54 protein-coding genes, 2 tRNA genes and 2 pseudogenes (2 of these 58 cut by a window edge) are annotated in these 57,671 nt (G+C 41.6%); 34 read left to right on the top strand and 24 right to left on the bottom strand.

Annotation, left to right across the window (positions count from 1 at the left end):
- On the bottom strand, positions 1 to 1,766 hold the 5' portion of the coding sequence (gene rne, locus C2M25_RS08690) for a ribonuclease E (RefSeq protein WP_442792968.1). Its footprint begins 937 nt before the window's first position; 1,766 of the gene's 2,703 nt are visible here — the first part of the coding sequence; its start codon is at positions 1,764 to 1,766; the stop codon falls past the left edge of the window.
- Between the two features lie 617 nt (positions 1,767 to 2,383).
- Between rne and rluC the strand changes: the two genes are divergently transcribed.
- On the top strand, positions 2,384 to 3,352 hold the full coding sequence (gene rluC / locus C2M25_RS08685; RefSeq protein ID WP_063704905.1) for a 23S rRNA pseudouridine(955/2504/2580) synthase RluC: 969 nt from the start codon (positions 2,384 to 2,386) through the stop codon (positions 3,350 to 3,352).
- Complete coding sequence (locus tag C2M25_RS08680; RefSeq protein WP_105180906.1) at positions 3,339 to 4,031, top strand: HAD family hydrolase; 693 nt, start codon at positions 3,339 to 3,341, stop codon at positions 4,029 to 4,031. The genes rluC and C2M25_RS08680 overlap by 14 nt, the downstream gene beginning before the upstream one ends.
- Here C2M25_RS08680 and C2M25_RS08675 read toward each other — a convergent pair.
- The gene (locus C2M25_RS08675; RefSeq protein WP_105180905.1) at positions 3,979 to 4,575 is read right to left on the bottom strand and encodes a Maf family protein; all 597 of its coding nucleotides are present in this window, start codon (positions 4,573 to 4,575) and stop codon (positions 3,979 to 3,981) included. The genes C2M25_RS08680 and C2M25_RS08675 overlap by 53 nt on opposite strands.
- A gap of 141 nt (positions 4,576 to 4,716) precedes the next feature.
- Here C2M25_RS08675 and yceD point away from each other — a divergent pair, with 141 nt between their 5' ends.
- The 14 genes and pseudogenes from yceD (at position 4,717) to C2M25_RS08605 (ending at position 16,414) form a co-directional block, all read left to right on the top strand.
- Complete coding sequence (gene yceD / locus C2M25_RS08670; protein ID WP_063704913.1) at positions 4,717 to 5,241, top strand: 23S rRNA accumulation protein YceD; 525 nt, start codon at positions 4,717 to 4,719, stop codon at positions 5,239 to 5,241.
- Positions 5,242 to 5,251: 10 nt separating this feature from the next.
- On the top strand, positions 5,252 to 5,422 hold the full coding sequence (gene rpmF, locus C2M25_RS08665; RefSeq protein WP_036967969.1) for a 50S ribosomal protein L32: 171 nt from the start codon (positions 5,252 to 5,254) through the stop codon (positions 5,420 to 5,422).
- Positions 5,423 to 5,433: 11 nt separating this feature from the next.
- Positions 5,434 to 6,462, top strand: a complete 1,029-nt coding sequence (plsX, locus tag C2M25_RS08660) for a phosphate acyltransferase PlsX (RefSeq protein WP_063704915.1) — start codon at positions 5,434 to 5,436, stop codon at positions 6,460 to 6,462.
- A gap of 70 nt (positions 6,463 to 6,532) precedes the next feature.
- Positions 6,533 to 7,459: an ACP S-malonyltransferase gene (gene fabD / locus C2M25_RS08655; protein WP_063704917.1), complete on the top strand. Its 927-nt coding sequence runs from the start codon at positions 6,533 to 6,535 to the stop codon at positions 7,457 to 7,459.
- A gap of 11 nt (positions 7,460 to 7,470) precedes the next feature.
- A complete protein-coding gene (gene fabG / locus C2M25_RS08650) occupies positions 7,471 to 8,217 on the top strand; it encodes a 3-oxoacyl-ACP reductase FabG (RefSeq protein WP_063704919.1) in 747 nt (248 codons plus the stop codon).
- 238 nt (positions 8,218 to 8,455) lie between these two features.
- A complete protein-coding gene (gene acpP, locus C2M25_RS08645) occupies positions 8,456 to 8,692 on the top strand; it encodes an acyl carrier protein (protein ID WP_016707440.1) in 237 nt (78 codons plus the stop codon).
- Between the two features lie 117 nt (positions 8,693 to 8,809).
- Positions 8,810 to 10,047: pseudogene (fabF, locus tag C2M25_RS08640) on the top strand (beta-ketoacyl-ACP synthase II).
- A gap of 57 nt (positions 10,048 to 10,104) precedes the next feature.
- Positions 10,105 to 10,917: an aminodeoxychorismate lyase gene (gene pabC / locus C2M25_RS08635; protein ID WP_105180904.1), complete on the top strand. Its 813-nt coding sequence runs from the start codon at positions 10,105 to 10,107 to the stop codon at positions 10,915 to 10,917.
- On the top strand, positions 10,914 to 11,891 hold the full coding sequence (gene mltG, locus C2M25_RS08630) for an endolytic transglycosylase MltG (RefSeq protein WP_105180903.1): 978 nt from the start codon (positions 10,914 to 10,916) through the stop codon (positions 11,889 to 11,891). The genes pabC and mltG overlap by 4 nt, the downstream gene beginning before the upstream one ends.
- 18 nt (positions 11,892 to 11,909) lie before the next feature.
- Positions 11,910 to 12,536, top strand: a complete 627-nt coding sequence (gene tmk / locus C2M25_RS08625; protein WP_054561369.1) for a dTMP kinase — start codon at positions 11,910 to 11,912, stop codon at positions 12,534 to 12,536.
- 1 nt (position 12,537) lies between these two features.
- Complete coding sequence (locus C2M25_RS08620; protein WP_105180902.1) at positions 12,538 to 13,431, top strand: DNA polymerase III subunit; 894 nt, start codon at positions 12,538 to 12,540, stop codon at positions 13,429 to 13,431.
- Positions 13,432 to 13,439: 8 nt separating this feature from the next.
- The gene (locus C2M25_RS08615; protein ID WP_063704928.1) at positions 13,440 to 13,766 is read left to right on the top strand and encodes a PilZ domain-containing protein; all 327 of its coding nucleotides are present in this window, start codon (positions 13,440 to 13,442) and stop codon (positions 13,764 to 13,766) included.
- A gap of 12 nt (positions 13,767 to 13,778) precedes the next feature.
- The gene (locus C2M25_RS08610) at positions 13,779 to 14,558 is read left to right on the top strand and encodes a TatD family hydrolase (protein WP_063704930.1); all 780 of its coding nucleotides are present in this window, start codon (positions 13,779 to 13,781) and stop codon (positions 14,556 to 14,558) included.
- Positions 14,559 to 14,593: 35 nt separating this feature from the next.
- Positions 14,594 to 16,414 (top strand): alkaline phosphatase D family protein, encoded by a 1,821-nt coding sequence (locus C2M25_RS08605; protein WP_105180969.1) that lies wholly within the window; start codon positions 14,594 to 14,596, stop codon positions 16,412 to 16,414.
- Here C2M25_RS08605 and C2M25_RS08600 read toward each other — a convergent pair.
- Complete coding sequence (locus C2M25_RS08600; RefSeq protein ID WP_063704932.1) at positions 16,411 to 17,226, bottom strand: polysaccharide deacetylase family protein; 816 nt, start codon at positions 17,224 to 17,226, stop codon at positions 16,411 to 16,413. The genes C2M25_RS08605 and C2M25_RS08600 overlap by 4 nt on opposite strands.
- A gap of 311 nt (positions 17,227 to 17,537) precedes the next feature.
- Positions 17,538 to 18,977: a 16S rRNA (cytosine(1407)-C(5))-methyltransferase RsmF gene (gene rsmF / locus C2M25_RS08595; RefSeq protein WP_105180901.1), complete on the bottom strand. Its 1,440-nt coding sequence runs from the start codon at positions 18,975 to 18,977 to the stop codon at positions 17,538 to 17,540.
- Positions 18,978 to 19,258: 281 nt separating this feature from the next.
- On the opposite strand from rsmF, the gene C2M25_RS08590 reads away from it, so the two are divergent.
- From C2M25_RS08590 to prpF, 5 genes are all read left to right on the top strand, one after another.
- Positions 19,259 to 19,963: a GntR family transcriptional regulator gene (locus C2M25_RS08590; protein WP_054554723.1), complete on the top strand. Its 705-nt coding sequence runs from the start codon at positions 19,259 to 19,261 to the stop codon at positions 19,961 to 19,963.
- An 84-nt stretch (positions 19,964 to 20,047) separates the two neighbouring features.
- On the top strand, positions 20,048 to 20,923 hold the full coding sequence (prpB, locus tag C2M25_RS08585) for a methylisocitrate lyase (protein ID WP_054554724.1): 876 nt from the start codon (positions 20,048 to 20,050) through the stop codon (positions 20,921 to 20,923).
- Positions 20,924 to 20,947: 24 nt separating this feature from the next.
- A complete protein-coding gene (gene prpC, locus C2M25_RS08580) occupies positions 20,948 to 22,072 on the top strand; it encodes a bifunctional 2-methylcitrate synthase/citrate synthase (RefSeq protein ID WP_063704938.1) in 1,125 nt (374 codons plus the stop codon).
- Between the two features lie 117 nt (positions 22,073 to 22,189).
- Positions 22,190 to 24,781, top strand: a complete 2,592-nt coding sequence (acnD, locus tag C2M25_RS08575; protein ID WP_105180900.1) for a Fe/S-dependent 2-methylisocitrate dehydratase AcnD — start codon at positions 22,190 to 22,192, stop codon at positions 24,779 to 24,781.
- 3 nt (positions 24,782 to 24,784) lie between these two features.
- Complete coding sequence (gene prpF / locus C2M25_RS08570) at positions 24,785 to 25,954, top strand: 2-methylaconitate cis-trans isomerase PrpF (protein WP_105180899.1); 1,170 nt, start codon at positions 24,785 to 24,787, stop codon at positions 25,952 to 25,954.
- Positions 25,955 to 25,994: 40 nt separating this feature from the next.
- Here the strand turns inward: prpF and C2M25_RS08565 are convergent, their stop codons facing one another.
- The gene (locus tag C2M25_RS08565; protein WP_105180898.1) at positions 25,995 to 26,903 is read right to left on the bottom strand and encodes a substrate-binding periplasmic protein; all 909 of its coding nucleotides are present in this window, start codon (positions 26,901 to 26,903) and stop codon (positions 25,995 to 25,997) included.
- A gap of 194 nt (positions 26,904 to 27,097) precedes the next feature.
- Between C2M25_RS08565 and C2M25_RS08560 the strand changes: the two genes are divergently transcribed.
- Complete coding sequence (locus tag C2M25_RS08560) at positions 27,098 to 29,044, top strand: glycoside hydrolase family 97 protein (RefSeq protein ID WP_105180897.1); 1,947 nt, start codon at positions 27,098 to 27,100, stop codon at positions 29,042 to 29,044.
- Between the two features lie 194 nt (positions 29,045 to 29,238).
- Positions 29,239 to 29,553 carry a DMT family transporter gene (locus C2M25_RS08555; protein ID WP_062565271.1) on the top strand — a complete coding sequence of 105 codons (315 nt, stop codon included), beginning with the start codon at positions 29,239 to 29,241 and terminating at the stop codon, positions 29,551 to 29,553.
- Between the two features lie 77 nt (positions 29,554 to 29,630).
- On the opposite strand, the gene C2M25_RS08550 is transcribed toward C2M25_RS08555, so the two are convergent.
- From C2M25_RS08550 to C2M25_RS08520, 7 genes are read right to left on the bottom strand one after another with little or no spacing between them, the layout of a single operon-like run.
- The gene (locus tag C2M25_RS08550; protein WP_063704947.1) at positions 29,631 to 30,485 is read right to left on the bottom strand and encodes a fumarylacetoacetate hydrolase family protein; all 855 of its coding nucleotides are present in this window, start codon (positions 30,483 to 30,485) and stop codon (positions 29,631 to 29,633) included.
- Positions 30,486 to 30,505: 20 nt separating this feature from the next.
- The gene (locus tag C2M25_RS08545) at positions 30,506 to 31,282 is read right to left on the bottom strand and encodes an SDR family NAD(P)-dependent oxidoreductase (RefSeq protein WP_105180896.1); all 777 of its coding nucleotides are present in this window, start codon (positions 31,280 to 31,282) and stop codon (positions 30,506 to 30,508) included.
- A gap of 22 nt (positions 31,283 to 31,304) precedes the next feature.
- Positions 31,305 to 32,165 (bottom strand): amidohydrolase family protein, encoded by an 861-nt coding sequence (locus C2M25_RS08540; RefSeq protein WP_105180895.1) that lies wholly within the window; start codon positions 32,163 to 32,165, stop codon positions 31,305 to 31,307.
- On the bottom strand, positions 32,162 to 33,208 hold the full coding sequence (locus C2M25_RS08535; protein ID WP_105180894.1) for an aldo/keto reductase: 1,047 nt from the start codon (positions 33,206 to 33,208) through the stop codon (positions 32,162 to 32,164). The genes C2M25_RS08540 and C2M25_RS08535 overlap by 4 nt, the downstream gene beginning before the upstream one ends.
- Positions 33,209 to 33,232: 24 nt before the next feature.
- Positions 33,233 to 34,381, bottom strand: coding sequence for an alpha-hydroxy acid oxidase (locus C2M25_RS08530; protein WP_105180893.1), 1,149 nt, complete (start codon positions 34,379 to 34,381; stop codon positions 33,233 to 33,235).
- Between the two features lie 16 nt (positions 34,382 to 34,397).
- A complete protein-coding gene (locus tag C2M25_RS08525; RefSeq protein ID WP_105180892.1) occupies positions 34,398 to 35,582 on the bottom strand; it encodes a UxaA family hydrolase in 1,185 nt (394 codons plus the stop codon).
- A gap of 1 nt (position 35,583) precedes the next feature.
- Entirely contained in the window at positions 35,584 to 35,883 is a 300-nt protein-coding gene (locus C2M25_RS08520) for a UxaA family hydrolase (RefSeq protein ID WP_082874096.1), read from the bottom strand.
- 297 nt (positions 35,884 to 36,180) lie between these two features.
- Here C2M25_RS08520 and fucP point away from each other — a divergent pair, with 297 nt between their 5' ends.
- Together fucP and C2M25_RS08510 are read left to right on the top strand one after the other, a co-directional pair.
- The gene (gene fucP / locus C2M25_RS08515; protein ID WP_105180891.1) at positions 36,181 to 37,578 is read left to right on the top strand and encodes an L-fucose:H+ symporter permease; all 1,398 of its coding nucleotides are present in this window, start codon (positions 36,181 to 36,183) and stop codon (positions 37,576 to 37,578) included.
- A gap of 12 nt (positions 37,579 to 37,590) precedes the next feature.
- Entirely contained in the window at positions 37,591 to 37,935 is a 345-nt protein-coding gene (locus tag C2M25_RS08510) for an L-rhamnose mutarotase (protein ID WP_105180890.1), read from the top strand.
- Between the two features lie 429 nt (positions 37,936 to 38,364).
- Here the strand turns inward: C2M25_RS08510 and C2M25_RS08505 are convergent.
- The 4 genes from C2M25_RS08505 to C2M25_RS08490 all read right to left on the bottom strand — a co-directional run bounded on the left by C2M25_RS08505 (position 38,365) and on the right by C2M25_RS08490 (position 41,183).
- A tRNA-Val gene (locus tag C2M25_RS08505) sits at positions 38,365 to 38,441 on the bottom strand.
- A 198-nt stretch (positions 38,442 to 38,639) separates the two neighbouring features.
- A tRNA-Val gene (locus C2M25_RS08500) sits at positions 38,640 to 38,716 on the bottom strand.
- Positions 38,717 to 38,830: 114 nt separating this feature from the next.
- Complete coding sequence (locus tag C2M25_RS08495) at positions 38,831 to 39,850, bottom strand: DUF3080 family protein (RefSeq protein WP_105180889.1); 1,020 nt, start codon at positions 39,848 to 39,850, stop codon at positions 38,831 to 38,833.
- Complete coding sequence (locus C2M25_RS08490; RefSeq protein ID WP_105180888.1) at positions 39,825 to 41,183, bottom strand: MATE family efflux transporter; 1,359 nt, start codon at positions 41,181 to 41,183, stop codon at positions 39,825 to 39,827. Before C2M25_RS08490 ends, C2M25_RS08495 begins: the two co-directional genes overlap by 26 nt.
- A 94-nt stretch (positions 41,184 to 41,277) precedes the next feature.
- Here C2M25_RS08490 and C2M25_RS08485 point away from each other — a divergent pair, with 94 nt between their 5' ends.
- Positions 41,278 to 41,904, top strand: coding sequence for a riboflavin synthase subunit alpha (locus C2M25_RS08485; protein ID WP_105180887.1), 627 nt, complete (start codon positions 41,278 to 41,280; stop codon positions 41,902 to 41,904).
- 18 nt (positions 41,905 to 41,922) lie between these two features.
- On the opposite strand, the pseudogene C2M25_RS08480 reads toward C2M25_RS08485, so the two are convergent.
- Together C2M25_RS08480 and C2M25_RS08475 are read right to left on the bottom strand one after the other, a co-directional pair.
- Positions 41,923 to 42,125: pseudogene (locus C2M25_RS08480) on the bottom strand (CPXCG motif-containing cysteine-rich protein).
- A gap of 228 nt (positions 42,126 to 42,353) precedes the next feature.
- Positions 42,354 to 43,214 (bottom strand): fructosamine kinase family protein, encoded by an 861-nt coding sequence (locus tag C2M25_RS08475; RefSeq protein ID WP_105180886.1) that lies wholly within the window; start codon positions 43,212 to 43,214, stop codon positions 42,354 to 42,356.
- A 112-nt stretch (positions 43,215 to 43,326) separates the two neighbouring features.
- On the opposite strand from C2M25_RS08475, the gene C2M25_RS08470 reads away from it, so the two are divergent.
- Positions 43,327 to 44,022, top strand: coding sequence for a hypothetical protein (locus C2M25_RS08470; protein WP_063704977.1), 696 nt, complete (start codon positions 43,327 to 43,329; stop codon positions 44,020 to 44,022).
- A 46-nt stretch (positions 44,023 to 44,068) separates the two neighbouring features.
- Here C2M25_RS08470 and C2M25_RS08465 read toward each other — a convergent pair whose 3' ends face one another.
- Positions 44,069 to 44,431 (bottom strand): DUF3718 domain-containing protein, encoded by a 363-nt coding sequence (locus C2M25_RS08465; protein ID WP_105180885.1) that lies wholly within the window; start codon positions 44,429 to 44,431, stop codon positions 44,069 to 44,071.
- Between the two features lie 357 nt (positions 44,432 to 44,788).
- Here C2M25_RS08465 and C2M25_RS08460 point away from each other — a divergent pair, with 357 nt between their 5' ends.
- The 3 genes from C2M25_RS08460 (at position 44,789) to C2M25_RS08450 (ending at position 48,306) form a co-directional block, all read left to right on the top strand.
- Positions 44,789 to 45,574, top strand: a complete 786-nt coding sequence (locus tag C2M25_RS08460; RefSeq protein ID WP_105180884.1) for a hypothetical protein — start codon at positions 44,789 to 44,791, stop codon at positions 45,572 to 45,574.
- Positions 45,575 to 45,685: 111 nt separating this feature from the next.
- Entirely contained in the window at positions 45,686 to 47,068 is a 1,383-nt protein-coding gene (locus tag C2M25_RS08455; RefSeq protein WP_063704983.1) for an amidohydrolase, read from the top strand.
- Positions 47,069 to 47,079: 11 nt separating this feature from the next.
- A complete protein-coding gene (locus C2M25_RS08450; protein WP_105180883.1) occupies positions 47,080 to 48,306 on the top strand; it encodes an amidohydrolase family protein in 1,227 nt (408 codons plus the stop codon).
- A gap of 67 nt (positions 48,307 to 48,373) precedes the next feature.
- Here the strand turns inward: C2M25_RS08450 and C2M25_RS08445 are convergent, their stop codons facing one another.
- A complete protein-coding gene (locus C2M25_RS08445; protein WP_063704987.1) occupies positions 48,374 to 49,573 on the bottom strand; it encodes an Nramp family divalent metal transporter in 1,200 nt (399 codons plus the stop codon).
- Positions 49,574 to 49,886: 313 nt separating this feature from the next.
- Here C2M25_RS08445 and C2M25_RS08440 point away from each other — a divergent pair, with 313 nt between their 5' ends.
- Complete coding sequence (locus C2M25_RS08440; protein ID WP_063704989.1) at positions 49,887 to 50,303, top strand: MAPEG family protein; 417 nt, start codon at positions 49,887 to 49,889, stop codon at positions 50,301 to 50,303.
- Between the two features lie 73 nt (positions 50,304 to 50,376).
- Here the strand turns inward: C2M25_RS08440 and C2M25_RS08435 are convergent, their stop codons facing one another.
- A complete protein-coding gene (locus tag C2M25_RS08435; RefSeq protein ID WP_063704992.1) occupies positions 50,377 to 52,224 on the bottom strand; it encodes an ABC transporter ATP-binding protein in 1,848 nt (615 codons plus the stop codon).
- A gap of 159 nt (positions 52,225 to 52,383) precedes the next feature.
- Between C2M25_RS08435 and C2M25_RS08430 the strand changes: the two genes are divergently transcribed.
- The 3 genes from C2M25_RS08430 (at position 52,384) to C2M25_RS08420 (ending at position 54,583) form a co-directional block, all read left to right on the top strand.
- On the top strand, positions 52,384 to 53,214 hold the full coding sequence (locus tag C2M25_RS08430) for an alpha/beta hydrolase (protein WP_105180882.1): 831 nt from the start codon (positions 52,384 to 52,386) through the stop codon (positions 53,212 to 53,214).
- A gap of 3 nt (positions 53,215 to 53,217) precedes the next feature.
- Positions 53,218 to 53,613, top strand: a complete 396-nt coding sequence (locus C2M25_RS08425) for a VanZ family protein (protein WP_063704997.1) — start codon at positions 53,218 to 53,220, stop codon at positions 53,611 to 53,613.
- Positions 53,614 to 53,674: 61 nt separating this feature from the next.
- Positions 53,675 to 54,583: a sensor domain-containing diguanylate cyclase gene (locus C2M25_RS08420; RefSeq protein ID WP_105180881.1), complete on the top strand. Its 909-nt coding sequence runs from the start codon at positions 53,675 to 53,677 to the stop codon at positions 54,581 to 54,583.
- Positions 54,584 to 54,606: 23 nt separating this feature from the next.
- Here C2M25_RS08420 and C2M25_RS08415 read toward each other — a convergent pair whose 3' ends face one another.
- From C2M25_RS08415 to C2M25_RS08405, 3 genes are all read right to left on the bottom strand, one after another.
- Positions 54,607 to 55,707, bottom strand: a complete 1,101-nt coding sequence (locus C2M25_RS08415) for a tyrosine-protein phosphatase (protein ID WP_105180880.1) — start codon at positions 55,705 to 55,707, stop codon at positions 54,607 to 54,609.
- Between the two features lie 65 nt (positions 55,708 to 55,772).
- Entirely contained in the window at positions 55,773 to 56,714 is a 942-nt protein-coding gene (locus C2M25_RS08410) for a TonB-dependent receptor domain-containing protein (RefSeq protein WP_105180879.1), read from the bottom strand.
- Positions 56,708 to 57,671 carry the 3' portion of a TonB-dependent receptor plug domain-containing protein gene (locus C2M25_RS08405; protein ID WP_105180878.1) on the bottom strand. Its footprint extends 590 nt past the window's final position, so the window shows 964 of its 1,554 coding nt (coding positions 591-1,554); its start codon lies beyond the right edge, outside the window — the gene reads right to left on this strand; it ends in the stop codon at positions 56,708 to 56,710. The genes C2M25_RS08410 and C2M25_RS08405 overlap by 7 nt, the downstream gene beginning before the upstream one ends.

Genomic DNA, 57,671 nt, shown 5'->3' with positions numbered 1-57,671 from the left:
CTACGTTTTTGCGCTGCTTTTTTCTCTTCTTGTTCTTTCTCTGACTCGTCTTCAGCACCGCCGAATAACGATTTAAAGAACTTACCAATTGCAGCGAATAAACCACCTTCTGATTTCTTAGCAGCAGGAGCCGCTTGCTCAGCTTTTGGTGCAGCTTGAGGGGCTGGTGTGGTCGGCATTACGACACCCTTAAGAACCGGCTCTTCGCGAACTGGTGCAGAAGGTGCTTTAGCCATTTCAAATGCTTCTGGTTCAGGCGCAATAACTTGCTCGTAGCTTACTGTTTCGATTGTTTCGTCTTTACGCAAGCGCAGAACTTCGTAATGCGGAGTTTCCATATGCTGATTAGGAATGATTACTACATCAACATTATGGCGTTTTTCGATACGTTGAACGCTACGACGCTTTTCGTTTAATAGGTAAGCTGCAACAGCAACAGGTACTTGTGCATTAACTTGTGACGTATTGTCTTTAATTGCTTCTTCTTCGATTAAACGAAGGATAGACAGTGCAATTGATTCGTTAGAACGAATTGTACCTTGACCATTACAACGAGGGCATGGGCCTTGGCTTGCTTCACCTAATGATGGGCGTAAGCGTTGGCGTGACATCTCAAGTAGACCAAAGCGCGAAATCTTACCGATTTGAACACGTGCACGGTCTGGGCGCGCAGCGTCTTTTAAACGGTTCTCGACTTCACGTTGATGACGTGGTGGTGTCATATCGATGAAATCGATAACAATAAGACCACCTAAGTCACGTAAACGTAATTGACGGGCAATTTCGTCTGCTGCTTCTAAATTCGTATTAAGTGCTGTTTCTTCGATATCACCGCCTTTAGTGGCTTTAGATGAGTTGATATCGATAGACGTTAACGCTTCAGTTGGGTCAATAACAATTGAACCACCCGATGGCAAGCGAACTTCACGTTGGAAAGCAGACTCAATTTGGCTTTCAATTTGGTAGTGGGTGAATAGTGGTACATCGCCCTGATACAGCTTAACGCGGTTCATGAAGTCTGGACGGAAACGCTCAATGTGTGCTTTCGCTTCTTCAAATACACGTGCTTTATCAATTAAAATTTCACCAATATCGCGACGTAAATAGTCACGAATAGCACGGAAAATAACGTTACTTTCTTGGTGAATTAAGAACGGAGCAGGGCCGCTGTCAGCTGCTTGCTGAATAGCTTGCCAATGCACTAATAGTGCTTTTAAGTCGTACTCTAGCTCTTCAAATGATTTACCAACACCCGCTGTACGAACAATTAAGCCCATGCCTTTAGGTAGTTCTAAACGGCTTAGTGCTTCTTTAAGTTCAGTACGCTCATCACCTTCGATACGGCGAGAAATACCACCGGCACGAGGATTGTTAGGCATAAGTACTAAATAGCTACCTGCAACGCTGATAAAAGTCGTTAACGCAGCGCCTTTTTGGCCACGCTCTTCTTTATCAACTTGCACGATGACTTCTTGGCCTTCTTTGATCACGTCACGAATATTTGGACGACCTTGGAATGTATAGCCTTGTGGGAAGTAGGTGCGAGCTATTTCTTTAAGAGGAAGGAAACCGTGTCTTTCAGCGCCGTAATCAACAAAGGCTGCTTCTAATGACGGTTCGATACGGGTAATTTTACCCTTGTAAATATTTGCTTTTTTTTGTTCGTGACCTGGGCTCTCTATGTCTAAATCATACAGGCGCTGGCCATCAACCAGTGCAACGCGCATTTCTTCTTGCTGCGTCGCATTGATTAGCATACGTTTCATATTGTTACTCTACTAATTCTGTCGCTGACATGACGATATAAACTCGTCTGTTCAGTGGTTTCTGACGGTTATTTTTGTGCAGTCTCACGACTGGTTAAAGTCAAAACCTGAAGTTGTTTCTTACATTGAGCATCACTAAGTGTGGCTGACAATAACATGTTGTCACGTTATTAAATTCATTTGGTGTCAAAACTGCCGCGATGTCTGCGGTTTTAATTTACGAGTTCTGTCCCGAAGTCGACCATGTTCAAATTTTTATTCAATGTCTTGCTACAACAGCTGCTTCTGAATGACGTTGCTACGTCGTCACTATCAGTCAATTTATCTTGTTCAATTGCTTTTTATGTTCATTAATCAACATTCGTGCTCAAATTATTCAGGCAATATATTACGCGCATCGCCGATAATTGAACGCTCGTGTTGGCTGGGTAGTTATAAAAGCTTTGGAAAACTTAGCGCGGATCTGTATGATCGGCAACCCAGAATATGCTTCACGAATGTATTAATGTGATAAAAGCACCGTTGTTACTTGCAAACTTTATGTTCGCGATGGTGATTATCCCACTATTACAACCGCGTTAGCAACTAAATTATTTACTTAAATCAGTGATTAGGCAATGTCAGAAAAAACCGGCTTACAAGTTTCATTTGTTACCATTGGTGAAGACCATCTAGGTCAACGTATTGATAACTTTCTTATTACTCACCTAAAAGGTGTGCCTAAAAGTGCAGTTTATAAAATCCTTCGTAAAGGCGAAGTGCGAGTAAATAAAAAACGCATAAAACCTGTATACAAACTACAACTAAACGATGTGATTCGTATTCCACCAATTAAAGTGGCAGAAAAAGAAGAGTTTGTTCCTAAGCAATTAGATAAAGTGAAACAACTTGAAGAGGCCATTTTATTCGAAGATAAGTATTTGATGGTGATAAATAAGCCCTCAGGTATGGCTGTTCATGGTGGCAGTGGTTTAAGTTATGGCTTAATTGAGGCGCTTCGCGTTCTTCGTCCTGAAGAGCGTAGCTTAGAGCTTGTGCACCGTTTAGACCGCGATACATCGGGTTGTCTGCTCATTTCTAAACGTCGTTCAGTGCTGACTGATTTACATAAGCAGTTACGTGAAAAAACCATGGAGAAAAACTATTGGGCATTAGTCGATGGCCAATGGGATGCTAAAACGAAAAATGTCACCGAAGGACTTCGTAAAAACACCTTAAAATCAGGTGAGCGTGTTGTGAGGGTTGATAACACCGAAGGTAAACCTTCGCACACACGTTTTCGGGTGCTTGAGCGATATGCAGAATGTTCATTAGTGCAAGCATCTCCGGTAACAGGGCGTACACACCAAATTCGCGTACATACACAATGTAAAGGCCATCCAATTGCGTGTGATGATAAATACGGTGTTGCGGAGTTTGATCAATACGTAAACAAGCTGACAGGTTTAAATCGTTTGTTTTTACATGCTCACGATCTACGTTTTATGCACCCTAAAAACGAAACGACTATGCATGTTGAAGCGCCATTAGATAATGCACTTCAAAACTGTATCAAAAAGCTACGTGCTGATAATGAACAAGTTTAAGCTAGTTATTTTTGATTGGGATGGCACAGTGATGGACTCTGTGCCAAAAATTGTTACCTGCCTGCGAAATACTGCGCGAGACATAGGTATTCCTGTTCCAACAGAGCAACAAGCGAAAGATGTGATAGGTTTGTCGTTAGCAAAAGCGACTGAAGTACTTTTTCCGGCGCATTTACATTTAAATGATGAACTCGTTGCAGGTTACAAAGCACAGTACCGTGAGTTAGATGTTACACCTACACCTTTATTTAAAGATGTAGAATCCGTTTTAAAGAAGTTAAGTGATGCAGGCATGCAATTGGCAGTGGCTACCGGTAAAGGGCGTGAAGGTATCGATAGACTTCTTAATGAGTCAGGCCTTGGGAAGTACTTTTTGAATGTAAAATGTTCAGATGATGCTGAGTCGAAGCCATCTCCAGATATGCTCGAGCAAATTTTACGTGAGCAGGGCATCGCTCAATGCGATGCTGTGATGATTGGTGACAGCCAACTCGATATGGCTATGGCTAATGCTGCAGGAATTGCCTGTATTGGTGTGAGTTTTGGAGCCCATAGTACGGCGCAGCTGCAACAGCATACGCCGTTATGTGTTGTTGATTCGTACCAACATCTATTACAAGTTTTAACTACGCCCCTTGCAGCGTCAACACATCAACACCAAACTCAGCCAGTACTTTAGTTAATGTGATCAGTGGCAGGCCAATCAATGTATTTGGGTCATCGCCACTGAGCTTTTCGAATAAACATATCCCGAGTCCTTCACTTTTAAAGCTGCCTGCACAATTGTAGGGCTGCTCAGCATCGCAATAAGCATTGATCTGCTCAAGGGTAAGTGTTTTAAATGTCACATCAAATGGCACCAAGGTGGTAATCGCTTTATCGCTTTGAATATCAAAGACGCTTAAACCCGTTAAAAAGGTGACCGTGTGGCCACTAAACGAAGATAACTGAGCCACGGCGTTCTCTTTAGTGTGTGGTTTTCCTAATATTGTGTTGTTGAAAACCGCAACCTGATCTGAACCTATTACTAAACCTTCATGAAAGTGCTTAGTAGCTACACGCGCTTTTTGTTCGCTTAATCGCGTTACTAATTGCTCAGGTGTTTCATCAACAAGGGGAGATTCATCAATATCTGGAGAGAAACTTTGAAACGGTAGGTTGAACTTAGTTAATAATTGCTGTCTAAATGGCGAGCTTGACGCTAATATAAGTGTTGGTTTCATAAAAAATTCTGGATGAAAATTGTATTTTGCCAAGGATAAGCCACAATGAATCCGAAAACAAAGCAGAAGATCGTTAAAAACCTACTAAAAATGGTTTTTTACTTTGACTAACTTACTAACTATCTATATGATGCAGCCCCTATGCAAAAGGTGAAAATTCCCATCACTCTTCATCCCAGCAAAGCAGCACAACATCGTTTATCTTATGACGGTATTGTTCCGCTTGAAAAACTTTCTCGTTTAGAGCAAGTTGTGCAGGAGGAAGTAGGTGAAATAGCGGTAAAGATTCATTGCAAAATTGATGAGCAAGGTTTGGTAGTGATAAGTGGTAACTTATCAACACATGTAACTGTTACTTGTCAACGCTGTAATGGTGATTTAGGGTTGGATTTGGATCAAGACTTTGTGTATTCGCCAGTCGGTTTGGATGCAGAGTCAGATCATCTTCCTGCAGGTTACGATGAAGTAGAACTGGACGAAAACGGTGAAATCAACGTATTTGAGTTAATCGAAGACGAATTGATTTTAGCTATTCCAATAGTGCCTACACACAACGAAGCCTCGTGCAGTTATTCATCAGAGCCTAGCAGCTTTGGTAAATTAGCAGCAAAAGATGACAAACCAAATCCATTTGATATTTTGAAACAACTTAAGAAAGATTCTTAGGAGAAGACTAATGGCTGTACAAAAAAGCAAAAAGTCTCGTGCAAGACGCGGCATGCGCCGTTCACACGATGCGATCAGTGGTCCAACTTTAACTGTAGATCAAGTTTCTGGTGAGACTCACCGTCGTCACCACGTAACTGCTGACGGTTACTACAAAGGCGTTAAAGTAATTTCTAACTAAGAGATTGCTATATGCTGACCAATCTAACCATAGCGTTAGATATGATGGGGGGCGATTACGGCCCCCGTTCATCTATCCCCGCTGCCGTGAAAGCGGTCAATGCTAATACCAACTTAAGACTCATCTTATGTGGTAATCAGCAAGTTATCCTGAAAGAACTCGAAGCACTCGATTCTGTTTCTCATCCCCGTTTAATAATTCGCCATTGTAGCGAAGTTGTCACTAACGCGTGTGAGCCTGCTTCTGCTGTTCGTTCTAAAAAAGATTCATCAATGCGAGTTGCCCTCGATTTAGTTAAATCGGGTGAAGCGCAAGCGTGTGTAAGCTCAGGTAATACCGGCGCGTTATTTTTTATGGCGCATTATGTATTAAAGATGCTTCCAGGCGTAAAACGTCCTGCACTTATTTCTGCTGTTCCAACCGAACGTAAAAACCCTGTCTATTTATTAGATTTAGGCGCCAATGTGCACTGTGATGCACAAACTCTTTATCAATTTGGCATTATGGGGTCTGTGGTAGCAGGGCAGGCACTTGGGTGCGATAACCCAAAAGTAAGTTTATTAAATATTGGCTCTGAAGACATCAAAGGGCATGAAGGAATCAAACAAGCTGCACAGTTAATGCAGCAGTGTAAATATCTCAACTACACAGGTTATAGTGAAGGTAGTGATATTTTCAGTGGTAAAGCCGATGTTATAGTGTGCGAAGGATTTGTAGGTAATGTGGCATTGAAAACCTGTGAAGGTATTGCCAAACTCATCATGCATAAACTCACCAAAGCCTTACACAAACATTTCTTATACAAAAGTTTAGCGTTTTTATTACGCCCAGTGATAAAAAAACTCTACAAGCGGGTGAACCCCGACCAGTATAACGGCGCAAGTCTGGTAGGATTGCGCGGTATTGTTGTTAAAAGCCATGGTAATGCCTCTGCGAAGGCGTTTCATGCTGCTATTGATGAAGCCGCGCGGGAAGTCGAACGCCAACTCCCTGAAAAAATCGCTGCGATTTTTGAGCAAACACATCCAACAACAAAGTAGTGCAGCATATCTAAAACTTGTTATGCTGCCTGCTACAGAAAATTTTTTTGTTTAATTATAAGAGCAAAGTATGGCACATAAAATTGCACTCGTATTTCCAGGTCAAGGCTCACAAGCTGTGGGCATGTTATCTGAACTATTAGCTGATTCACAGATTGCTAAAGCAACATTCGCTGAAGCATCTGAAGCTCTTGGCTATGATCTCGCTGCGCTTGTACTAAATGGTCCAGAAGAAGAATTAAATCAAACCCATCGTACACAACCAGCACTTCTTACTGCTAGTGTTGCTATTTACCGTCAATGGTTAGACGCAAACCCTGATGCCGATGTTGTTATGGCTGGTCACAGTTTAGGCGAGTATTCAGCATTAGTTTGTGCTGGCGTTGTAAGCTTAAGCGAAGCAGTTAAACTTGTTGAAAATCGTGGTTTATATATGCAAGAAGCAGTACCTGCGGGTGTTGGTTCTATGGCCGCAATCATCGGCTTAGGTGACGACGAAATTAAAGCAGCCTGTGACGCATCAGCAAATGGTGAAGTTGTTTCACCAGTAAACTACAACTCACCAGGCCAAGTTGTTATTGCTGGCCACAAAGCGGCAGTTGAGCGTGCATCAGAAGCATGTAAAGAAGCTGGTGCTAAACGTGCATTACCACTTGCGGTTAGCGTTCCTTCTCACTGTGAACTAATGAAACCAGCTGCTGAAAAATTAGCTGCTGATTTAGCAACTTTAACATTTAATACACCTAAGTGTGATGTAATCAACAACGTTGATGTAAAAGCTGAGCAATCAAGCGAAGCAATTAAAGATGCATTAGTACGCCAACTTTACAGCCCAGTACGCTGGACTGAAACAGTACAAGCATTGGTTGCACAAGGTATTACACAAAGCTACGAGTTTGGCCCAGGTAAAGTTTTAACGGGTCTTGCTAAACGAATTGATAAAGCAATGGTATGCGCTGCGGTTAGTACGCAAGCTACGATTGATGAAGCGAAATAAGTAGGAATAGAATGACAAATTTATTTTCTCTTGAGGGCAAGGTTGTCCTAATCACTGGTGCAAGCCGTGGTATTGGTAAAGCGATTGCAAACACGCTAGTTGCACAAGGTGCAAAAGTAGCGGGTACTGCAACAAGTGAATCTGGTGCTGCTAAAATCAGTGAATATTTAGGTGATAACGGTAAAGGTTATGCTCTTAACGTAACCGATCCTGAGTCGATTGAGGCGACACTTGCTGCGATCAAGGCTGATTTAGGCGATATCGACGTATTAGTTAACAATGCGGGTATCACTCGCGATAACCTATTAATGCGTATGAAAGACGGTGAGTGGGATGACATCATCGACACTAACTTAAGTTCAATTTTCCGTTTATCTAAGGCTGTATTACGCCCTATGATGAAAAAGAAAAATGGCCGTATCATTAATATTGGTTCTGTAGTGGGCACTATGGGTAATGCGGGTCAAGCTAACTATGCTGCTGCGAAAGCGGGTGTAATTGGTTTTACTAAGTCATTAGCTCGCGAAGTTGCTTCACGTGGCATCACAGTGAACGTTGTTGCACCGGGTTTTATTCAAACCGATATGACCGATGAGCTGACTGATGAGCAAAAAGCGGCTACGCTTGCAAATGTACCAGCAGGACGTTTAGGTCAACCTGAAGAAATCGCTGCTGCAGTATGTTATTTAGCATCTGACGCTGCTGCGTATGTATCAGGTGAAACATTGCACGTAAATGGCGCGATGTACATGGTTTAATGAAAGTTGGCAAAAATTTGCTAACGAAAGATTATCGAAAATTGTTGAAATTTTTGTGATCTTGCTTTAAACATACTTGAATTCGCTATGAAAATAAGCGATAAATGAACAAATACTATTCGAGAGGTTTGACCAGATAAGTAATTATCAGCAAATCCTTGAATCACAGAATTATGCGGCGTAAACTACGCCGCAATCTGAAAATAACGCATTGGCGTTTTTAATAAAGGAAAGAAGAATGAGCGACATCCAAGAACGCGTAAAGAAAATTATCATTGAGCAACTAGGTGTTAAAGAAGAAGAAGTAAAACATGAAGCTTCTTTCGTTGACGACTTAGGTGCTGATTCACTTGACACTGTAGAACTAGTAATGGCTCTTGAAGAAGAGTTCGACACTGAGATCCCAGACGAAGAAGCTGAAAAGATCACTACAGTTCAAGCTGCAATCGATTACGTTACAGCTCACGCTGAGTAATTTTACGCATTTTGATTTTAAGGGCAGCATCAAGCTGCCCTTAGTCTATCTATAGAATGATACTAATAAATTTGGTATACACCCCACCTAAAATAATTTCCTTATTGGAGGCAACCCGTGGCTAAACGTCGAGTCGTCGTAACTGGCTTAGGAATGTTGACACCGCTAGGTAATGATGTTGAATCTACTTGGCAAGGTTTGTTAAACGGTAAAAGTGGTATTCAAACTATCACGCATTTCGATACCTCAAGTTTCGGCACCAAATTCGCAGGTTTGCTGAATGACTTTGATGCATCAGCTTACATGTCACCGAAAGATGCAAAGAAAATGGATTTGTTTATCCAATATGGCATTGCAGCGGGTGTACAAGCACTACAAGATTCTGGTCTAGAGATCACTGAAGAAAACGCCACTCGTGTTGGTGTAGCAGTGGGGTCTGGTATTGGTGGTTTAACGTTAATCGAAGAAAACCACATTAAACTATTAAATAGCGGCCCGCGTAAGCTTTCTCCGTTCTACGTGCCTTCACCATTATCAATATGATATCTGGTCATTTATCGATTATGCACGGTTTACGTGGTCCAAATATTTCAATCGTTACAGCCTGTACGACAGGTCTGCATAACATTGGTCATGCTGCGCGTATGATTGCATACGGCGATGCAGATGCAATGGTAGCTGGTGGCGCTGAAAAAGCATCGACACCAATTGGTATGGGTGGCTTTAATGCGGCACGTGCATTATCAACTCGTAACGACGATCCACAAGCAGCATCACGCCCTTGGGATAAAGACCGTGACGGTTTTGTTCTTGCTGATGGTGCAGGTGTTATCGTACTTGAAGAGTATGAGCATGCTAAAGCACGTGGTGCGAAAATCTACGCTGAACTTGTTGGTTTTGGTATGAGTGGTGATGCATATCACATGACGTCTCCACCTGAAGACGGTGCTGGCGCAGCACTGGCGATGGAAAATGCCTTAAACGATGCACAAGTTAATGCAGACCAAGTTGGCTACATTAATGCTCACGGTACATCGACTAATGCAGGCGATAAAGCCGAAACATCCGCTGTTAAAACTATTTTTGGTGATGCAGCGAAAGATGTGATGGTAAGTTCATCTAAATCAATGATGGGTCACTTGTTAGGTGCAGCAGGCTCGGTAGAGTCGATTATTACTATCTTGTCACTTGTTGACCAGAAAGTAAGCCCTACAATCAACCTTGATAACCCAGATGAAGGCTGTGATTTAGACTATGTACCGCACACTGCACGTGACGCTAAATTGGATTACGCACTATGTAATTCATTTGGTTTTGGTGGTACTAATGGCTCGTTGCTATTTAAAAAGGTATAATTCTTTTTAACAACGGACTAAAAAGAAGAGCCCAGTTGTTTAACTGGGCTTTTTTGTATGAGTAAATTAAAACAAACAATAACAATAACCACACCAGACACCACAATAAGCACGCAAGATCGTGGCTTAAATTATGGTGACGGCTTTTTTACTACTGCCTCTGTGGTGAATTCTGTCGTTGAGCACTGGGATTTACACAAAGCGCGTTTAGAAGAATGCGCGCAAAGACTCTATTTCCCTGAATTAGATTTAACCGCAATTGAGCGTGAAGTTAACCACGCAATCAGTGATACACAAACCGGTATTTTAAAAATACTTATCACCCGTGGTGCAGGTGGGCGTGGTTATGGCTTACCAGATACACCAAGTATCCAAGTGCTGATCAGTCTAATGCCTGCAGTTTCACACTATAAAAGTTGGCAGCAGCAGGGTGTAAACCTTGCAATCAGCGACGTGAAACTTGCACATCAACCTTTACTCGCTGGCTTAAAAACCTTGAACCGGTTAGAGCAAGTACTTATTAAAAAGCAAATGAATAGCCTTGAATGTGATGACGTTGTTGTACTTGATTATGATAACAATGTGATCGAGTGCTCTGCTGCAAATTTATTTGCCATTCAAAACGGTAATATTGTTTCTCCCAAGTTAGACCGCTGCGGTATCACTGGGGTTTATCTCAGCGCTTTATGTGATAAGTTAGCCATTGAATTTAAAGCAATCCAATTAGATGAGCTTTTAGCTATGGATGCCGTATTTATGTGTAACAGTTTAATGGGCGTGGTTCCCGTTGCACGAATTGCTGATACACATTTTGATATTGAATGCAGTAAAGCGCTATTAACGGCGCAGTTTGCCAAGGAGAGTGTGTGATAAAAGTCATTGTTAGCGTGCTGTTATTAGCATTGCTATGTTGTGGAATTGGCTATCAACAACTTCAAGCAGCATTAAAAATGCCATTAAAAGTTGAAAACAGTACTTTATTCAAAGTAGAACGTGGCACCGGCTTTAATCAGCTTTGTCAAGCATGGCAAGCAAAGCAGTGGCTCGATAGCTGCTTTAAATTTCAGATACTCGCTAAATTAGACCCTACGCTTACCGATTTAAAAGCGGGTCTTTATGAACTTGATACGAGCGCTGTGATTGATAATATTCGCCGTATCAATCAAGGTGCACAAGTAAGCTTTAGCTTTACAATTATTGAAGGTCAGCCACTGCGTGACGTTGTTGCTAATATCCAAAAACAAGCACATTTAACACAAGACTTACAGACAGAAAATTTAGCGACGCAGATAAGTAGCACACAAGAAAATTTAGAAGGCTGGTTGTTCCCTGACACCTATCACTACCATAGTGAAGATACAGCCAGCGGCGTATTAAAACGCGCATACAACAAAATGCAGCAGGAATTAGACGCTGCATGGCAAACTAGAGCACCCGATTTAGTATTAAGTTCACCGTATGAAGCGTTAATATTGGCATCAATTATTGAAAAAGAAACGGGCCTTGCTTCTGAGCGACCATTAATTTCTGCAGTATTTACCAATCGTTTAAAAACCAATATGCGATTACAAACCGATCCAACGGTTATTTATGGCATTGGTGCTGATTTTGATGGTGATATAAAACGAAAAGATTTAACAACCTATACACCGTATAACACGTATAAGATAAAAGGCTTGCCGCCAACACCCATTGCCATGCCTTCTAAAGCAGCGATTTTGGCCGCGGTTAATCCACCTGAATCTGAGTATGTGTATTTTGTTGCGAAAGGGGATGGCAGCCATCAATTTTCGAAAACATTACAAGAACATAATCGTGCGGTAAAGCAGTACCAATTAAACTAACAACCAGAATTGAGTCATATGACAGCGAAATTTATAGTGATTGAAGGCCTAGAAGGGGCCGGAAAATCAACGGCCATTGCCGTATGCCAAGCTTATTTAGAAAATAAACAAGTCGATTTTATTAATGTACGTGAGCCAGGTGGCACAGCCATGGCTGAAGAGCTGCGTAATATCGTTAAACAGGCTCACCAAGAAACAGTGACGGGTGAAACTGAGCTATTAATTATGTATGCAGCACGCTCACAATTGGTTGCTAATGTTATTAATCCCGCACTTGAAAAGGGTACCTGGGTTTTAGGTGATCGTCATGATCTTTCATCTCAAGCATATCAAGGTGGTGGTCGTGGTATTGAACAGACTAAACTCTCTTTTTTAGCTGATATGGTGCTAAATGGTTTAAAACCTGATTTAACCATTTATTTAGACATTGACCCAGCTGTGGGCCTTGCCCGTGCAAAAGGACGTGGTGAACTTGATCGTATCGAACAAGAAGCATTAGGCTTTTTTGAGCGCACTCGCGCACGTTACCTCGAGATAGCTAAAACTGATAGCAGTATCAAAACAGTGGATGCAAACCAAACTATGCCTGAAGTACATGCGGCAATAACAACTGTGCTTGATAACTTTTTTGCAGGTTTAAATTAATATGCCTTTGCCGTGGCTTGAAGGGCTTTATCAGCAACTTGCGCAAAGTTTTGCACAGCAACGCTTTCATCATGCACAGCTATTTAATGGTGACAAAGGTGTTGGCAAGCAACGTTTAGTCGATTCGCTCGCTGATGGGCTACTTTGTGCGTCACCTGTAAACTTAAAAGCCTGTGGCAATTGTAAAAGCTGCCAACTAAATCAAGCGGCTACTCACCCAGATAAACGCGTTGTAAAGGTAGAAGGCCAAACAATAGGCGTGGATGAAATTCGTGAGATCAGTGATTTTATAAATCATTCAGCGGCGCAAAACGGTAACAAAGTGGTGGTACTTGAACAGTGTCATAAAATGACCACAGCGGCAGCAAATGCATTATTAAAAACACTCGAAGAACCAAGTTTACGCCGTTATCTATTGTTAACGTGTGAGCAAACCGCACTATTACCAGCAACAATATTAAGTCGCTGCGCCGTACACGAAATAAAAGTTAACCCAGAATATACAACACAATGGTTAGCATCATTAAACATTGCTAATTATTCATGGTTGGATTTATTTGCTAGACAGCCACTGCTAGTTGAGCAGTGGCAAAATGACAATCAACTTGAAGCTGTCGATTCCCTTTATAAATTTGCAACTGAGATAAAAGACAGCCATAATTTCAGTGCGTTAGTCGACATATTAAATAAAGATCACAGCTTGGTTAATGTATTTGCTTTGTTTTTAACGGAGCATCTTAAGGCGCAATTGGTTTTAGGAATGGACTTTTTCAATTATCAGAAAGCACAATCTGCAATTTCAGAGTTTCTTTATAACAGTTCACATGTGCTTGGTTTAAATTTGGAACTTGCCATTTCACAATTAGCGTTTACTTTACGTGAAAGCCAAAATTAGGATAAATCGTGCAAGAATTATTAGTAGATATTGAAGACTTAGAAGAATTATATCGCTGTTATATGCCTTATTTAAAAAATGGTGGGTTATTTGTTCGCACTAATATGCGCTTTGAGATGGGGCATTCATTGGCTCTAAAAGTTACCTTACCCGATGCGTTAGAAGATGATGTAGTAACAGGTAAAGTTGCTTGGATCACACCACAAGGTGCACAAAGCTCAAATCCACCAGGAGTGGGTGTTAATTTTATCGATGATAAAACCAATTTAAATGTGAAAATCGAAAAACTACTCGGTACTATGTTAAACTCAGGCAATCCGACCTATACCATGTAAAAAAGTAGTACCATGATTGTAGATTCTCATTGTCATTTAGACAGGCTTGATTTCGATAAACTCGACCTTAATTTAGACCAAGTACTTGAAAACGCTCGCGCTAAGAAAGTTGAACACTTTTTATGTGTGAGTGTAACCTTAGATCAATTCCCATCTATGCTGGATAAAATTAAACACTATCCAGATGTTTCTGCATCATGCGGTGTGCACCCACTTGATCAAAAAGACGCACTCGATAAGCAAAAGCTTATTTCACTTGCAAGCCACGACAAAGTGGTTGCGATTGGTGAAACAGGTCTCGATTACTATTACTCAAAAGACACCCATATTGTTCAGCAAGAAAGTTTCGTGGGTCATATCGAGGTTGCAAATGAGCTTAAAAAACCGCTAATTATTCATACTCGAGACGCTAGAGAAGACACCATCAACTTAATGCGTGCTCACAATGCTGAAAATTGTGGTGGTGTATTGCATTGCTTTACAGAAAACTGGGATATGGCCAAAAAAGCCATTGATATGGGCTTTTATATTTCGATTTCGGGCATTGTTACGTTTAAAAATGCCGTAGAGTTAAAAGACGTTGTTAAGCAAATTCCGCTAGATCGCTTATTGATCGAAACAGATTCACCGTATTTAGCACCTGTGCCATATCGTGGTAAAACAAATCAACCAGCCTATGTTGAAGATGTCGCTTACTACATCGCTGAGTTAAAAGGGCTTACTTTTAACGAGTTAGCTGAAGCAACAACTAACAACTTTTATTCGTTGTTCAATCAAGCTAAAAGGGCGTAATAGTGCACGGCGTATCGAATTTACCTCAGTTAATAATGGGGCCAATGGTACGCCGAGCAGATGCAGGGCGAGTGTGCTTTCAATTTGTCACAACTGTGCCTTGCCACTACCGAATTGAGTTTAGCGGTGTTGAGACTTTCTCTAACTTAGAGTCAATCCAATTAGGGCAACAGCTTTACTTAAATTTCATCAATGTCATGCCTGTCAGTGGCCAGTTTGCAGTTGACTCACTGATCTATTATTCGTTACATGATGAAGATAAAAGCCTTGATTTGTCGTCTTTTTGCTATGAACGTGCAGAATCTCCAGCATTTGTGATCCCAAATCGACTCGATAGAATTCTGCATGGCTCGTGTCGTAACCCTCATCACCCCGCAAAAGACAGCCTTGTTGCTGCAGACAATTGGCAAAATGATCAGCGCCAATCTCTTAATGCAGGCGCTGACTTATTATTGTTGTCTGGCGATCAAATATATGCGGATGATGTCGCAGGACCTATGTTGCTCGCGATTGAAAAAGTGATTAGTCTATTTGGTGTGTTTCAAGAGCCAGCGCTTGATTTAGATTTACCAGAAGAGTTTGAGCAGCAACTTTATCAGCGCCATTTACACTTACCCAAAGTGCCTTGGCAGAAACGAAGCAAATTTGGTGTTGGTTATTGGCTTAAAAAAGATGAGCCGCACTTCTCAAGCTTAAAAGCTGAAAACCATTTAATTCATTTTCAAGAATTTATAGCGCTTTATTTATTAAACTTCAGCGCGGTTACTTGGCAGCTAATTGATTTTGAATTAATTGAATGCCCAGCATTAGCCCCTAAATACGCTAACCTATTTAAACTTGAAAAAGATGCACTGCTTGGTTTTGCAAAGGGTCTTCAAAGCGTTGAAAGGTTATTCGCCAATGTGTCGACATTAATGATGTTCGACGATCATGATGTCACCGATGACTGGAACTTAACCGCAGGCTGGGAGCAAGCTATTTATCAGCACCCAGCTAGCCGTCGTATTGTAAATAATGGTTTAATTAGTTATTGGTTAATGCAGGGGATTGGTAATGATGCAGGTGATAACTCGCTGTCTTTATTAGCCAGTTTTAAACAAAGCCTGCAACAACAGAACTGGCATTTTAAAGACTTTGATAAACTAATACTCAATTTTAACCATTGGCATTACGAGCTTAATACCATTCCCAAAGTTGTGGTACTTGATACCCGAACCCATCGCTGGCGGAATGAACAAAACTTCAATGAACCATCAGGCTTACTTGATTGGGAAAGGCTCACTGAATTAGAAGAAAGCTTATTGTCTCACGATAAAGTGATTATCGTATCTCCAGCACCGGTGTTTGGTGTTAAATCAATTGAAGCTATCCAAGCAATTTTTAACTTGTGTGGGCAACCCTTGTTGGTTGATGTGGAAAACTGGATGGCACATGAAGGTTCTGCTAAAAAACTGCTAGATACTTTTCGCCGTGAAGATACGCCAAAAGAAACCTTGATCCTCTCTGGTGATGTTCATTATTCATTTTGTTTTTCAGTGCAAAAGCGCTTTGGTAAACATAAAAACCGAATTTGGCAGTTGACTGCCAGTGGTATTAAAAATGAGTTCCCACGCAAACTTATTAATGTACTCGATAAGCTCGACTCAATTTTATATGCCCCGAAAAGCCCACTTAACTTTTTCACTAAGCGTTGGCAAATGGAAGTTGATAAACACCAAACCATAGGCGAAGGACAAAAGTATTTAGTCAGTAATGCGGCTATCAGCTTAATTGAGCTCAATGACGGTTTACTCGCTAAATATGAACTTATTCACGCTGATAACCAAATAACTGAATTCGATTTAAACGATAATTAATCGAATGCTTTACGATTCGCCTCAACGTAGTCAGCAACATTACTTACCGTATCTAACCAAAAGCCATTTTTAGGATCTTGTAGATAAACAACGAGCTGTTCGAGTACATCGCTGCCGGTGGTGTACTGATCTCGCTTACCAATATCGTGGCCAGCTAGAATGATCCAACTATTGTTGGTTCGGTGTTGCTCTATGGTTTTTTTAATCTCTTCGAAAGTCAGCCCATCAATAGGTAAACTGGTTAACTGCGAAAAATCTGTAAAATTAGGATTATTCGCCGTTTCGTCTAGCCAAGTTCGACCGGTTTTAAAGTGTTTAGCTATTAACGGCACATAACTTTTTGTATTAGCACCACGTCCAACAAAGGTGTTACCGCAAGGGTAGGCAAAAGCGGTTGGTGTCACATTGAGTGTGGCTTTTATATAGTCTTGCCCCTTTAGGATATCTTGCTCCATTTCTTTTAGAGTAAATTGTTCAAGCGAAACCCCAAGTTCACGTAGCCATTCAAAGTTGCCTGTACATAAATGGCTTGCTGTATGATTAGCAATTTCGTGACCTGTTTTTACTGCCATTTGCCACTTTTCAACACGTTCTTTTACATTAAAAGGGGATACATAAAATGTCGCTTTTACTTGGTACTTGTTTAAAAGCGCTAAACCGGTATCAACTTGGCTATGTCTTGCGTCATCAAAGCTGATGCTTACGGCATTTTTAGCCTTATTAGGGTAGTCAAAACCTAGGTAATCACTGCTTTTTGCCAGAGTTTGGCTACTAAGTAAAAGTGGTAGTACGACGCACATGGGTTTAAGCATAATCAATCCTTTATCATTGTTTTTACAATGAAATCAAAAAGGCTGATGCTTTGCTATGCGACTTTTGAATAAAAAACGCCCAGAACGAATCCGCATTGTTCTGGGCTTAGGGGGTTGGCTCGTGTGAGCCTGCGCTAACTATAAAAAAACACCTTCTAAATTCAGTAGGGAGAAGTAGAAAGTACTTTTAAGTGTAGTTAATCAGCAGGAAATTGCACGGTAAATGTACAAATTTTATACTAGTTTAAAATCAGTCTGTTACAGCTTTTTACCTAAAGTCGTTGTTTTTTTATACAGCTCTTATGCGCAACTTATACCCAAGTTATCAACTGGGCATTTTGGACTAAATCACGTGGTAATGAGTTCTTAATTTTATTCTTTTGCCACTTACCAAGTCCTACCGGACAGCCACATAACATTAACACTACTTCACCATTATCTTGTGTTGGTTTTTCGAGTCGAATATCTTTACCGTTAAAGTAATCGTTTGCTTGGCAAGCCGACATCTCAAAGGTATTTTTATCACAATCTTGGCCAAAGACAGTGGCAAACTCGTGAGTTAAGCGAACACCGCCTTTGTGGATCACACCAAGTTGAATACCTAAACGTGAGTATTTAATTTTATCTTGCAGTTCATCAAAGCCATCAGGAAACAACCAAAGCTCTTTATCACGTTGCATTAAGGTGCCTTGAAGTGATTTTAGACCGAACTGTTTTTTAATTGTTTGCATAAACGCTTGGCTTTGCTTTTTATCAAATTCAGCAAACGGAAATGCGCCTTTTTTAACTTTTTGATTTGGGTTATCGCTTGATGTTACTTTCTTAAATTTAGCGATGAAGAAACCTTCACTGTCGTAAGTTTGCGGCCAAACATGCAAATAACCTTCGCTGGTTGTCGCTTTGTCTGCGCCATCAAACAGGCTGTCGAGCGATTGTACCTCGATGCAATCAGGAAACTCTGCTAATAGATACTCACACACTTGTTGGTTCTCAAGCGGTGTTAAAGTACAGGTCGAATAAACTAATGTGCCTCCGGGTTTTAGGGCATAAAAGGCACTTTTGATGAGTGCTTTTTGCACAGCAGCAATATCAATATTAGATTCGATTGACCAATTCTTTAGGGCGTCTGCATCTTTACGAACCGTGCCTTCACCTGAACACGGGGCATCTAGCAAAATACTGTCGAAGCACTCATACATGTAATCCCCAAAGATCACTCCGTCAAAATGTGATAATGCACAATTACCTACGCCCATACGTTTAAGGGTTGCTGCTAATACTTTTAGGCGTGACGATGACAACTCATTGGCCACTAACACGCCACTATTATCCATCATGGCGGCGATTTGTGATGTTTTTGAACCTGGTGCCGATGCCATATCAAGTACCGCATCGCTTTGCTGAACTTCGGCTCTCAGTGCTACCGGCGGTAACATTGAGCTGGCTTCTTGCACATACATAGCACCACTTAAGTGTAAATCTGTATTTCCGATGGCAAGGGCCGCTTCTTCGTCGCTAGGACGTGTTAGCCAGAATCCTTCTTCACACCATGGAATTGCTGTTAATTCCCATCCTTTTTTGGCGCATTGACGCTCAAATTCAGCGACTGACATTTTTAAAGTATTTACGCGAACAGATCGTCTCAATGGGCGACGACAGGCTGCAATAAAGTCGTCTAATGATAAATGTTCAGGAAGGTAGCTTTTTACATCATCAATAAATGAGTCAGGAATATATGTATTAGCGTCCACTAAATGGCTCTCACATCACGTAATAATAGCTGGATCATACCATTTATAGCGCTATCGGGGGATATTTTTAGCTTTTTAAGAGCGAGATTGAAGTGTCGACATATTACCAATATAAATGTTCTTTATAGCCATTATTTTTGATAAATATCATTTTATGTCGACATTTTACTGGTTTTTTAGTCTATTTTTCCTATCTCAAGGTTGACACATGCAATGATAGGGCGCATAGTGAACTCACAAATTGTCGACAATCTTAATTTAGTACTTTGATAGACCTATTTATGACAGAGCAAAAAGCCAACGATAACTACAACGATATCACGATAACAACTGCATCAGACCAAGTGTTTGTCGACATGCGTCGTGAAATTGTACAAGGCACCATTGAGCAGGGCAGCAAAATTTCTGAGCCAGAACTTGCTAAACGCTATGGTGTAAGCCGTGCCACCTTGCGTGAGGCGCTAAATCGTTTAGAGAGCTGTTATTTGGTCGAGCGTAAAGCGAATGTCGGTTGTCGTGTTGTTGCGCTAACCGCCGAGCGTTTAATCGAAGTCTATCAGGTTCGTAGTGCCCTAGAAGGGCTGGCTTGTCGGTTAGCTGCCGACAACATGGAACCTGAAGAAGTGCAGGGTTTAAAGCAGTTATTGAACCAGCACTTACAAACACAGCGTGTAAAAGAAGGTGAATCATACTACCAAGAAGCGGGCGACCTTGATTTTCATTATCGCATTATTAAAGGGTCGAAAAACGCACACTTAATTCATCTTTTATGTAATGAGTTGTACCAGTTAATTCGTATGTACCGTGTACAAATGGGCATGGTTGGCCCGCGTGTATCAAAAGCGTTTGATGAACACTTGGCTATTATTAATGCCATTGAAAACCATGACGGTGAATTAGCCGAAATGCTTATGAAGCGCCATATTAGTGCGTCTCAGGCAAATATTCAGACGAAGTTTGACTTACTCGCAGCAAAAAATCAGTAGCGCCGTAGTTAAACAGTCACAATTTAGATTTAAAAAATAGAGTCAGCCAAAGAGCTGAAACCGTTCAAAGATAGGAGTTATCCAATGTCAGCAGGATTAAAGTTCAAACAGGCAATCGCCAACAACAAGCCATTACAAGTGGTTGGCACCGTCAACGCGTACTGCGCAATGATGGCAGAGAAAACCGGTCACCAAGCACTTTACCTCTCAGGTGCGGGTGTTGCTAACGCATCATACGGCATGCCAGATTTAGGTATGACTAGTCTAGATAACGTACTTGAAGATATTCGTCGAATCACCAGCGCTACCGACTTACCGCTTCTTGTTGATGCTGACACAGGGTGGGGCGGTGCATTTAATATTGCTCGTACGGTTAAAGAAATGACCAAAGCAGGTGCTGCGGGTTTCCATATTGAAGACCAAGTAGCACAAAAACGTTGTGGTCACCGTCCGAATAAAGAAATCGTGTCTAAAGATGAAATGGTTGACCGTATTAAAGCAGCGGTTGATGCTAAAACAGACAGTGATTTTTACATTATGGCGCGTACTGATGCATTCCAAAAAGAAGGCTTAAATGCAGCTATTGACCGCGCAGCAGCGTGTGTTGAAGCTGGCGCAGACGCTATCTTTGCAGAAGCGGTACATGATTTAGCAGATTACCAAGCGTTTGCTAAAGCGTTAAATGTGCCGATTCTTGCGAACATCACCGAATTTGGCCAAACACCGCTTTATACAACTGAGCAATTAAGCGAAGTAGGTGTTGAAATTGTACTTTATCCACTTAGTGCATTTAGAGCGATGAACAAAGCAGCACTTAATGTGTATTCGTCTATTCTTAGCGAAGGCTCGCAGCAAAGCCAAGTAGACAATATGCAAACCCGTGCGGAATTATATGAGTTTTTAGATTATCACTCATATGAAAACACACTCGATAACCTTTTCTCAGCTAAAAAATCATAACGACAACATATAAGGAGAACACTCATGGTAGATAAAGCATTAGGCGGCGCAGGTTTACGTGGTCAAGTAGCAGGTGAAACAGCACTGTGTACAGTAGGTAAATCAGGTTCAGGTTTAACTTATTGTGGTTATGATATTAGTGAATTAGCAGATAAAGCACAGTTTGAAGAAGTGTCTTTTTTACTGTCGCGCGGTGAATTACCAACAGAGTCTGAGCTGACTGAATATAAAGCAAAGCTAAAATCACTACGTGGTTTACCAGATGCACTTAAAACAGTGCTTGAGAACATTCCTAAAGACGCGCATCCAATGGATGTAATGCGTACGGGTTGTTCTATGCTAGGTAACCTAGAAATGGAGCAAGACTTCTCAGAAGCGAATGATGCGATTGACCGCATGGTTGCTGTATTCCCAAGTATTATTTGTTACTGGTATCGCTTTAGCCATGACGGCGTTCGCATCGACACTGAAACAGATGATGATTCGGTTGGTGCACACTTCTTACGTTTATTACATGACGAAGCACCATCAGCACTGTTTGAGCAAGTAATGAACGTGTCTTTAATTCTTTATGCTGAGCATGAGTTTAATGCATCAACATTCACTGCGCGTGTGTGTGCATCAACATTGTCTGATATTCACTCTTGTGTAACGGGTGCGATTGGTAGTTTACGTGGTCCATTACATGGTGGTGCGAACGAAGCGGCTATGGATATGATTGAAGGCTTCACAAGTGCAGACCAAGCTGAAGATGCGCTGATGGGCATGCTTGAACGTAAAGACAAGATCATGGGCTTTGGTCATGCCATTTACCGTGAATCAGATCCACGTAACGTGATCATCAAAAAGTGGTCAGAAAAACTGGCAGCAGAAGTGGGTGATGATGTGCTTTATCCAGTGTCTGTTCGCTGTGAAGAAGTTATGTGGCGTGAAAAGAAATTATTCTGTAATGCTGATTTCTTCCATGCATCTGCGTATCACTTCATGGGGATTCCAACTAAGTTATTCACGCCAATTTTCGTGATGAGCCGTGTAACAGGTTGGACAGCACACGTGAAAGAGCAACGTGCTAATAACCGTATTATTCGCCCAAGTGCAGATTATACGGGTCCAGAAGCGCGTAGCTATACGCCAATTTCTGAGCGTTAATCGTTAATTAAATCAGTGATAGGGGTAGCTTAGCTGCCCCTTTATGAAGGGGCGAAATAAATACAAAAACAATCAGCCCACCTTTGTTCACCGTCACCAAGTACAAGTAGAATCATCATGAAAACAAATTTTAGAAAACCATTAGCAAGCACCGGCGTCGATTACTTTGATACGCGCGCTGCTGTTGATGCAATTAAACCGGGCAGCTATGCCACACTTCCTTACACATCGCGAGTACTTGCCGAAAACTTAGTTCGTCGCTGTGAACCTGAAATGCTAAATGATGCACTGTCGCAATTGATTGACCGTAAGCGTGATTTAGATTTTCCATGGTTTCCTGCTCGTGTTGTGTGTCACGACATCTTAGGTCAAACAGCGCTAGTTGATTTAGCAGGCCTGCGTGATGCTATTGCTGCAAAAGGCGGCGATCCTGCAAAAGTGAACCCTGTGGTACCAACACAGTTAATTGTTGACCATTCATTAGCGGTTGAACACGCAGGTTTTGAACCTGACGCATTTGAAAAAAACCGTGCTATTGAAGACCGTCGTAACGATGACCGATTCCACTTTATTAATTGGACGAAAACAGCATTTAAAAATATTGATGTGATCCCGCCGGGTAACGGCATTATGCATCAGATTAATTTAGAGAAAATGTCACCTGTGATCCAAAAACGTGATGGCGTGGCATTCCCAGATACATTAGTTGGTACAGATAGCCACACACCTATGGTCGATGCGCTAGGTGTTATTGCAGTCGGTGTAGGTGGTCTTGAAGCTGAAAGTGTGATGCTTGGCCGTGCATCTTACATGCGTTTACCAGATATTGTGGGTGTCGAGCTCAAAGGCAAGCCACAACCGGGTATTACTGCAACCGATATCGTACTAGCGATCACCGAATTTTTACGTAATGAAAGAGTTGTGTCGACCTACCTTGAATTTTATGGTGAAGGTGCCGATGCACTTACCTTAGGCGATAGAGCAACTATCTCTAATATGACGCCAGAGTTTGGCGCAACAGCTGCGATGTTCTACATCGATGACAATACACTTGATTACCTACGTTTAACTGGCCGTGAAGAAGAGCAAGTTCAACTCGTCGAAACTTACGCAAAAGAGACTGGGCTTTGGAGTGACAGTCTTAAAACGGCTGAGTATGAGCGTGTGTTAACCTTTGATCTATCGTCAGTAGGTCGCAATATTGCGGGCCCTTCAAATCCACATCGGCGTGTTGCAACAAGCGAACTTGATAAAGCAGGTATCACTGGCGTCGTTGAGAATGAAGAAGGCTTAATGCCAGATGGTGCCTGTATCATTGCTGCAATCACAAGTTGTACGAATACTAGTAATCCACGCAATGTTATTGCCGCAGGTTTACTTGCGCGTAATGCTAACGCTAAAGGGTTAACTCGTAAGCCATGGGTTAAAACATCACTGGCACCGGGTTCTAAAGCGGTTAAGTCTTACTTAGAAGAAGCCAATTTATTACCTGAACTTGAACAACTTGGCTTTGGTATCGTTGCCTTTGCGTGTACAACTTGTAACGGCATGAGTGGTGCGCTTGATCCTAAAATTCAGCAAGAAGTGATTGACCGCGACCTATACGCAACCGCTGTACTTTCGGGTAACCGTAACTTCGATGGTCGTATTCATCCTTATGCAAAACAAGCATTCTTAGCTTCACCGCCACTGGTTGTTGCTTATGCTATCGCTGGTACTATTCGTTTTGATATCGAAAAAGATGTATTAGGGCATGATCAACAAGGCAACGAAATTCGCCTTATGGATTTATGGCCAACAGATGAAGAAATTGATGCAGTGATCAAACAAAGTGTTAAACCTGAACAATTTAAAAAGGTTTACGAGCCAATGTTTGATTTAAGTGTAGATTACGGTGAAGACAACGACCCGCTTTACCAATGGCGTCCACAAAGTACTTATATTCGTCGTCCTCCTTATTGGGAAGGCGCATTAGCAGGTGAGCGTACATTAAGCGGAATGCGAGCACTAGCCGTATTGGGTGACAACATCACTACTGACCACTTATCACCTTCGAATGCGATTTTAGCGTCAAGTGCTGCTGGTGAGTACCTCGCTAAAATGGGTCTACCGGAAGAAGATTTTAACTCGTATGCTACTCACCGAGGCGACCATTTAACAGCACAGCGTGCAACATTTGCTAATCCTAAGTTACTGAATGAAATGGTTAAAGAAAATGGTGAAGTGAAGCAAGGTTCATATGCTCGCATTGAACCAGAAGGCAAAGTGACGCGTATGTGGGAAGCTATCGAAACCTACATGGAGCGCAAACAACCGCTTATCATTGTGGCAGGTGCAGATTATGGCCAAGGCTCATCACGTGACTGGGCTGCTAAGGGGGTACGCCTTGCTGGTGTTGAAGTGATTGCAGCTGAAGGTTTTGAGCGTATTCACCGCACTAACCTAATTGGTATGGGCGTATTACCGCTTGAATTTAAAGCGGGCACCACGCGAACTACATTAGGTATTGATGGCAGTGAGACCTTTAGTGTCAAAGGTGAGCCAACACCAGGCGCGACACTGACATTAGTTATTACCCGTGCCAATGGTGAAACTGTTGAAGTACCAATGACGTGTCGTTTAGATACCGCTGAAGAAGTGTCAATTTATTCAGCGGGTGGTGTGCTGCAACGTTTCGCGCAAGATTTCTTAGAATCTGAGGAGCACTAAGCAATGGCATTTAAACCACAAATTAAGGTGCCAGCGACCTATATGCGTGGCGGCACCAGTAAAGGAGTGTTCTTTAACTTAACTGATTTACCTGAGCCTGCCCAAGTGGCAGGTGAGGCGCGCGATAACCTGTTATTACGTGTGATTGGCAGTCCCGATCCTTACCAAAAACAAACTGATGGTATGGGCGGTGCAACCTCGAGCACCAGTAAAACGGTGATTTTATCGAAAAGTACTAAAGCTGATCACGATGTTGATTATTTGTTTGGTCAAGTGGCTATCGATAAGGCGTTTGTTGATTGGAGTGGTAACTGCGGTAATTTAACTTCAGCAGTCGGGGCCTTTGCTGTGTCGAATGGTCTTGTTGATGCCAGCAAAATTCCAGAGAACGGCGTTGTTGAAGTTAAAGTATGGCAAGTCAATATTAGTAAAACCATCATAGTGCACGTGCCAATTACTAACGGTGAAGTGCAAGAAACTGGTGATTTTGAGCTTGATGGCGTGACCTTCCCAGCCGCTGAAGTGAAACTTGAATTTATGGACCCTGCAGATGGCGAAGGGGCCTTATTTCCAACAGGTAACTTAGTCGATGAGCTAGAAGTGCCGGGTATTGGTATGTTGTCTGCAACGATGATCAATGCGGGTATTCCTACAGTTTTCATTAACGCCAGTGAAGTTGGCTACGATGGCACAGAGCTACAAGAAGCCATTAACGGTGATGCATCTGCACTTGAAAAATTAGAAACGATTCGTGCCTACGGGGCGTTGAAAATGGGGCTAATTTCTCATATTGATGAAGCAAAAGCACGTCAACATACGCCAAAAGTAGCTTGGGTAGCACCAGCTAAGACGTATCATGCATCAAGCGGTAAAGTTGTCAGTGATACAGATATTGATTTAGTGGTACGTGCTATGTCGATGGGTAAATTGCACCATGCCATGATGGGCACCGCTGCGGTTGCAATAGGTACTGCAGCTGCTATTCCTGGTACCTTGGTAAACCTTGCTGCAGGTGGTGGTGAGCGTCAGGAAGTAAACTTTGGTCATCCTTCTGGCACTTTAAAAGTGGGCGCTGCTGCAACACTTGTTGATGGTAATTGGCAAGTCACCAAAGCGAGTATGAGCCGAAGTGCGCGTGTGTTGATGGAAGGCTGGGTTAGAGTGCCCGAGTAGTACTCAATAGCGTACTGATTTAATCAAAATAAAGCGGCGGTTACGCCGCTTTTTCTAATCCGTAGCACTGTTTCTTCATTCCTTCGATGAACTCGTCAAACTTGCCGCTTTGTTGCATGAGTTCTATTTCATCATTTAAATCTTGTAAAACTTTTTGCCAGTGCGGCGTTGATTTACTGACAGAAAAATAAAGCGGTTTGTACTCAAGTTTAGGCTCCAGCGCGACCAGTGATTCTAAAATTTGTCGTTTGCCGCTAATTGATAATTCAGATTTATAAACACTGGCTTTTAAGACCTCAAGATCTGCCACAATCAGGCTTACTCGGTTACTAAGTAAGAGATGAATTAGTTGGTATTCATTATTAGCGACGATTGTATCGATTTCTTTATTATCAATCATGGCATCGAGCTCTTTGGTGTTTTTATACGAACGTACTACACCAATTGGTAAATCTTTAACTGATTTTAAATCCCCATTGAATGGAATTTGAGTTCCTTTTAACGCCACGAATGATAAATCCCCACCCGGAATAGCATGACTCAAAGTGAGTAAATCGTTGCGAGTTTTATCGAGGAAATTATCTGAGATAACATCATCTTCAATAAAGTACTCAGGAAAGAGAATATCAGCGCGACCTAATTCAGCTTCTCTTACGGCGCGTGCCCACGGATAAAAGCTAATTTGCACGCCATAGCCTTTTTCAAGTAAGGAGCTTACAGCAAATTGGTAAAGCCAGCCTTTGTTGCATAAGTTTTCGTCTATGTAAGGAGGCCAATCTAAGGTGACGAGCTTTAAAACATGGTTGGCATCTAAGTTATAACCATATCCGCCGTTGAAACGCACCGCTTCTTCAGTGATGATTTCGCCATTTTTTTCAAAGCTAACAGGCGTAAGACCCGCAAGAGCTTGATATGAGACGAATAAAAAAAGCACGGTCAGTAGTTTCATAAATTTTCTAAGTTTTTGTTATTTATCTAAAGCTTAGCCTTTTGTCGTAAATATACAACCTAGGAACTGTAACAATATCTAACGGGCCTGATACGTTTTTCGATCACTTTTAACTCGATAGGAGTTGGGTGACAAAAATACTTTAATTGTATTATGATATCACTTAATGCTTTTACAGCTTAAGGATAACAACAATGATAAAACCAAGTATCTATATATCACTTCTAACAAGCTCTATGCTTGCTCACGCACAATTACCGCTTAGCGTTACAAGCCCAGATGGACAAATAACTGTAAAACTCGAAAAACAACAAAATCAGCTTGTTTATAGCGTAAATTATGGCAACCAAGAGTTTTTGCAGCAATCACAGCTTGGTTTAAATACCAACCTGGGTGATTTTTCACAAAGCCTAAAATATAAAAGCCATACAACTGCTTCAGTCAATGAAAGCTATAAGCTGCATAATGCGAAGGTGAGTGAAGTAAACTACACGGCAAATTCACTCAAAGCGCAATTTGAAAACCAAGACGGCAGAATGCTTGGCGTCGAGTTTAATGTGTCTGATAGCGATGTTGCATTTCGCTATCAAATCTCAGGGACTGAAACAGATACCCGTATCAAGGTGTTAGCTGAATACAGTGCTTTTAATTTACCAGATTCTGCAACCACATTTATAAGCCCACAAGCCTTACCTGAAACGGGCTGGATGCAAACAAAACCAAGTTACGAAGAGCCTTACACCTTTAACGAAGCCCTTGGTACACCGTCAGCGAACGGCGTGGGTTATACCTTTCCTGCATTATTTAAAAATAGCGATAAAGGCTGGTTATTAATTTCTGAAACCGGGGTTGATAGCCATTATGTTGGCTCAAAATTAAGTGAAGGCACAAAAGACGGTATTTATCGTATTTCATTTCCTCAGGCTGGCGAAAACAATGGCATAGGTGCGACTTATGCCGCTATGGCGATGCCAGCAACCACACCTTGGCGTACTATTTCGTTGGGAACGAGTTTAAAGCCAATTGTTGAATCAACCGTGGCCTTTGATTTGGTTAAACCGCTTTATCAAGCAAGCCAAGATTATAAAATGGGTCGTTCAACATGGAGCTGGATTGTTTGGCAAGACCCAAGTATCAACTACGATGATCAAATCAAATTTATCGATTTAGCTGCGTCATTAAACTTTGAATATGTATTAATCGACAATTGGTGGGATAAAAACATTGGCCGCGAGAGAATGACTGAATTGGTTAAGTACGCTAATGGTAAGGGCGTTGATGTTATTTTGTGGTACAACTCAAATGGCTGGTGGAATGACGCACCTCAAACCCCACAAAATAGAATGAACAGTGCACCTGCACGTCGAAATGAAATGGCGTGGTTGCAAAGCATTGGTGTTAAAGGGCTTAAAGTAGATTTTTTTGGTGGTGACAAACAAGAGACCATTAAACTCTACGAAGATATTCTCACTGATGCAAATCAGTATGGTTTAGTGATCACCTTTCATGGCAGCACTATCCCGCGTGGCTGGGAAAGAATGTATCCTAACTTCGTCACATCTGAAGCGGTTCTAGCATCGGAGAACCTTGTTTTTCATCAAAATTCGTTAGATTTACATGCCTATAACGCGACTATTTTACCGTTCACTCGTAATGCTATTGGCGCTATGGATTTTGCCCCAGTGTTTTTAAACAAACGCTTATCTCAAGATCAAACCGTCGGCACTATTCGTAAAACCACAGATGCATTTGAACTGGCAACAGGTGTGCTTTATCAATCACCAGTACAACATTTTGGCCTGACGCCAAATAACCTTGTAGAGCAACCTCAATTTGTTATTGATACTTTAAAGATGATGCCAACGGTATGGGATGAAACACGTTATATTGCAGGTCAGCCGGGTCAAGATGTAACGATCGCAAGGCGTCATCAGCAAACATGGTGGGTAGCAGCCGTGAATGGTGAAAATAAAGCCAAAACATTCGATATCGATTTACCTATGTTAGCGGGCAAAAAAGTCACCCTGTTGTTTGACAAAAAAGATGGCAGTGCTGGTACTAAGCAAGTCACAGTAAGTAACAGTGGCAAGTTAACCTTAAACTTATTAGCTCAAGGTGGCGCACTGATTATTGGTCGCTAACTGTGAGTTAATAGGCGATAAACAAAACCAAGTAGAGAAAAGCGAGCAGGTTGCTCGCTTTTTTTTTGACTATAGTTGCCTTACTAATTTGGGCGTGCTAGATTTCGTTGGGTGTGGTGATGTACTACACCGCTTTGAGGACGACCTTAAAGTTGTTATTTAAATTCGGGGACGACCCCATAAAGAGGTCGACCATGAATTGGATCCTACTTATTGCTGCTGGCTTACTTGAAGTCGCTTGGGCTTATGGCCTAAAACAATCAAACGGTTTTACTAAACCACTCATTTCATTCTTTACAATTTTAACCATGGCTGCGAGCTTCTATTGCTTAAGCGTGGCGCTTAAATCATTACCACTCAGTTTGGCTTATGCAGTTTGGGTAGGTATCGGCGTAATTGGCTCTGCAATTATTGGCATGACGCTATTATCAGAAGGCGTAAGCCTATTAAAAATTGCCAGCTTACTGCTGATTGCCCTTGGAATTATTGGTTTGAAACTCGCCAATTAGTGTTTGAATAAAAATCCGATAGGCTGTTGCTCTATCGGATTTTGGGTCTAGATCAAATGCAATTTGGGATTTATTAATTAGTGTAATTTTTTATAATCAACGACGACTTGCTGTTGTACGCCAAGGCCTTCAATGCCAAGGGTAACTGTGTCGCCGTCTTTTAAGTAAACCGGTGGAGTTTGCCCTAAACCCACACCTGGTGGCGTGCCGGTAGAGATAACATCACCCGGTTGTAAACTCATAAATTGGCTGAGATAACTAACTATAAACGCTGGATCAAACACCATGGTTTTTGTGTTGCCGTTTTGGTATTGGGTATCGTTCACCTTTAACCACATATCTAAATTAAGTGGATCCGGAATTTCATCTTTGGTGACTAACCATGGGCCAAGTGGGCCAAATGTGTCACAGCCTTTCCCTTTATCCCACTGTGAACCGCGTTCTAGCTGGAAGTTTCGTTCAGACACATCGTTACACACACAATAACCAGCAATGTAATCATAAGCGTTTTCTACATCGACATACGAGGCGTGTTTACCAATTACAATGGCAAGTTCAACTTCCCAGTCTAGCTTTTTGCTATTTTTAGGCTTGATTATATTGTCGTTAGGGCCGCTAATCGCGCTGGTGGCTTTGCTAAATACTTCAGGCTCATTGGGAATAGCCATGCCAGATTCTGCAGCGTGATCAGCATAGTTTAAGCCAATACAAATAAACTTACCTACATCAGCAATACATGAACCGATACGCACCGGCTCTTCAATAAGCGGCAAGGTGTTTAAGTCGATTTGACTAATAAAATTGAGTGTTACTGGTGATAAAGCTTGGCCATTGATGTCTTTGAGCACGTTACTTAAACAACGTAGCTTACCATCGCTATCAATGATGCCGGGTTTCTCTTGGCCAAAAGGGCCGTATCTTAGTAGTTTCATGATGATTCTCTTTACTTCTATTAGTTATTCAAGGTGACGAAACCGCCATCAATGGGAAAATTACTGCCGGTAATAAAGGCTGCATCATCGGAGCAGAGGTAATCGACCAGTCCGGCAATTTCTTCTGGTTTGCCCATACGACCTATAGGTTGACTTTTGGAGAGCTTTTCAAACATTTCAGCTTGATTATCTGGGTAACTTTGGGCTAAAAAATTATCAACAAATGGGGTGTGCACTCGACCAGGCGCAATGCAGTTACAGCGGATGCCATCATTTATATAGTCTTTTGCAACGGAATAGGTCATGGTCAATACCGCGCCTTTCGTCATTGAATATGCAAACCTGTGAGCAATACCGACTGATGATGCAACCGAAGCAAGGTTAATAATGACGCCGCTTTTTCGAGATTTCATGCTCTCGATAGCTGCATGAATACAGTTATAAACGCCTTTAACATTAATGTTATACAGTCTGTCCAAATCAGCTTCTGTGGTGTTTTCGATATTGCCGATATGGGCAATACCGGCGTTGTTAACCAAAATATCAATGGGGTAGTGCTTGGTAATCGTATTAAATAACTCGTGAACTTGTTGATGGTTTGCAACATCGACGGCGTACGCATCGGCACTGCCATTGTCACGAAGAATTTCATCTTTCACTAAGTTTGCAGCGTCAAGGTTTAAATCAACCACCATGATATGAATGTCACGTTTTGCCAAGCGTAAACAGATACTTCGCCCGATGCCGCTTCCACCACCGGTTACTAGGGCAATTTTTTTTGTGTTTTGCTGGGTCATAAAAAATCCTTAACTGGGGGAATTAAAATAATCGGTAAAGTCTTTTGGCATTATCGGACCAAATCTTTCGCTGCTCAGAGACTGGTAGAACACTTATCAGCACATCGCTGATGTAATGCCAGTCGGTATAACAGCCATTCATGTTAACCACTGGCCAGTCGCTGCCCCATAAAATTCGGTTGGCACCAAATAACTGATAAATGAGTTCAAAGTAGGGGCGATATGTATCGATATCGACACAATCAGCCTGTGCTTGTGACATAAGCCCGGAAAACTTAATCGAGACATTTTTTAAGCATGCAAGTTGATAGAGCATGTCTTCCCAATGTTCAGATTTTGGCTTTGTTAAATCTGGTTTAGCCAGATGATTAATAACGATGTTTAGATGAGGATGCTGCTTAGCAATAGTGAGTACGTGCGGTAAGTGACACTCATGCACTAGGGCATCAAAACAGAGCTTATGCGCCGCTAAAAATTGGAAAATTGGTGTAAATTTAGGGTTTAAGATCCAATCAATTTGCTCAATGTCTTGCAGCATCGGCCGTACACCTTTGAAGTAAGGATCTGCTGCAAATAAGTTTAACTGTCTTAGAGCGTTTGTATCGGTAAAGTCGACCCAACCAACAACACCTGCAATAAAACTGTAGGACTTAGCAAGTTTCAGTAAAAAACGCGTTTCATCATGTGAGTCGGCCGCTTGCACCACAATAGTATTAGCAATGTCATTAATAGCAAGGGTCGTAGTGAGCCTTTCTGGTAAATAATCTTGATAAAGCACAGTTAAATCTTCACTTAACCAGCGATAGTCGCCACGGCTCAATTGCCAAAAATGTTGATGGCTATCTATTTTCTTAATCGGGTTGAGTGTGCTGATTGTGTTCATGATGCGTCTCCGCTTTCTGGCGTCGGTGCATGCTGTGCAATGAGACCCGCTGTTTTTAAATCTTGCCAAAACTGGTTCGGGATAACCTGATTAAATAATTCGACGGTTTTGTGCACCCGATTTTCGTTACCAAGCCCAGGTATAACCGAGGCAACGGCGGGATGCGCGAGTGGAAACTGTAAAGCTGCAGCTGCTAATGTGACATTATGATCAACACAAACAGCTTCAATTTTGGCGACTTTGTCGATGATTTCTTGTGACGCTGGTTGATAGTTGTAGTAAGGGTTTTGAAAATGACGAACGCCCGTAGCTAATATTCCCGAGTTATAGGGGCCACCTAAGATAATAGACGCACCATGCTCTATACATGCAGGTAAAAAATCATCGAGAGGTTGTTGTTCTAATAGCGAATAACGACCAGCTAATAAAAAGCAATCGAACTGACCAATTGCCATTGCACGTTGACATATTTCAACTTCGTTAACCCCTAAACCGACAGCCTTAATTTGCCCACTTGTTTTGAGCTCTTCTAACGCTCGGTAGCCGCCTTGCTCAAATTGCATAAAATAAAAGGCATCTCGCTCGGCGTGTGTATCAACGCCTAAATCATGTACGAGTAAAATATCAATTTCAGCTAAACCTAAACGTTGTTGGCTATCTTCAAAAGAGCGCATAATGCCATCGTAGCTGTAGTCATATTGGGCATCAAAAGGCATTGGCGTAGCAAAGCCATGACGCAGCTGCGTTACATCAGCATGGGGATCAGGTTTGATCAATCTGCCAACCTTGGTTGATAGAATATACTCTTTTTTACCAAGACCCCGCAGGGCATCACCAACACGACGTTCACTTAAACCTGCACCATAGCGAGGGGCGGTATCGAATAATGAAATGCCCACATCAATTGCTGCAGTTAAGGTGTTTTTAGCTTCTTCATCGCTCACTGCTTGATATAGGTTACCCATAGAGGCCGCGCCAAAACCGAGGGTTGAAACCTCAATGCCGGTTTGTCCAAGCGGACGCGTTTTAAATGTGTTTTTCATAACCTACCTCTTAAGCAGTTTGTGTTACTTCACCAAAAAATCGGGTAGTTCAGATACAGTGGCGCAACCTAATTGGTTCATGATCTGGGTGATTTGCATCATCAAGGCATTGATGGTGTGAATGCCGCCTTTATCGCCAAGGGCACCCACGCCATATACAAAGGGTCTGCCTAAGAATGTAAAGTCAGCACCGCTTGCAAGTGCACTCACAATGTTTGTTCCACTACGAAGCCCGCTATCCATAAAAATTTTGATGTCTTTTGAATACTTGGCAGCGACTGTTTGCAGTGGTTTGACGGGAGATTCACCGGCATCTAGCTGACGCGCGCCATGGTTTGACATAACAACCCCATCTGCGCCGAGCGCAATGGCCGCTTGTACATCAGACTCATTAATCAACCCTTTAATGATCAAAGGCCCTTGCCATAAATCGCGAATCGGTTTTAAACCTTCCAGATCAACGCGGCCCATGACAGTTTTATTCATAAAAGCTGCCAGCTCATCGGTAGGCATATTTTTTGGCATATACGGCTTGAGCGTTTCCATTTCTGGCTTGCCAGCAAGGGCGGTTTCATAAAGCCAGCGGGGTCTTGCTAGCATCTGCAGAATATTAGACAACGTCATCTTAGGTGGCATGGCTAGACCATTTCGAATATCACGTGGTCTGTAGCCAAAGGTAGGCACATCAACTGTGACCACTAGCACAGGGTAATGAGCTGCTTTGATGCGACTGAGTAAATCGAGCCTAATCTTTTCATCGGTTGGGTTATAAAGCTGAAACCACGCATGGCCTTGTGATACTTCTGCGATTCGTTCAAGGCTAGATGACGAAACCGTGCTTAACACATAAGGAATGTTTTTTTCAGCGGCGGCTTTAGCAAGAATCTCAGGGGCTTTTGGCCACATTAATCCTTGTAAACCAACAGGCGCAATACCAAATGGGGCCGCGTAAGTATGACCAAATAACTCGACAGTTTGGCTGCTACCTGTAAATGGCTTGAATAGCTCACTGCGTAATTGCACACTATTGATGTCATCTCTATTTCGTTTTACACCATGCTCTTGCATACAACCGCCTTCAAGGTAATCGAAGGCAAAGCGAGGAATTCGTTGCTTGGCTTTTTTCTTAAGGTCGGCAACGTCTGGGTAAAGGTGGTTAAAGTAATTGCTCATGATGAATTCCTCAGCTTTATTTCAAGCACGCAGGCCCAATGCTATCGAAGGTTTTATACGTTAATAAAAACTCTTGATGTCCCATTTGCTCTGATTTGGTTTGTTCACCATTGCCAACTCGAACAATCAACTCAAAAATCTCATCACCCACTTGTTTAACAGTTTTACTGCCTTCAATAACAGCGCCGGCATTTATATCCATATCATCACTGAGATTTGCATAGGTTTCTGGGTTGGCGCAGATTTTAATAACCGGTGAAATGGCAGAACCAACAACAGAGCCGCGGCCTGTGGTAAATAAGGTGATATGAGCTCCTGAGGCTATCATTTCGACAATTTCTTGGTTGTCTGAAATATTCGGAAAACCAAACATAGGTTCGCCATCGGGAACCACATCCATTAAGAACAAGCCTTTTTTATTTGGCTTTTCTCCTGGTTTGATAATGCCGTTTATTTGCGATGCGCCAGACTTGGCATAGGCGCCCATTGATTTTTCTTCTTGAGTTGTTAAACCGCCTTCCGCATTGCCTGGGGCAAAACTGCCATAGCCCATTTTGGTGTAGTAATTTTCTGCTTTGACAACACAATTAATAAGTTGCTTGGCTAATTCAGGACTTTCGGCTCGATGAGCCATGATTTGCTCACAACCGACAAGTTCACCGGTTTCTTCAAAAATGCAGGTTGCATCCGCGCTAATTAATCGGTCAAAACATTTACCAACTGCCGGGTTTGCGCTTATGCCACTGGTACCATCAGAGCCACCGCAAATAGTACCAATGACAAGCTCATCGAGATGCATGTACTCAATTGGGCATTGAGCAAGTTGCTCAAGCATGATTTGGCTTTGGGTAATGCCTTTGGCAATGGTGTTTTTGGTGCCGCCATTTTGTTGGATCACTAGGGTATTGACTGGGCGACCAGACTCAGCAATCGCATCGCTCAAGTACTCACGATTAAAACCTTCACAGCCTAGTGATACTAATAAAACACCGCCCACATTAGGGTGGGTGCAAATGTTTTTCATCATCGCCAGGGCATAGTTATTTGGGTAGCAGCCCGGAAAACCGATTAGTTGCACATCTGGATGATCCATCTTATTGACGATAGAGCGTGCCACATGGTGTGCGCACTCAACCAAATAAACCACAACTAGGCTATTTCGAATGCCTTTTGAACCATCGTTTCTTAAATAGCCGCGCATATTATTCTCCCGTTACAGAATGGCGAGTGTGACTGGCAATGTAGTCACTTTTCATATTGTGAAGATGAACATGTTGGCCCGTTTTTATTGCTTCAGTCGCAGAGCCAATTGAAGCCCCATACTTTAAAATCTGCTCACCAGCAGCAATATCTTGGCAGGCAATTTTGTGTCCGATGGTGACACTTGAATCGAGTGTTATTACCTGATTTGCAATGTTAATTTGTTCGCCTTTTTGCGCCGATTGGCAGCAAACAATGACATTATCGTGTGGGTGTAACTGTACAAATTTATTCTCAGCCATAGCCATCTCACGTTGTTAATCTGCAACGATTTGAAAAATGAATTTCTTTGTAAAATATGTTTGGGTATGAAGTGAGTCAACGCGTTTAGCGCGTATTTTAAACAGGTTTTTGTATATGAAATTTTGGCTGTAGCGATGTTTTATGTTTAATCATTTGTACAAAAATCACTCTGGCTGATGGTGATTTTCTACATGAAATATGTGTGTCTATATAAACTGGTTTGACATTGTTTGAATCGATTTTACATGGCATAGCGAGTAATCAGTGAGCCTTGTATTAAAACAACAGGCTTGTTTATGAACACACACAAAAGAACACACACGAAACGTAACAAGGACCGCGTCGTATCAAATGACATGCTGATCCCTTTTATTTTGGTTGCGGCACTATTTCCGCTTTGGGGTTTTGCAAACGATATAACCAACCCTTTAGTTAAAGCATTTAAAGATATTTTCTTGATCTCAAACACACAAAGCAGCTTGGTGCAATTTGCGTTTTATTTAGGCTATGGAGTGATGGCAATTCCTGCTGCGTTGTTTATTCGACGCTTTAGTTATAAATACGGCATCGTTTTAGGGCTTGGTCTTTATTCTGTTGGGGCTTTATTGTTTATTCCAGCAAGTATGTATGGCGAGTTTAACTATTTTCTTGCGGCATTATGTATCTTGACCTGTGGTTTAGCGCTGTTAGAGACAACGGCAAACCCGTATATTTTATCAATGGGTAGCCCACAAACTGCAACCAAACGACTTAATTTAGCGCAAGCATTTAACCCATTAGGCTCTTTACTTGGCATGTTTGTGGCCTCAAACCTGATTTTAAATAATCTTCATGTTGCAAAGTTTCGCGCAGAAGAAAAAGCAGCACATCCCGAGTATGCGCAAATGCTACCTTCGGTTGTCGATGGTAAATTAACCGATGCACTACAGCAGTTTGCTGTAACCAATCCTGTACAACACCAACTCATGCAAAGCGCTGATTTAGTGACTATTCGCACTCCGTATGTGGCAATTGCATTGGTTGTGATCTGTTTATTGTTTGTTTATTTGTTTTATCGGTTGCCGAATACACAGCTCATGGCATCAGATAAACGCGATCAAGCATTAAAGCCTTTATTTATAAAGCTCATAAACAACAAACCCTATCGTGAAGGGGTAGTAGCACAGGTGTTTTATGTGGGTGCTCAAATTATGTGTTGGACCTTCATTATTCACTACGGCATGGCTGAAGTAGGGCTAAGTGCAGCCGAGGCGCAGCATTTTAATATTATTGCTATGCGCTTTTTTCTTGCGAGCCGATTTTTATGCACCTACCTACTTAATTGGTTTAAAGCGGGGTTGTTATTAATGTGGTTTGCAATAGCCGGTGCGAGCTTGATGTGTTTGGTGGTTTTTATCGGCGGTGAAGTAGGGCTCTACTCTTTGGTCGCCACCTCTGCCTGTATGTCTTTAATGTTTCCAACTATTTATGGCATTGCGCTAAATGGCTTAAAAGCAGATGCCAGTATTGCCTCTGCGGGGCTGGTAATGGCAATGGCTGGCGGGGCATTAATGCCACCATTACAAGGGATGATTATTGATGCGAACCCCATTGCCTTTTTAAGTGCTGAACAAGCGTCATTTTTATTACCTATGCTGTGTTTTGTTGCAATTACGATTTTTGCGTATCGTGTTGTATTTATTCATAAACAATAAAAGGAGAGTCGGATGCAGTACTGCCTTACATTAGAGCTAAAAAACGACCCAGAGCTTATAGCTACCTACGAGCAATACCATAGCCCTAAGCAAGTTTGGCCTGAAGTCATAAGTGCTATTCGCGATTCAGGAATTACAGACATGGCGATTCATCGTGTTGGCACAACCCTTATCATGATACTGCAAACCGATGATTCATTTAGCTTTACAGAAAAAGCAAAACAAGATGCAATGAACCCAAAGGTGCAACAATGGGAGCGCCTAATGGAGCAGTTTCAGAACGTGGGAAGCAATAATCAACAAAGTAAGTGGCAGTTAGTAGAGAGGATATTTTCGCTAGGGGAACAGGTGGGTTAGTTTCCGAATATAAGTTTCGAGGGGCTAGTTTCAAGTTACAAGTTTCAAGGGGTTAGGTGCTAGGTGTTAGGTACTAGGTACTAGGTGCTAGGTGTTAGGAGCTAGGGTAGACCGAGTGGGTTCGAACCACTGATTTTGGCGTGGGTCATAGAGAGCGGTAGTGATCTAACCAACTGAGCTACAGATATTTTAAATTTGGAACATTAATAATTGGTACGACCGAGTGGATTCGAACCACCGATTTCGGCGTGGGTCATAGAGAGCGGTAGTGCTCTAACCAACTGAGCTACAGATATTTTAAATTTGGAATATTAAGAAATTGGTACGACCGAGTGGATTCGAACCACAGACCTTTGTACCGGGCCATTAAGAATGGTAGTGCTCTAAAAAACTGAGATATAGAATAATTAAAACTAAGAAAATTAGAATTGGTACGACCGAGTGGATTCGAACCACCGACCCCTACCATGTCAAGGTAGTGCTCTAACCAACTGAGCTACGGTCGTACTGAGATGTTAAAATCAAGAGTGGTACAACCGAGTGGATTCGAACCACCGACCTTTGGACCGGGCCGTTAAGAGTGGTAGTGCTCTTTCCTTTGGTTATACCTAAATCATGGTACAACCGAGTGGATTCGAACCACCGACCTTTGGACCGGGCCATTAAGAGTGGTAGTGCTCTTTCCTTTGGTTATACCTAAATCATGGTACAACCGAGTGGATTCGAACCACCGACCCCTACCATGTCAAGGTAGTGCTCTAACCAACTGAGCTACGGTTGTATTTTGATTTAAAACTGTTGTTAGCGTGGCTAAACAACGGAGGCTAATATATAGCGACTGGTTGTGTGAATCAAGCAGCTTTAGCTATTTTTGTGCTAAGTGCTGGTTTTTTATTCATAACGGACTAATTTCGCACGTTCTGTAAAAACCTTGCCACCAAGCAACATGGCTTTTCGCAGAGTGCTTAAGACTTTGTAAAATTGCGTCATTACTGTCGCTATCTACAAACTGGGCCATTTCGGTGTCATGCCATATTTGCTGGTAAAGAGGTTGTAGGGTTTCTAATCTACCCACTAAGAATGATTGATAAGGCTGTAGTTGCTCTAAATAAAACTTTTTAAACACATTGCTAAGCGTTTGCGCTTTTTGTTTATTCTTGTTGGCAGGGCAGAGATCATCTTTTGAATACTGCATGAGCAGCGCTGTTAATTGTTGATTGTAATGTGTTTGCACACGAGCCGCAGAAATAAGTAGCTTGTTGTATTTAAAACGATTTAATACTTCGAGTTGGCTGATGATTTGCTCAGGCTCTATAGCGTTTATTTTGCCGGTATTAATTTGATTGTTTAACTTAGCAATTTGCTCCATCGCACTCACGGTTTCGCTAAAACCTGCGGTGTTTTCATCAATGTGTGTCGAGCTTAGCTGCCAGCTTTGCTTAAACTCGGTTTCGTTGAGCAGCATAGCTTTAAAGTAGTTAGCAAGGTTTGCTTGCTTTTGTCCTGCGGTGAGTTTTATTTTTTCAAATAGATCATCTTGTTCTTCAAAGCTTTCTAAGCACTCATTTGCACTTTGAATAAACTTAATTTGATAACTAAGAACATTAGCAGGCGTTGCTGTTTTGCCAAGTTGGTTATTGTGCTCAGCAATAAGGGTTGCAAGTTTACATTGACGTAATTGGGCAAGCTCGATCATGCCAATGGTTGCTTTATCTTCAGTATTTTCAGTGAAGTGGTTAACAGCTAGTGTACTGGGTTTAGATAGTTTAAAACTTTCAGTTTTAAGCACGTTTTCTAATCGTTGCGCGTAGGTGTGATTTACATCACCCGAAGAGGGCGTGCAGGCAATAAGTGCCACGCACGCTGTTGCGATGATAGAGTTTAAAAGGCTATTGGTTTTGCAAAAAAGGTGCATGTTTAAATCGCCTATGAACCGTGAACATCAACATAATTGCTGCGGCACTTAACCCCACAATAATGCCTATCCAAAAGCCATGAGGGCCCATTGCTGGAACAATTAAATCTGTACGAGCAAGTACGAAGCCAAGCGCAAAGCCGATCAACCAATACGATACAAAGGTGATATAACCAATCGGTGCCGTGTATTTTAATCCCCGTAAAATACCATTGGCTGAAACTTGCAGGGCATCTGGTAACTGGTAGATACAAGCCAGTACCATGATTGAAGAAGCTAGCGCCAATACTTCAGGGTTGTCAGAATACAATTGGCTTATTATATCTCGAGCAAAAAAGGTCACACTTGCCAGCAGAAAAGCAATAATTGCCGCGAGAATATAACTCGTTTTAACGGCATTTTTTAACTGCAGATAATGTTGTTGGCCAAATAAGTTGCCTATTCGAATGCTAATGGCAATTGAGAGGCTCAACGGCATCATAAACAATAGTGTCGTTACACTGGCCGCAATTTGGTGACCCGCAACGGCAACTGCACCTAAGTGCGCTATAAACAAAGGAATACAAGCAAATAGCGTGACTTCAAAAAAGGTAGCTAATGAAATTGGAATACCCACTTTGGTGATAGTCCATAAAGTAGCGGGCTTTGGCGCTTCGAAATTTGCTAATAATGCTTTGGCATCAATCTTTTTATTAAAGTGGCAATAAATAACCTGAGTTAACGCCATTGCAGTAAATACAAGTGCGGTGGCAATACCACAGCCCGCGCCACCGTAGGCTTGAAAACCTAATTTACCATGTATAAATACGTAGTTGGCTGGAATATTGACCGCTAAGCCAATTAAGCTAATGTAAAAAGCAGGTTTGGTCATTCCCATACCTTCAGTGATATTGCGATACACACTGAAAAGTAAAAAACCAAAAATACCCCATTTAACAAAATGAATGTATTGCTCAGCTAAGTGGGTAATAGACTGTGAGGTGTCTAATTGACTAAGCACAGTATCAGCAAGGCTTGCCAGCCCTAAACCGATTATGGCAAGTACTAACGCCAGATACAGACCTTGTTGAAAGTAGTGGCTAATACCTTGTTTATCGTTTGAACCAGCAAACTGCGCTATGATACCCGTCAACGCCAATAATATGCCTTGCAATGCAAGCATTAACGGATTCCAAATACCCGTTGCAATAGAAAGTGCTGCCAAGTCTGTTGCACTTACTTGGCCTGCCATCACGGTATCTACAACCGTCATTAAAATAAGGGTTACCTGTGCCAAATAAACAGGAATGGCTAACGAAATTAACCTTTTGGCTTCCCAACTACAAAAAGACATAAATTACACGACTAAATAAACAGACAGCCATTGTAATCTATTCATAGATCAATAAAAATCGCAGTTATCTATTTAATAAAGAAAAGAGAAAGCGATGTTCACTGGAATTGTGCAAACGCAAGCCGTTGTCGTTGATGCGACAAACCAAGGCGGTGTACTAAGGCTAGCTTTAAAAGTAGAGCAGCAATATGCTGAAAACTTGAATATCGGCGCGAGCATAGCCATTAATGGTTGTTGTTTAACGGTGGTGAAGTTTGCATCTACCACTGAAGGTGACTGTGTTATAAATTTTGATGTGATAGATGAAACATTAAAGTTAACCAACTTAGGTATGCTTGTTGTCAATGACACGGTGAATTTTGAACGTTCAGTGACTTTTGGTACTGAACTAGGTGGGCATATCGTATCGGGCCACATTCATTGTATGGCCGAAATACTTTCAATTAACCACCATCAAGACAACTGTAAAATGCAATTAGCATTAGCAAAAGAGTGGCAAAAATACGTTTTGTATAAGGGATTTGTGAGCGTTAACGGGGCAAGCCTCACTGTAGGTGAAGTTGATGAGCAGGGCTTTTGGCTACACCTGATCCCAGAAACACTCTCTATTACCAATCTAAATAACTACCGCGAAGGCGATAAGTTAAATATCGAAGTTGATCAGCAAACTTATACCATTATCAACACGGTCGAAAATTATCTTTCGCAACAAGCAAAATAAATACATCAAACGAGCAAATTAAAAAATTTGCTCGTCGTCACTATCGACATGTAATTCGAGTTTGTTGTGTGCGTATCGATATGCATATTCAAATGGATAGGGTTACAGCATGCTGCGCAATCTTCATAGTAATCTTGGTCACCGTCACTTGCATCAAGTGCTACATGAATGTGGTGGCCACAGTGAGGGCATGAAATCCGTTGTGTGTATTGGTCTTTCATCAGCTTTTACCTTAATCAGGCATGCCTGAGTTCGTTAAATTGCAATCTTCATTAAACCCTAACTCATCAAAAATGAATCTAGATTTAATTAGATTGATATAACTCACTAACCGAATAGATGTAAGCGTAGTGCTACCAATTCGGTTAGCATCTTTATTAATACGCTTTATAAGCTAAATATAGCTGTGTTTAGCGGTTTGTGACATTCCTTTTACAATGATTTCGTGCTTATTTCAGTAGCTGATCAATTTGTTGTTTTGCTTCAGTAAGATAGTGCCCAGCAAATATGTTGGCATTATTGAGCATAGGATATAGTTGATAGATAGCTCTACGTTGCTCATAACCTACCTGCAATGGGTAGATATCGTTATAGGCATCATAAAAGCTATCGGGGAGTGGTGCATAAAGCTCACTCATTGCTATATCGCATTCCCGATCACCATAATAACAAGCAGGGTCAAACACACTGGGCACATTATTATAAAAGCCCATATTTCGGCGCCAAAAATCTCCGTGTAATAACGAAGGCTCTACAACATGGCTATGTAGTGCGTCTTTTACAAAAGTGATGAAGGTGTCTTGATTGACAAGCTCAATGCCTTTTTCTTGTAATAACTGCAATTGCCAACCAATGCGTTCTTCAGCAAAAAAGACATCCCATTTTTTGTGCCAGCGATTTGGTTGTAGAGTAGGGCCAAGAAAATTATCGTTATCTAAGCCGAACATGGCTTGGGTATGCTTTTGGTGTAAATGGGCAAGGTGTTCCCCCATTTCATGCCAATTAGTATGGGGCTGTTTATCAAGTTCTAACCATTCAAGCACGATAAATGAAAACTCAATATTGCAACCTGTGGTGATGCAATCAGGGATCATAAATAGGCTTTCTTGTGTTAACAGCTCTAGATTAGAGGCTTCACACTCCAAGCGCTCCAGATCGCTTAAATGAGCGACTTTCACAAAGAAGTGGTGTAAATCATCGCCAATTTGGAAGTATTTATCGTTATTGGGTGATTGTAATTGGCGCTTAAAGGTATGCTTAAAATCAAAATGCATCGCTTGGCTAATCTGTTCATTCACCGAATTCCACATAATTTTGTTCACCTTTTAACCATATAATTAAACTATGGCAAAAAGACGATGAATTAACAAACCCATAGCGTTAATATTGTTAAAGTTTATCGAAGTATTTATGAGGGGTCAGATGAATAAAAGTCTCATTACTAATTTAGTGGCGCTTGCCTTAGTATTAGTCGGATTTTTATTTGAACAAGCAATTGTGCTTTCTGTTGGTTTATTTGCGTTATCGGGCGCAGTAACTAACTGGCTTGCTATTCACATGCTATTCGAAAAAGTACCATTTTTATACGGCTCTGGGGTTATCACTCTAAAGTTTGCCTCTTTTAAAGTGGCTATTCGTAACCTGATAATGACCGAGTTCTTCGCCGAAGAGAAAATAGATCAGGTCATGGCGCTCGCTAAGCCAAATATTGATTTAGAGCCTGTGATCAGTGAAGTTAATTTAAGTCCGGCTTATGACTCTTTAATTGAGGTTATCGAAAACTCTCAATTTGGTGGCATGCTGTCGATGTTTGGCGGCCGTGATGCGCTCGAGCCAATGCGAGAGCCTTTTATTGAAAAAATGAAAGCGGCGGTGATTGATATTTCGAAGAGCGACGAATTTAAAACCATTCTTGATGAAAAGCTATTTGCCAACTCTCATCTTGGTGGCTCATTACACGGTACAGTTGAGCGTTTAGTTGATGAGCGTTTGAATGAGCTTACGCCAACAATGGTAAAAGATATTATTCAAACCATGATCAAAGAACATTTAGGTTGGTTAGTGATTTGGGGTGGGGTGTTTGGCGGCTTATTTGGCTTGATTGCTGCGCTTGTATAAAAAATGTGTAGCAGGCCTTTTGTAACCTGCTACAGCGAATTTATCATTATTTAGAACCTGCAATTACAATCACAGTGTCATCAGATGCTTTAGCAATATCTTGGATACTGGTTTTTGTAGCTGTATCTAAATTTAGGTATTTTGCAGAATTATGAAAACCATAAGTGCTTGCAAACTTATCCGTTGTCATGTCATTGCAAAGTAGTTTTTCTGTCATTACTCGTTTGCTTAAGCGTAGATCGCGCATTGTGCTTGATACGTTTAATGGTTTGTTAGAAGCAATGGCCATGCAAGCTTGCGTGCCTACAGAGTCATCTGCTGCGACAAATTGTGCTGCAGTTGCATCAGTTGCTGCTAATGAAGAACCTAAAATTAATGCTGTACCTAGTGCTGTAGTTAACGTATTCATCTTTCTCTCCAGTTGTTGTCCGTATTACGTTTAGTATGTGCGACCTCGCTTTTATGGATACTTCACACTTCCTGTTTGCTGGGCACATTTAAAGTATTACGCTAAACAAGAACAATTGCTGTTAATGAAAATCGACAAGATGTAAGTAAGTATGTAGATGTGAACAAGTAAAACTAACCGCTTGATAAGTGCTATTTTAAAGTGTGAATTTTGACACAAATAGGCTGAATTTTTTTTCATTTATTTTTTTAAAACGTGTTTTGGCTCGTATTAAAGGCTTAATTTTTACGTAGCTGTTACATTTAAGTATTAACTCTAGCTTTTCTTAAAAAGGCATTCAGAGTATAAGGAGCATGAGTGACCACAAAATTAGCAGGCTATTATCAACAAGCCTATGCATCTGAATCAAAACACTTCAATCAATGTTTTTATTGTGGTTGTGAAGCAACTGAGCGAGATTTTTGTCCGCCACTGCATATGCTGCAAAGTATTATAGATTTGGGCGAAGAGGCCGAATATATTTCAATTCCTGCTTGTTATGAGTGCTTTGCATTACTGCATAACGAACGTGTACTAACCATTGATGGGCGAGTGACAAAGCTTAAAAAGAAACTTTCAGCAAAATATGCAAAAGCGCTGCGAATTTATCATATGTGGCATGAAAGTGAACTTCACGATATGAGCGATGAGTTTGTACACAGTATTAAAGCCGGCATGAAGCTAGGTGCAGAGGCGGCAGAGCGACTTGCATTTCAAGGTTATAGCTATGCAACTGAAGATGCCAGTGTCACTATTCGTGAGAAGCGCACCGAATTTGATGTGCAAGGCAAAGTTTTTTATGACTTTAAAGACGCGCTTAACTACTGCATTAATGATTTACAAGTCGATAGAACAGAATTCTATAAACTGGTGGTGGAAGATTATAACGGTGATTTTAACCGTGCTTTAAGCCAGTACCGTCATCGACACGATAAAGTAACTGCAGCAAATGATGCTGATTCACTGATTAAAATTTTTGCGAAGCAGCATAAACAAAATTCAGACTTTGTAACTCGCACGGTGAAACATTTTATCAACAAAGATCCGAGTTTAACTACCGAAGGTGCGTTAGAGCAGCTATATAACAACTACATAAAGAAATAGAGCGCTGCGGGCTGGTTATTCATCTTGAAAATTGGTGACTGGCCTCTTTTGTTCGCATTCACATTAACATTTAGTTAAAGTAAATGAATAATAAAAAGGAGAAACAACATAATGCAAAAATTTGCTCCATCCGTGTTGGTTATGGCGCTTGGTGTCGCGTTAGCGGGCTGCCAAGACAATGGCCCACAAGATCCAAAAGTCTCAATTAACAAAAACCCATACCCAAGCACCTATAAGCCACTTGCATCGCAAAGTACGTTAATCACCAACGCTACTGTATTAACAGGCACAGGTGAACGCTTAGATGATGCAGATGTTTTCTTTGTTGATGGCAAAGTACAACAAGTAGGTAAGGACCTATCTGTTCAAGCAGACAAAACTATTGATGCACAAGGTAAATGGGTAACACCAGGTATTATTGATGTGCACTCACATTTAGGTGCATACCCAACTCCTTCGGTGGCCTCTCACCAAGATGGTAACGAAATGACTAGCCCAGTGACTGCAGAAGTGTGGGTTGAGCATTCAGTATGGCCACAAGACCCTGGTTTTAACCGTGCTCGTGAAGGCGGCATTACGTCGTTACAGATTCTACCAGGTTCAGCAAACTTAATCGGTGGCCGCGGTGTTACGCTTAAAAACATTCCATCGCACACGATGCAAGGTATGAAATTCCCTGATGCACCGTATGGTTTAAAAATGGCGTGTGGTGAAAACCCAAAACGTGTTTATGGTCGTAAAGGTGTTTTACCATCAACGCGTATGGGTAACATGGCGGGCTATCGCACAGCGTGGATTGACGCAACAGAGTACAAGCGCGAGTGGGATAAATACGAAAGTGACTATGCTGCTGGTAAAAACCCTGCAGCACCTCATCGTGACATTAAGCTAGATACGCTAGCGGGTGTGTTAGAAGGTGACATTTTAATTCATAACCACTGTTATAAAGCAGAAGAAATGGCCATGATGATCGATCTCGGTAAAGAGTTTGGTTATCACTCTGGTACTTTCCATCACGGTGTTGAAGCATACAAAATTGCTGACTTACTGGCTGAAAACGGTAACTGTGCGGCACTTTGGCCAGATTGGTGGGGCTTTAAAATGGAAGCCTACGATATGGTTCAAGAGAACGTAGCAATTGTTGATGCAGTTAAAAATTCATGTGCTGTTGTTCACTCAGATTCTGATACAACTATTCAACGCCTAAACCAAGAAGCCGGTAAAGTAATGTACCGCGCGAATGATGTGGGTTACGACATCTCTGAGCAACACGCAATTAAGTGGATCACTTCAAACGCGGCTAAATCACTGGGTATTGATGATAAAACAGGGTCACTTGAAGCTGGTAAGCAAGCTGATGTGGTTATCTGGAACCAAAACCCATTCAGTGTTTATGCAAAAGCTGAACAAGTATTTATCGATGGTGCCAAAGTGTATGATCGCAACGATGATAAATACCAAGCACAAAGCGATTTCATGCTAGGTCAAAAATAGGAGTAACATTGATGACAAAATTAACTAAATCATTAAAGCTGTCACTTGTTGCTGCTGGCTTATTTTCTGCGACAGCAAGTGCTGCATCACTCGCGATTGTCAATGCGACACTACACACTTCAACAGAGCAAGGCGTACTTGAAGGCGCAAGCGTTGTTATTGAAGATGGCAAAATTGTTGCTATTAACCCTGCCTCTATCAACGCGGATACAACGATTGACGCCAAAGACCAAATCGTAACTGCTGGCTTTATTGGCACAATGAACCAGTTAGGCTTAGTCGAAGTGGGTGCAGTTGATGGCTCACGTGATGGTGGTGACGACAAAGCGGGGATTGATTTTGATCCAAGCCTTGCATTTAATCCTCGCAGTAGCTTAATTCCTTATGCTCGCAAAGGCGGCATTACTCAGGATGTAATTGTACCAAGTGGTGGTGACAGTATCTTTGCGGGTCTTGCCTCTGTGGTTGACTTATCAGGTAGTTTTGAAAGTGTGAATAAAAAGCAAGTTGCACTTGTTGTTCACCTAGGCGAAAAGAGCAAAGGCTCACGTGCTATGTCGATGAAAACACTTATCGACAAGCTTGAAGGCGAAAAGTCAGCTAAAAAAGATGACAAAAAAGAGCCATCGACAGAGCAAAAAGTGCTAGCAGCTGTACTGGCTGGTGATATGCCTCTGATTGCGAGTGTTCAACGTGCATCAGACATCTATGAGCTTGTTAAGTTGAAAGAAACTTATGGCATTAATTTAGTAATTCATGGCGGTGATGATGCCGTTGTGGTTGCTGATACACTCGCTAAAGCTAACGTGCCTGTGATCATCAGCTCAATGGCAAACTTACCAGGCAGCTTTGACTCACTTCATGCAAACCTTGCTAACGCAGGGAAGCTTGAAAAAGCCGGTGTTAAAGTCATTATTGGTGTTGCGGGTGATTCAAGCCACAATGTATACCAATTACGCTTTGATGCAGGTAATGCTGTGTCTTACGGTATGAGCCAGCAAGGTGCACTAAGTGCCGTAACCAGTAATATTGCGGATGTTTTTGGCTTAAACTCGGGCACGATTGCAAAAGGTAAGCGTGCAAACCTTGTAATGTGGTCTGACGATCCGTTTGATTTTAAAGCTCACGTGAGCAAAATGTGGATCAACGGTGAAGAAGTTTCTACCGAAGCGCGTCAAGACAAACTACGCGACCGTTATACAACTGACTCAACGATGCCTCGCGCTTATACTAAATAAGCGTTCAGCATATGAAAAAGGCCGCAAATTTGCGGCCTTTTTTTAATACATATTTTCAAACTAAAAGCTAAAAAATTAGATTGCTTAGTTTATAAAGGCTAAGGCCAAATATAAGCAGTATTACTGGCACAATCACAAGGTTAAGTAACAGCGAATTAGTGTAGCCTTTCATCACAGATTTTTGATTCACTAACCAAACAAGATAACAGGTCACAATTGGAAGTAATAAACCATTGGCAGCTTGCGCAAAGATAATAACCGCAACCGGATCAAGCCCAAGCGATGCGACCAGTGCACCGAAAACAAGGATAACAATAGCAACGAGTTTAAAGCGTGTATTACTCATTTGCGTTGACCAGCCCAGCATCCCACAAACAGCGTAAGCACCCGCAAGAGGGGCTGTTATTGCACTAGTAAGTCCGGCCGCACATAAACCGATAGCAAAGAAATAATGAGCCATACCCCCTAAAAGAGGCTCAAGTTGCACAGCCATATTTGCCGCTGATATTTTTCCAGCGTCGGTTCCATAAAATGCCACTGATGCTGTCGATAAAATGGCTAACGTAATTATGCCGCCTAAAGTAATCGAAATACTGGTATCAAGATTTGTTTCTTTGATGACTTTGTCGATGTTTTTTGAGCTATCGTGTTTTTCAGCAAGCACGCCTGAATGTAAAAATAGGTTATAGGGCACGATAGTTGTACCAATTAAGGCAAGCACGGTAGTGAGAGAATCCTCTGGTAAGCTGGGTATAAAGCCTTTTAGTACTTCCCCAAGTGGTGGAGCCGCCATCACTAGCGTTGAAATAAACACTAAGCTCATCAACACTACTAAAACAATTAACGCCCCCTCAATGACTTTATGTTTGCCAGTATACAAAAGCACTGCACTTAAAATTGCAATAAGGGGAGTCCAGAGTATTGGGCTTATTGACGGCATTATTTCTTGCAGTCCTAAACTGGCACCAGTCAGATTGCCTGCTTCATAGGCTGCACTGCCAATACCAATTGCACTTATTACTAATATAGCAGCCAGGGCTTTAAAAATTGGTGTTTGAATGGTGGTTCTAAGTGCAGACGCTAAATCAAGTCCTGTAGCCACACCAAGACGAGCAGCCATGGATTGCAACAAAATAGTCGCTACAACAGAGAACAATAAAGTCCAAATAAGAGCAAAGCCAAAATTAGCACCAGCAACACTGGCAGTGGTGATGGTACCTGGGCCGATAAAAGCAGCGGTGACAAGAAGTCCGGGTCCTAAACGCATGATAAAACCTTTTATTATTATTTTTAGTACATTAACGGATAGATAAAACAGCTATCGTTATATAAAACAGATCTTAAGACTATAGAGAGTCGAAGCAAGGGTAAAGTAAAAGAGGTGAGTCGCGTAAAGTTCGCGTGTTAACTAATACCAATCCACTCTGTAAATTTTATATAAAGTGGGTAGCAGTGGCACTGCATACATAGTTTTCAATAAATAGATAATCATTTAAAATCAGTAAGTTATTTTAATTTGTGGTTTGGTTGGTTTTTTGCAAGGGATAGGCATTCATGTTGTTATACAAAAGGAAATGAAAATGCCTGAACTTACTTTTTCAGCATACGCAGCTGTGTATGTTTATCTAATTATGCTGACTATTCAGTGGATAATTGCTTCTGTCACTAAAGCCAAACAACCCAATGCAGTGCCTGGTAAACTCGATAACTCATTAAGCCATGACAGCTTTGTTTTTCGTTCACATCGCACATTTATGAATACATTAGAAAATAGCCCGTTATTTTTAGGTACCGTATTTCTTGGGTTCTTTTTAAACTTGAACAGTAGTGCATTTGCACTGTGTATTTGGATGTATGTGATAGCCAGAATCATTCATATGCTGCTGTATTATGGTGTGGCTACTGAGAAGAACCCAAGCCCACGCAGCTATTTCTTTTTAATCGCTGCTTTGGCAAATAGTGTGATGCTAGTTATGATTGGTTTACGTTTGATTTAAACAGCATTGCTAACAATAAAAAAGGCATTGAACGAAAATTCATTCAATGCCTTTTTTAATAGTGAAAACCTAGCTACTCAACGCCGATAAAGCCACCGGTTTGATGCGACCACAGGGCAGCATAGATGCCACCTTGTGCGATTAATTGCTCATGAGAGCCTTGTTCAACCACGCCACCTTCATCAAGTACAATGAGCCTATCCATTTGCGCAATAGTTGATAAACGGTGTGCAATGGCAATTACAGTTTTGCCAGTCATTAAATCGTCTAGGCTAGTTTGAATCGCGGCTTCAACTTCAGAATCAAGCGCACTGGTTGCTTCATCCAATATAAGAATTGGCGCATCTTTTAGAAGGACTCGTGCAATAGCAATACGTTGACGTTGACCACCAGAAAGCTTCACACCGCGTTCACCAACTTGTGCGGCAAAGCCTTTATTGCCTTTGCTGTCTTCAAGGTCTTCGATGAACTCAATTGCTTCTGCTTGCTTTGCGGCCGCAAGCATTTCATCTTCAGTTGCATCGGGTCTACCATAAAGAATGTTATCTTTTACTGAGCGGTGTAACAGTGAGGTATCTTGCGTCACCATCGCAATGTGCTTACGTAAGCTTTCTTGGCTTACCTCAGCGATGTTTTGACCATCAATACGAATTGTGCCTGAATCAACATCATAAAAACGCAGTAATAAATTCACTAAGGTAGATTTACCCGCACCAGAGCGACCCACTAAACCTATTTTTTCACCCGGTTTGATATCTAGATTTAAACCATTGATAACAGGGCCGCGATGGGTTTCGTTGGCAGCTTTACCATAGTTAAATTGCACATTATCAAAGCATATCGACCCTTTATTAACCTCAAGGGTACTCGCGTTTTCTTTATCATCCACTTCAATCGGTGTTGATAGCGTTTTCATACCATCAGCAACAGTACCAATGTTTTCAAATAGACTACTGATCTCCCACATGATCCACTGTGCCATACCGTTTAATCTCAGTGATAAACTTACCGCAATGGCGATTGCACCAACACTGATGGCGCTAATTGACCATAGATACAAAGAGAGGGCTGCAATACTGAATACCAATAAATAATTTAGCGTGTTAATAGAGAAGTTTAGGCTAGTAACTAAGCGCATCTGCTTGTATACCGGCTGTAAAAACACATCCATGCTATCTTTTGCATATTGCTCTTCTCGCTGCGTGTACGAGAACAATTTGATAGTCGAAATGTTGGTGTAACTATCCACCACACGGCCGGTCATTTCTGAGCGTGCATCAGCTTGCGAGCTGGCTACTTTTTTTAGCTTAGGAACAAAATACATTTGAATAGCGGCGTATAAAACCAGCCAAATCAATAATGGCAACATTAAACGCCAGTCAGATTCTGCGACCAAAAACACCATAGCACCAAAGTAGACCACGATATACATAAGTACATCGAGTAATTTCATCACAGATTCTCGAACAGCTAATGAGGTTTGCATCACTTTTGTCGCAATACGGCCAGCAAATTCGTTTTGATAAAAACTAACACTCTGACGAAGCAAATAACGGTGGGCTAACCAACGGATAGACATAGGGTAGTTACCAAGCAGTGCTTGATGTAACACCGCTGAGTGAAAGAACACGACAATAGGTAACACCACCAGCAACATAATTGCCATTTTTGTCAGTTCAGCCTGCTGTTCAACAAACAAGGTATCCGGGGTGTATTGACCAAGCCAATCGACCAGTTGCCCCATGTAACTAAATAGCGATACTTCTAAAATAGCGAGTGCTGCGGCACTTAACGACATCAGCAGCAATGAAAGCTCCATGCCACGGGTATAATGACGGCAAAAAGCAAATAAGCTATTAGGTGGTTGAGAAGGTTGTTCTTTAGGAAACGGATTAGTCATCCGCTCAAATAAACGATACATACACGACGCTTTTTAAATATCAAAGTGGCCTTACTATACCATTTGAGTGGTTTTTTAGCAGTTCATTTAATTTAAAAACTAAGATTAAAATCTATCAACTATTCAGTTATTTACATCTAGTCTGAGAAATGAAAATATAATAAGAAAAAGGAATTAATGATGAAAAAGTTGCTTTGTACGCTGTCCCTCATTTTCAGCTTACCGCTTTGTGCATACCAAACCGATACCCACATATTTAAGGGTAAAAAAACTGCCATCGAAAAACCTGTAACGGTGACATTACCGGATGGCTATCAAGACTCAAAAAAGTACAATGTTATCTATGTATTACACGGTTACAGTGGTAATCACAGCGATTGGACTAAGCTGACAAACATTGAAAAACTGGCAGACCAATATGATGTCATCATAGTTAACCCAGATGGTAACTTCGGTTCGTGGTATCTCGATTCTGATATCGACAAAAACTCGCAATACGAAACCTACATCGCAGACGATTTACTAAATTATATCGATTTCAAATATTCGACCAATCGGTCTAAAAGTGGCCGTGCAATCACAGGCTTATCAATGGGTGGCTTTGGTGCTTTGCACATTGCAATAAATCACCCAAACCTGTTTGCAGCAGTTTCAGGAATATCTGCTGGAGTTGATGTTAGGCCCTTTAGTGCAGAGTTTGACCTTGCAAAAGTACTAGGCAGTTACGCTGAAAACAAAGAAAAATGGGATAGCATTGCCATTATTAATAACCTTCATAAAATTGCTGCTGGCAATACGGCATGGAAAAAAGGCGCTGATACCTTACCGATTATGCTTGATATAGGCGTTGATGACTTTTTTATTGAGCAAAACCGAGCGCTACACCAGGCGATGTTAAACATGCGCATCCGCCATGATTATGTTGAACGTCCGGGCATTCATGACTGGCGCTATTGGAATAAAGTGATTGCCTATCAATTTTTATTTTTAAACTCTCATATGGCGCCATAAAAGATGTTTCAACGTATTCTTGTGTTAATTGCTATCGGCTTTTTTGGTTTTATTGGTTGGGTTATCTATCTTGCCAATACTGGGCAAAAGTCGGTGTTTTTCGAACTTGTTGCGGCAATTCCTTACGGTGATAAGTTGGGGCATTTTTGCTTATTTGGACTACTTACGCTATTCATCAACCTTGCCTTTAAGTTTAAAACAATGAACGTTGCTGGGCGGCCTATTTATTTAGCTGTGCTGATTGTAAGTACATTTGTGATTTTAGAAGAGCTAAGCCAGTATTTTGTAGAATCTCGAACGCTAGATTTTGTTGATTTAATCGCTGATTTTGCGGGTATTGCCGTATTCAGTGCTTTTTCAGCTTGGCTTTGTAAAAAGTTATATCCAATTAAGGTCTAAACTTTCAGTGACTTGTTAGGTTTCGTCTATACTCAGTGTAGACCTAGCTTAAAAGTTGCGTATGAACATAGATACATCGGATTACTTGTCAGACATTATTGAGCTTCTACTCGATGCAGTATGCGTAGTTGATGCCAAAGGCACGTTACTTTTTACTAATCCAGCCTTTGAAACAATTTTCGGATACGCGCCAGAAGAAGCCATCAATAGAAACATGTTGGACTTTGTTTATCCAGAAGACAGAGCCAAAACCATCAATGCCATTAATCAAATAGTGGTTAATGATCAGCATCCACGATTTGAAAACCGCTGGGTTAGAAAAGATGGCAGAGTAGTGCATGTTTTGTGGTCTGTTTATTGGTCAAAAGAAAAGCAAGTTAGAGTAGCTATTGCTTATGACATTACAGAGCAAAAAAAGCTCGAACAAAAACTGATTTATATGGCAGGGCATGACCCTCTGACCGATCTTCCCAACCGCAGTTTCTTAACCACCCAGCTCGAGGAATCATTGTCAATTGCGAACACCATTTCAACCGTGATTGCAGTACTGTTTATCGATATTGATGGCTTTAAGCAAGTAAATGATATTCATGGTCATGGCGCTGGCGACAAGCTCTTAAAAACTATTGCTATGCGTATTCGTCATGTCTTAAAAAAAGAAGATAGTGTAGGGCGCTTAGGGGGCGATGAATTTGTGGTGATCCTCAATAGCATTAAACACAAAAAAGACGTCATCGAAATGGTTGATGAATTAATAACCGAGATTTGCCAACCCTTAATTTATAACGACGCAGAGCTTATTTACTCGCCAAGTATAGGCGCCGTATTGTTCCCTGAGCATTATGGTGACGCAGAGTATCTCATTCAGTGTGCTGATAAAGCCATGTACAAAGCAAAGTATGAAGGGGGTAATCGCATGGTGTTTTATAATGAAGGAATAAAGTTACCCGGCGCTAAAAACACAGGGTAACTTTGGAGTGAATGCAGTGTTATTTACAATAAGTACTTAGCACGCAGGATTTGAATGTCTTCATCGCTTACGTCTAATTCAGCTTGAATGTAATTAAGTACGCTTCCGTGTTGCTGCTCCATGCTCTCAATTGCAGATTCAAGTAAAGGCTGAGTAACCCCTTTAAGTGGCATCGCTACTTCTTTTGGTAGGCTGGCAAAAAACTGCATCATAGCTGCATATTTTGGGTCCATTTTGCCAGTGTCCTTAGCAAGCATATTTTCAAAATCGAGGTAGTCGTTTGATGCAAGATAGTCATTCATAATTGTCTGTTGATCAACGCCTAGCACAGTTAAAATCAATGCAGCACTGATACCTGTACGGTCTTTTCCTGCCGTACAATGGAACAATAAACCGCCATCTTTATTTACTAAGCGGTCGAACATCTGTGTGTAGTTTTGCTTTTGGTCTTCTACAATTCGCGGGTACATTTGTACCATCACATTTTCGAGCTTTTCACGGCTTAGGTTAGGGTCACGAAGCACTTTGCCGATTTGTCCCATATCAAAGTCCATTTCGTAGTCACGGTCGATGATTTCAACCTTATCAGCAGCCCACACTGTGACTTCTGAATCTCGCTCTGAATTAGCACGAAAATCAACAAGGGTATCGATATTTAAGCTATTGATAAGCGCATAGTCGTCGTTTGTTAGATTCGCTAAAACCCCAGAACGGTAAATTTTGCCCCATTTTACAGTGCGGCCATCTTGGGTTTTGTAGCCGCCTAAGTCGCGGAAGTTACGGCCACCTTCAAGTGGAATTAGTCGCGTTGTGGTCATAGTTACTTCACCATTTTCTGGTTTTACAAAAAAGTAATAACGCTGATGCTTATCACTTGGTGACCAATTAAATACATTGGTAGTAATATCATCAGCAATGAGTGTTGCATTCGTTAAATCTGGTGTTGTTGATACCAGAACATCAACAGCTGCAGAGACATCTTGCTGCCAGCTAATTTGGTAGTTTTCATTATTAAAATTAGTTTGTGCGGATTCAATAGCGACTTTAGGCGCAGTTGCTGTGCAAGCTGCAAGTGTTGATGAGACTAAAGCAGCAATGGCAATTTTTTTAAATATTGTTTTCATGGTTATTCCTTGGCTATTAGTCAGCTCAGAGCGATTAAACTCTGAGCTGAAAATTCAAAAGTAGGTTAGAAGTTGATGCGAACACCCGCCATATAACGGCGGCCGTAGCGTTCAATTTGGTTAGGGGTGGCTTCTGTGCCGATGTAACGCACGTCAATTTCATCGGTAAGGTTGTTGATGTTGGCGTAAAAACTCACATCTGAACCATACACAGGCTCTGCTAATGTGTAACTCAGTGAAAGGTCTAAACGGGTCTGTGCAGCCCAATATTCACCCATGCTGTCGTTTTCTGTGGTTGATAACCAATCATCACGATACTGATAATTTAAACGCGCGGAGAATAGGTCGTTTTCATAGTAAACAGAGCTGTTGAAAATCATGTCTGATGTGCCTGGTAAACTAAAGCTGCTACCTGAAAGCGTGGTAAATTCACTGTCTAAGAGGGTTAGGTTGGCAGAGAAACCAAAGCCATCCCAACTTTCAGAGATAAAATCGCTGGCTTGGCCAATAAAGTTAAGCTCGATACCTTGGAAGTGACCTTCGTCACCATTGATAAACCCTGTGTACTTCCATTGTTCACCGGCAAACTCACTGATGTAGTTACCTGCATCTACATAGGTCGTATCCGCATAAATTACATCATCAATGTGCCGGTAGAAAGCGCCTACTGCAACAAGGCTTGCATCGCCTGCATACCACTCTAATGACATATCAACGCCGTATGAAGACTCTGCCTCTAAGAACGGATTACCCCCCGAGATGGTTTGCTCTGTGGTATCAATCGATGCTGATGCGCGCCATTCATTGTAAGTAGGGCGGCTCATACCCGTTGAAAGTGCGGCTCTGAATTTAACTTGATCAGATAAATCAATATTTAAATTCACACTCGGCAATACTTCAGTGAAGGTATCAGAATGTTCTCCTTCTGGACCACTGCTGGTGTAGTCAGTACTTTCGATACGTACACCACTGACTAAAGAACCCCATTTGAATTGGTTGGTCACCATGGCATAGGCTGTAGTGTGTTTTCATCAATATTGATTTTGCTGGCGTTATCTGGGGTGACCGTAAGACCACCTGATGCGCTTTCTAAATCTGCTCTAAGCTGTTTATTGTCGAAGTAAGTGCCGTTAATGCTGTTTGTGAAATCTGTATGCCACGCTTGATCAGTTACATAGTCACTTGGATTGATCCCATATAGTGATCCCATGCCACCATTTGTGCCATAGCCCTGTGCTTCACGCTGGTCATGGCCTAGCCCCATTTTAAAGGTGTTGTTAAGCCCTGCGAAAGCAAAGTCAGTTTCTGCGTCTAGCTTAAATTGCAGGCTATCAATCGATAACGCACTGCCGTAAACCAGCAGCATTTCGTAGCCATAGTCTATATCGTTAAGTGAAGTGCCTGGTGCAAGTGTGACAAGAGGGTCGTTAATATCTGATACATCATAGCTTGCGACCGCAGCGCCATATAAACTGTAAGGCAGGGGTAAAAACACATCGTTTTCGGTTTTTGTGAAGTTTGTACGCGCTTCTAAAAACCAATCACCTAACTGGAGATCAGCGCCGAGTGTGTTGGTCCATGTTGAGTTTTCATATAAACCATACTCTAAAGAGCGGCTTACCATGGCAAGACCTGTGCCTGTTTCACCGGCAGCTAGATTGCTGCCCGCAGCTTCTGCACCGCCTGCAAAATCAAACACATACTGGTTGCGCTCTTCATGATCTTGGAATTTGCTGTACAGCGTACTAAAGAAAAAACGGTTCATTGAATCGCTCGGACGATATTCAAATCGGCCACCATAGGCTTCGTCTTCACGTTTTACTTTATAGCTACGCATATCAAGTTCGTTAACTAGAAGCTCTGAATCCACTTGTTCTAAGTCGAATTCGCGGTTATCCGTGATTTGTTCACGGCTGTTTTGTGATGCGAATAAACTAATACCTACATTTTCGCCTGACCATGAC

The sequence above is a fragment of the Pseudoalteromonas sp. T1lg21 genome, from assembly GCF_002964625.1.
Taxonomy (GTDB): domain Bacteria; phylum Pseudomonadota; class Gammaproteobacteria; order Enterobacterales; family Alteromonadaceae; genus Pseudoalteromonas; species Pseudoalteromonas gelatinilytica.
Note: the sequence above shows the minus strand (reverse complement) of the source record. Positions and strands in the feature narration are given on the sequence as shown.

Excerpts from the sequence above, each read along its gene's own strand:
- rluC (WP_063704905.1), top strand. The coding sequence starts at position 2,384 with ATGTCAGAAAAAACCGGCTTACAAGTTTCATTTGTTACCATTGGTGAA.
- C2M25_RS08680 (WP_105180906.1), top strand. The coding sequence starts at position 3,339 with ATGAACAAGTTTAAGCTAGTTATTTTTGATTGGGATGGCACAGTGATG.
- C2M25_RS08675 (WP_105180905.1), bottom strand. The coding sequence starts at position 4,575 with ATGAAACCAACACTTATATTAGCGTCAAGCTCGCCATTTAGACAGCAA.
- yceD (WP_063704913.1), top strand. The coding sequence starts at position 4,717 with ATGCAAAAGGTGAAAATTCCCATCACTCTTCATCCCAGCAAAGCAGCA.
- rpmF (WP_036967969.1), top strand. The coding sequence starts at position 5,252 with ATGGCTGTACAAAAAAGCAAAAAGTCTCGTGCAAGACGCGGCATGCGC.
- plsX (WP_063704915.1), top strand. The coding sequence starts at position 5,434 with ATGCTGACCAATCTAACCATAGCGTTAGATATGATGGGGGGCGATTAC.
- fabD (WP_063704917.1), top strand. The coding sequence starts at position 6,533 with ATGGCACATAAAATTGCACTCGTATTTCCAGGTCAAGGCTCACAAGCT.
- fabG (WP_063704919.1), top strand. The coding sequence starts at position 7,471 with ATGACAAATTTATTTTCTCTTGAGGGCAAGGTTGTCCTAATCACTGGT.
- acpP (WP_016707440.1), top strand. The coding sequence starts at position 8,456 with ATGAGCGACATCCAAGAACGCGTAAAGAAAATTATCATTGAGCAACTA.
- pabC (WP_105180904.1), top strand. The coding sequence starts at position 10,105 with ATGAGTAAATTAAAACAAACAATAACAATAACCACACCAGACACCACA.
- tmk (WP_054561369.1), top strand. The coding sequence starts at position 11,910 with ATGACAGCGAAATTTATAGTGATTGAAGGCCTAGAAGGGGCCGGAAAA.
- C2M25_RS08620 (WP_105180902.1), top strand. The coding sequence starts at position 12,538 with ATGCCTTTGCCGTGGCTTGAAGGGCTTTATCAGCAACTTGCGCAAAGT.
- C2M25_RS08610 (WP_063704930.1), top strand. The coding sequence starts at position 13,779 with ATGATTGTAGATTCTCATTGTCATTTAGACAGGCTTGATTTCGATAAA.
- C2M25_RS08605 (WP_105180969.1), top strand. The coding sequence starts at position 14,594 with ATGGGGCCAATGGTACGCCGAGCAGATGCAGGGCGAGTGTGCTTTCAA.
- C2M25_RS08600 (WP_063704932.1), bottom strand. The coding sequence starts at position 17,226 with ATGCTTAAACCCATGTGCGTCGTACTACCACTTTTACTTAGTAGCCAA.
- C2M25_RS08590 (WP_054554723.1), top strand. The coding sequence starts at position 19,259 with ATGACAGAGCAAAAAGCCAACGATAACTACAACGATATCACGATAACA.
- prpB (WP_054554724.1), top strand. The coding sequence starts at position 20,048 with ATGTCAGCAGGATTAAAGTTCAAACAGGCAATCGCCAACAACAAGCCA.
- prpC (WP_063704938.1), top strand. The coding sequence starts at position 20,948 with ATGGTAGATAAAGCATTAGGCGGCGCAGGTTTACGTGGTCAAGTAGCA.
- acnD (WP_105180900.1), top strand. The coding sequence starts at position 22,190 with ATGAAAACAAATTTTAGAAAACCATTAGCAAGCACCGGCGTCGATTAC.
- prpF (WP_105180899.1), top strand. The coding sequence starts at position 24,785 with ATGGCATTTAAACCACAAATTAAGGTGCCAGCGACCTATATGCGTGGC.
- C2M25_RS08565 (WP_105180898.1), bottom strand. The coding sequence starts at position 26,903 with ATGAAACTACTGACCGTGCTTTTTTTATTCGTCTCATATCAAGCTCTT.
- C2M25_RS08560 (WP_105180897.1), top strand. The coding sequence starts at position 27,098 with ATGATAAAACCAAGTATCTATATATCACTTCTAACAAGCTCTATGCTT.
- C2M25_RS08555 (WP_062565271.1), top strand. The coding sequence starts at position 29,239 with ATGAATTGGATCCTACTTATTGCTGCTGGCTTACTTGAAGTCGCTTGG.
- C2M25_RS08550 (WP_063704947.1), bottom strand. The coding sequence starts at position 30,485 with ATGAAACTACTAAGATACGGCCCTTTTGGCCAAGAGAAACCCGGCATC.
- C2M25_RS08545 (WP_105180896.1), bottom strand. The coding sequence starts at position 31,282 with ATGACCCAGCAAAACACAAAAAAAATTGCCCTAGTAACCGGTGGTGGA.
- C2M25_RS08540 (WP_105180895.1), bottom strand. The coding sequence starts at position 32,165 with ATGAACACAATCAGCACACTCAACCCGATTAAGAAAATAGATAGCCAT.
- C2M25_RS08535 (WP_105180894.1), bottom strand. The coding sequence starts at position 33,208 with ATGAAAAACACATTTAAAACGCGTCCGCTTGGACAAACCGGCATTGAG.
- C2M25_RS08530 (WP_105180893.1), bottom strand. The coding sequence starts at position 34,381 with ATGAGCAATTACTTTAACCACCTTTACCCAGACGTTGCCGACCTTAAG.
- C2M25_RS08525 (WP_105180892.1), bottom strand. The coding sequence starts at position 35,582 with ATGCGCGGCTATTTAAGAAACGATGGTTCAAAAGGCATTCGAAATAGC.
- C2M25_RS08520 (WP_082874096.1), bottom strand. The coding sequence starts at position 35,883 with ATGGCTGAGAATAAATTTGTACAGTTACACCCACACGATAATGTCATT.
- fucP (WP_105180891.1), top strand. The coding sequence starts at position 36,181 with ATGAACACACACAAAAGAACACACACGAAACGTAACAAGGACCGCGTC.
- C2M25_RS08510 (WP_105180890.1), top strand. The coding sequence starts at position 37,591 with ATGCAGTACTGCCTTACATTAGAGCTAAAAAACGACCCAGAGCTTATA.
- C2M25_RS08495 (WP_105180889.1), bottom strand. The coding sequence starts at position 39,850 with ATGCACCTTTTTTGCAAAACCAATAGCCTTTTAAACTCTATCATCGCA.
- C2M25_RS08490 (WP_105180888.1), bottom strand. The coding sequence starts at position 41,183 with ATGTCTTTTTGTAGTTGGGAAGCCAAAAGGTTAATTTCGTTAGCCATT.
- C2M25_RS08485 (WP_105180887.1), top strand. The coding sequence starts at position 41,278 with ATGTTCACTGGAATTGTGCAAACGCAAGCCGTTGTCGTTGATGCGACA.
- C2M25_RS08475 (WP_105180886.1), bottom strand. The coding sequence starts at position 43,214 with ATGTGGAATTCGGTGAATGAACAGATTAGCCAAGCGATGCATTTTGAT.
- C2M25_RS08470 (WP_063704977.1), top strand. The coding sequence starts at position 43,327 with ATGAATAAAAGTCTCATTACTAATTTAGTGGCGCTTGCCTTAGTATTA.
- C2M25_RS08465 (WP_105180885.1), bottom strand. The coding sequence starts at position 44,431 with ATGAATACGTTAACTACAGCACTAGGTACAGCATTAATTTTAGGTTCT.
- C2M25_RS08455 (WP_063704983.1), top strand. The coding sequence starts at position 45,686 with ATGCAAAAATTTGCTCCATCCGTGTTGGTTATGGCGCTTGGTGTCGCG.
- C2M25_RS08450 (WP_105180883.1), top strand. The coding sequence starts at position 47,080 with ATGACAAAATTAACTAAATCATTAAAGCTGTCACTTGTTGCTGCTGGC.
- C2M25_RS08445 (WP_063704987.1), bottom strand. The coding sequence starts at position 49,573 with ATGCGTTTAGGACCCGGACTTCTTGTCACCGCTGCTTTTATCGGCCCA.
- C2M25_RS08440 (WP_063704989.1), top strand. The coding sequence starts at position 49,887 with ATGCCTGAACTTACTTTTTCAGCATACGCAGCTGTGTATGTTTATCTA.
- C2M25_RS08435 (WP_063704992.1), bottom strand. The coding sequence starts at position 52,224 with ATGTATCGTTTATTTGAGCGGATGACTAATCCGTTTCCTAAAGAACAA.
- C2M25_RS08430 (WP_105180882.1), top strand. The coding sequence starts at position 52,384 with ATGAAAAAGTTGCTTTGTACGCTGTCCCTCATTTTCAGCTTACCGCTT.
- C2M25_RS08425 (WP_063704997.1), top strand. The coding sequence starts at position 53,218 with ATGTTTCAACGTATTCTTGTGTTAATTGCTATCGGCTTTTTTGGTTTT.
- C2M25_RS08420 (WP_105180881.1), top strand. The coding sequence starts at position 53,675 with ATGAACATAGATACATCGGATTACTTGTCAGACATTATTGAGCTTCTA.
- C2M25_RS08415 (WP_105180880.1), bottom strand. The coding sequence starts at position 55,707 with ATGAAAACAATATTTAAAAAAATTGCCATTGCTGCTTTAGTCTCATCA.
- C2M25_RS08410 (WP_105180879.1), bottom strand. The coding sequence starts at position 56,714 with ATGGTGACCAACCAATTCAAATGGGGTTCTTTAGTCAGTGGTGTACGT.